This window comes from Nitratireductor alexandrii (genome assembly GCF_004000215.1).
Lineage (GTDB): Bacteria > Pseudomonadota > Alphaproteobacteria > Rhizobiales > Rhizobiaceae > Mangrovimarina > Mangrovimarina alexandrii.
Genome location: NZ_RBVY01000003.1, coordinates 225523 through 280222 on the forward strand (window position 1 = coordinate 225523; position 54700 = coordinate 280222).

Genomic DNA, 54700 nt, shown 5'->3' on the forward strand with positions numbered 1-54700 from the left:
GCGATCGGCCCGGTCTGGCTGGTCTTGGTGTTGTTCGACCCGGTCAGGTCGGCCGAGCCGCCGATCGTTTCCGGCAACGCCGCATTGATGACCTCGAGCGCCATCTCGGAGGATTTCCGGGTCGCCACCTTCGGTTTGTCCTTGGCGAGCGCCTTCTTGTAATCGGCGATCGCCGCCTCGAACCCGCCCGGCAGCTCGCCGCGCATGCGGCGCTCGAACTCGCTGCGGATCTCGGCCTCGGTCTCGGCCAGCCGGCCTTCCCACTCCTTGCGCTCCTTGACCGAGCGCAGGCCGGCCAGACGCCACATGTCGAGAATGTCGGACGGCACCTCGAAGGGCGCGGCGTCCCATCCAAGCGCGGCGCGCGCGCCGGCGATCTCCTCGTCGCCAAGCGGCGAGCCGTGCGCCTTGCTGGTACCGGCCCGGTTCGGCGCGCCGAAGCCGATCGTCGTCTTGCAGGCGATCATGCTGGGCCGGTCGGAGGCACGCGCCGCCTCGATCGCCTCGGCGATCGCCTCCGGATCATGGCCGTCGCAACGCTGCGTGTGCCAGCCCGAGGCCTCGAAGCGGGCGCATTGATCGGTCGAATCCGAAAGCGACACCGCACCGTCGATCGAAATGCCGTTATCGTCGAAAAAGACGATCAGCTTGCCGAGCTCGAGATGGCCGGCCAGCGAGATCGCCTCCTGGCTGATGCCTTCCATCAGACAGCCGTCGCCGGCTAGCACATAGGTATGGTGGTCGACCAGCGCATCGCCGAAGCGCGCATTGAGGATGCGTTCGGCCAGCGCCATGCCGACCGCATTGGCCAACCCCTGGCCGAGCGGACCGGTTGTGGTCTCGATGCCGGCGGCATGGCCGAACTCGGGATGTCCCGCCGTCCTGGACCCGAGCTGGCGGAAATTCTTGATCTCGTCGATGGTGATGTCTTCGTAGCCGGTCAGATAGAGCAGCGAATAAAGCAACATCGAGCCATGGCCGGCCGACAGCACGAAGCGGTCGCGGTCGGGCCAGTCGGGACGATGCGGGTCGTGCTTGAGAAACTTCTTGTATAGGACCGTCGCGATATCGGCCGCGCCCATCGGCAGGCCCGGGTGACCGGATTTCGCTTTCTCGACCGCATCGGCGGACAGGAACCGGATCGCGTTCGCCATACGGTCGTGTTTATCGCGTGAAGACATGTTTGCTCTCTAGGTCGTGAAGCCGCCGTGCAGTGGAGCGGAAAAAATCCCCGAAAACCGCCCCTCGTGAAAGGCAGGCTCCACATAGCAGGTGGCGACCGGGAGTCAACAAACCCGCCGGCGGCCCCTCGGCGAAACCGGATTCGACACTGTTGCGACCAATAGCTGGGGAGGCCGGGCGCTGCGTGTTGACGCACCATTCACGCGCCGTCTAATCTTTCGCCGATAAGGCGTTAGGAATGCGCCTTGATTCGGGATTACCCCAAGGGAATGACCGGCGAAGCCACATTAAAAGAGGTTCTGGCGCGTCTCGCGAAGGCGATGGACGCGCTCGAAAACGCTGCCGCGGCCCGCCTTGAACAGGACCAGGACTATGCCGAGGCCGAAGCCGAGGTTCAGCGCATGAATGCCGACCGCGCGCGCCTGGCCCAGGAGCTGGACGCGTCCGAAGCGCGCGCCGAGCGCCTGGCGGACGCCAACAAGGAGGTGTCGCGGCGCCTCGTCACGGCGATGGAAACGATCCGCGCCGTGCTTGACCGATAATGGATGGCGAAAGATGGCGCAGGTCACCGTCACGATCGATGGAAAATCCTACCGGATGGCCTGCGACGAAGGCCAGGAGGAGCACCTTGTCGAACTCGCCGGCCGCTTCGATCGCTATATCGGCCATCTCAGGGGCTCGTTCGGCGAAATCGGCGATCACCGGCTCGCCGTCATGGCCGGCATCATGGTGATGGACGAGCTGTCCGAGCTGCAGCGCCGCATGAAAGGGCTGGAAAGCGAGGTCGGCACCTTGCGCAAGACGCGTGACGACGCCCTGGTCAAGGCCGACAAGAATGACGCCGCACTGATCGGCACGCTCGCCGAGATGGCCGAACGTATCGAGGCGCTGGCGGCGCGGCTATCCGTCAAGACCAAGGCCGAGGGCTAACGCCCATCCTGCTTTGAACGGCCGGTGATGACCTCGGGGTTTTCGCGATGCCCGCGCGATACCGGTTTCGCGGGCGGTGTGGCGGCAGTGTCGCGACAGACTGCTTGACCCGCGTCCCGGGCTGGGGCATCCACGCGCCCGACCCGTGCCGGCATCCCGAGCGGCACGTTTGCGAATCGTTGCGGAGATCGACATGGCCGACGACATCACCGAGCCCACCACCGAAACCGTCGCAGCCGGCCAGTTGCGGGCCTTCATCGAGCGCATCGAGCGCCTGGAGGAGGAAAAGAAGACGATCGCCGACGATATCAAGGAAGTCTATGCCGAGATGAAGGGCACGGGGTTCGATACCAAGGCGGTGCGCACGCTGGTGCGGCTGCGCAAGCAGGATCAGGCCGAGCGTCAGGAGGCCGAGGCGATCCTCGATCTCTACAAGGCCGCTCTCGGCATGGCCTGAGGCGCCGACCCGCTCACATCCAAAACGTCGCCGCTGACTGGGCGGCGACGGCCCTTGAACCGGCCATCCGCATCGTGACGGCGTTTCGTCGAAGCACCGTCACCGATGTTCGGTGGATCGCGGTCCGATATTTTCCGAAAACCGGGTTTCCCGTTCGAGATCGTGCGCTATTCGACGTCGAGCACGATCTTGCCGATGTGCTGGCCCTCCTCCATCCGCTCATGCGCGCGCCAGGCATCGCGCAGCGGAAAAATCATGTCCATGACCGGCGCGACCCGCCTTTCGGCCAGAAGCGGCCAAACCTGGCGTTCCAGCGCCGCCGCGATCGCGCCTTTGAAGTCGACCGTTCTCGGCCGCAGGGTCGATCCGGTATGAACCAGGCGCTTGAGCATCAGCTTGGAGAAATCCGCGCTGGCGACCGCGCCGTTCAGGAAGGCGATCTGGACGATGCGGCCGTCGACCGCTGCCGCCTGATAGTTGCGCCCGATATAGTCGCCGCCGACCATGTCGAGAATCACATCGACCCCCTTGGCCTGCGTCGCCTCGGCGACGACGGCGACGAAATCCTCGTTGCGATAATTGACGGCGCGGTCGGCGCCCAGTTCCAGGCAGGCTGCGCATTTTTCGTCCGACCCGGCCGTGGTGATGACATAGGCGCCGAAGGCCGAGGCGAGCTGGATCGCGGTGGTGCCGATTCCCGACGAGCCGCCATGGACAAGAAACCGTTCGCCCTCCTTCAACCCGCCGCGCTCGAAGACGTTGTGCCAGACGGTAAAGAAGGTTTCCGGCAGGGCCGCCGCTTCCGTCAGCGTGAAGCCGTGCGGCACCGGCAAGGCGTTACTGGCCGGTACGACGCAATATTGCGCATAGCCGCCGCCGGGCGCCAGCGCGCAGACCGGATCGCCCACCGACCAGCGGCGCGCGCCCTCGCCGAGCGCGACGACCTCGCCGGCGATTTCCAGCCCCGGCAGATCGGACGCGCCGGGCGGCGGCGGATAAGCGCCTTTGCGTTGCAGCACGTCGGGCCGGTTGACGCCGGCAGCGCGGACCCTGACCAGGATCTCGCCGGCGCCGGGCAGCGGCACGGCGCGTTTTTCCGGTTTCAGCACCATCGGCCCGCCGGGCTCGGTGATGGCGATCGCCGTCATGGATTCGGGAATTTTAACCGTCATATCCGATTTCGCCTCCTGCCAGCATGCGCGGCACGAATTGATTCTCCAGCGCCCGCGAATGTATCCTTCAATCGCCGCCCGGCCAATCAGGAGGGGACGATGATCTTCGCGGACGACCAACCGAAAAAGGCACGCGCACACGAGATCGGGCAGGATGTGTCGCTGCTGTCGGAGCACGAACTGGCCGAGCGTGTGGAGATGTTGCGTGCCGAAATCGCCCGGCTCGAAGCCGAGATGGCGGCACGGGGCACGACCAAGGCGGCGGCCGAGGCGCTTTTTCGGCGCGGCTGAGGCCGGCTGAACCCAAACCTGCGCGGGAGCGCAAAGACCGCCGAGGCGGGCCGCGCGGCACCTGGGCTCCAGGTCGCAAATCCGCCGCAATCATCGGTGCTCAAGCGGCACCCGCCATCCCGTCGTGGAGCCCGCCATGTTTGCCAGTTTCGGACCGATCCTCGCCCTGCTCGGCGGCACCGCCTTTCTGCTGATCGGCTCGGGCTTGCACGGCCTGCTTCTGCCGCTGCGCGGCCAGATGGAGGGGTTTTCAACCGCATCGCTCGGCCTGCTCGGCACCGCCTGGGCGGGGGGCTTCGTCGCCGGCTGCATCATTGCCCCGCATCTGGTGCGCCGTGTCGGCCATGTGCGCTCCTTCGGCGCCTTCGCCGCCACCGGCGCCATCATCGCGCTTCTGACCGGATTGGTGGTGCAGGAATATTTCTGGATTTTCCTGCGCATCTTCACCGGTTTTGCGATGGCCGGCGCCTTCATGGTCATCGAAAGCTGGCTCAACGAGCGCGCCACCAACGAAAATCGTGGCACGGTGTTCGGCCTTTACATGATGGTCACATACGCCTCGCTGATGGCCGGCCAGATGATGCTGGCGAGCGGAACCGTCGCCACGCCGACCTTTTTCATGATCACCGGCATCTTTTTCTGCCTCGCCCTGATCCCCACGACCGTGTCGGCACAGGCAAGCCCGCGCCCCCTGCACAATGTCTCGCTCGACCTGAAAGGGCTCTATCGCAATTCGCCGGTCGCCTTCGCCGGCTGCCTGCTGATCGGCGTCGCCAACGGCGCCTGGGGCACGCTCGGCGCGGTTTACGGCGCGCGCATCGGCATCTCCACCGCCGAGATCGCACTGATGATGAGCATCGCCGTGATAGCCGGCGCCGTCCTGCAGATGCCCGCCGGTCGCCTGTCGGACCGCACCGACCGTCGCTTCGTGCTGGCCGGCGCCGCCGGCGGAGCGGCCGTGATCGGCCTCATGATCTTTCTCTTGGCCGCACGGGCCGGCACCGCCGTGATCGCGCTCACCGCCGCCTACGGCGCGCTCGCCTACACGCTCTATTCGATCGCCGTCGCTCACGCCAACGACCACGCCGACCCCGAGGATTTCGTCAAGGTCTCCGGAGGCTTGCTGCTTCTATACGGCTTCGGCACCATGATCGGCCCGCTGCTGGGCGCCGTTTTGATGGCCGCTTGGCGACCCGAAAGCCTGTTTCTGGCAACCGGGCTCGCCCATCTGGCGCTCGCCGGCTATACGATGCTGCGCGTCAGCCGCCGCGCGCCGGTCCCCGTCGAGGAGCGCGAAACCTTCACGTCGCATCCCTCCGAGCGCGCGCTGACCCCGGAAGGCCTGCATCTCGATCCGCGCAGCGAGGCGGTCGCGGAAGCGGAAGCGGAAGCGGAAGCGGAAGCGGAAGCGGAANCCCAGGAACCGGCGCGCGTGTCAAACCCATAGGCCCGGCACGCCAAATCGCGGTGCGGACCGTAACGCGCTTCGGCGCGCCGCCGTTCGTCCGCCCGTTCGGCCGAAAACCGGTTCCCACTTTTTTGCCGGATGCTCTACCATGGCAGCGATGAGCACGCCCGATGCCTTTGCCGCAATCGCCGACCCAAATCGGCGCCATCTGCTGGAAGAGCTGCGCCGCGGCCCCAGAACGGTCGGCGAACTGGCCGCCGGGCTGCCGATCTCACGTCCCGCCGTTTCGCAGCATCTGAAAATCCTGCTCGACGCCGGGCTGGTCGTTGCCCGGGCGGCAGGAACCAAGCGCCTTTACGCCGTCGACAATGACGGCTTCCTCGGGCTGAACCTGTGGCTCGATCAGTTCTGGGAAGGATAGAAAGGCCCGCAAGGGGCCACGGGCTCTGGCCTATGCCGGCCCGTGGCGCCTTGATCAGTGCCTGGTCGGCGGGGATTCCATCTTTTCGATTTCGTCCTTCAGCGCCAGTTTCCTGCGCTTCAGCCGATTGATTTCAAGGTCGTCGACCGACGGATGGGCCAGGGCCTCGTCGATCTCGCGTTCGAGTTCTCCATGCTTGCGCCGCAATTCCTCAAGATGGGATGCTAGAGACATGTGTGTCGTTCCCTTTCATCTGGTCCTCGAAGCGTGTGCCGAGCCGCGTTTTTAGCGACTCGTGACACTGCCATGACAGTGTGCCACCTGTTTGCCGACAAGTCGAATGCCGGGTAGTAGCATTTTCCCGACGGGCGAAATGTGCTATGGCCGAAAGGCGATGCGGCGCCCGTCGGGCTCGCCGGAAAGGCGGGAATTCAGCGCCGGGGAATCTTTGATGCAAGACCAGGAACAAGCCGAAATTCGTCTCGAATTTGCGCGCTTGAAGCAAGAACATGCGGATTTCGACGCCGCCATCCAGGCCATGATCTCCACGGGCTGCGATCCCCTGCAGGTGCAGCGCATGAAGAAGAAGAAGCTGGCGCTCAAGGACCGCCTGCGCGAACTCGAAGACAGCATCATTCCCGACATCATCGCCTGATCCGCACGCGCGAACGGCCCGCGCCGCGCTGGCGGCCCGTCGCTTGCGACAACGGGTGGTTTCGGCTAAGGCGCCTGTTGCCTCCTTCACATGGGATCAGCCCTTGCAAAGCCCTGCTCGCGACGTCGCCATCATCATGGGAAGCCAATCGGACTGGCCGACCATGCGCCATGCCGCCGACACATTGGCAAAGCTCGATATCGGCCACGACGCGCTGATCGTCTCGGCGCACCGCACGCCGGAACGGCTTTACGAATTCGCCCGCACGGCGCGCGACAAGGGCTACCGTGTCATCATCGCCGGCGCCGGCGGCGCGGCCCATCTGCCCGGTATGACGGCATCGATGACGCCGCTGCCGGTTTTTGGCGTACCGATCGAATCCAAGGCGCTTTCGGGCCAGGATTCGCTGCTGTCGATTGTCCAGATGCCGGCCGGCATCCCGGTCGGCACGCTGGCGATCGGTCGCGCCGGCGCCGTCAACGCGGCGCTGCTGGCGGCTGCCGTGCTGGCGCTTGGCGATGCCGACCTCGCGACCAGGCTCGACCATTACCGCGAACGCCAAAGCGAGCAGGTGGCGGCACGTCCCGCCGACGACGCATGACGGCGCCGCTTTGCCCGGGCGCGACCATCGGCATTATCGGGGGCGGCCAACTCGGCCGCATGCTTGCCGGCGCCGCCGCCCGACTGGGTTACAAGACGGTGATCCTCGACCCGCAACCCAACTGCCCGGCCGCACAACTGGCATCAAGCCAGATCGTCGGCGCCTATGACGACCCCACCGCCCTCGCCACCCTCGCCGGCAGCGCCGACGTCGTGACCTACGAGTTCGAAAACGTCCCCGTCGCGGCCGCGAGGTCGCTCGCCGAGCGGCTTGGCGTATTGCCGCCACCCAAGGCACTCGACATCGCCCAGGATCGCCTGACGGAAAAAACCTTTCTCAACGACGCCGGCATATCCACAGCCCGCCATTTCGCTGTGGACAGCGACGCCGACCTCGCCGCCGCGCTCGACGCGCTTGGCGGAAGCGGCGTGCTCAAGACGCGCCGTCTCGGTTATGACGGCAAGGGCCAGCGGGTGCTGCGCGGCCTCGCCGCTGGCGCGTGCCGGGGCGTGGTCGCGGCTATGGGCGACGTTCCCCTGATCCTCGAGGAACTCGTCGATTTCAGTTTCGAATTTTCCGTCATCGCGGCGCGCGCCGCCGACGGAACGGTGCAGGCATACGACCCCGCCCGCAACGAACATCGCGAGGGCATTCTGCGCCGCTCCCTGGTGCCGGCCGGCATCGAGCCGGCAACTCTTGCTGGCGCGCGTGCAAGCACTTTTGCACTTATGGAGGCTCTCGGCTACGTCGGCGTCATCGGCGTCGAGTTCTTTGCGCTCGCCGACGGCGGCTTCCTCGTCAACGAATTTGCGCCGCGCGTTCACAATTCCGGCCACTGGACCGACGCCGCCTGTGCGGTCTCGCAATTCGAACAACACATCCGCGCCGTTGCCGGCCTGCCGCTCGGCGATCCCCGGCGCCATTCAAACGCGGTGATGGAAAACCTGATCGGAGCCGAGATCGACGAGGCTGCCGACCTCATGCGCCAGCCGGACACGGTATTGACGCTCTACGGCAAGGCCGAAACGCGGCCCGGCCGCAAGATGGGCCATGTCACGCGGATCGCGCCGCTTTCGGCGAAAGGTTGACACGCCGCCGCCGGATCGTTTAAGGACCGCGCGAACTTACGGCGCGCCTCCCCGGCGCGCCTTTCACGTTGGGCCCTTTCGGGTCGGCATGACGGACCGGAACAATGAAGATCAAGAATTCGCTTAAGGCGTTGAAATCCCGTCACCGCGACAACCGGATGGTTCGCCGCAAGGGCCGGATTTACATCATCAACAAGGCCAATCCGCGCTTCAAGGCCCGCCAGGGCTGAAGCTGGAAATCGCACCGAAAGGCGCGAGCCGGCTTTCGCACGACTGCCGATCGCACCATGCCGACTCGGCATGCGGCGCGCCGAGCATCGATCACGGTTTTTTCAGTTTGACGTTCCGCGGACGGGGACTAGATTCCCGGCCATGCGGAGCGTTTTGCGATTCTCTAGATTAGTTTCTTGCGTCCTGGGCATTGCGCTCCTGTCCGTCGGTGCGGCCGTGGCTGCTGAGCCCGCGGCGCGTAAGGAAGCCGAAACTTCACGCCTGGACACGCTGTTCATGGATCTGAAGCGCGAACGCAACGAAAAGGCGGCCGAACGCATCGCCCAGCGCATCTGGGACGAATGGATGAAATCAGGCAGCGCCACGATCGACCTCCTGCTGCAATGGTCGAGTGAGGCGACGCGCAAGAAGGAATTCGCCGTCGCGCTCGATTTCCTCGACCAGATCGTCATGCTCGAGCCCGACTACGCCGAAGGCTGGAACCGGCGCGCGACCGTCCATTACATGATGGACAGCTATTCCAAGTCCATGGCCGACATCGAGCGCACGCTCAATCTGGAGCCGCGCCATTTCGGCGCCCTGTCCGGCATGGGCGCGATCCTCAAGGCGACCGGGCGCAAGGAACTGGCCTTACGCGCCTATGAACGCGTGCTGGCGATCTACCCGATGATGCGCAACGCCCAGAACGAGGTCGTTACCTTGACCGAAGAGCTGGCCGGCGAAGGCATTTGAGCGAAACCCGATCTTACACGGTCTCAACGACAGTCCGTCCGATCCACGTCACCGGCAAGCCACTCCCGCGATGAATCTCGTCTACGCATTCTGCGCTTTCCTGCTTGCCCTGATCCTGGTCGCCGCCGGCGTCACCCGCGTCGGCGTATGGATGGCGGAGAGAAAAAACCCGCCATCGGGAAGCTTCGCCACCGTCAACGACACCCGCATGCATTTCGTGCGCGTGCCGGCGGCCGCTGACGCGCCGCTTCCCCCGATCGTCTTCGTCCACGGCGCCAGCGGCAATCTGCGCGATGCGATGCTGCCGCTGCGCAAAACCCTGGAAGGGCGCGCCGACATGCTGTTCGTCGACCGTCCCGGTCACGGATGGTCGGCGCGCGGCCCGGCCGACAACGCCACGCCGGCCGGCCAGGCAAAAACCATTGCCGCGCTGATGGATCATCTCGAGATTGGCCCGGCAATCGTGGTCGGTCATTCCTTCGGCGGCGCCATTGCCGCCACCTTCGCCCTCGATCACCCGCAAAAGACCGCCGGCCTGGTTTTCCTGGCGGCCGTATCGCACCCGTGGCCGGGCGCCGGCACCGCCTGGTATTATGAACTGACCGCCACCCCGCTGCTCGGACGATTGTTTTCCGAAACGCTCGCGCTTCCGGGCGGCGCCCTGCGCATGGCGGCCGCGACCGCCTGCGTCTTCGCCCCCAACCGCCTTCCGGAGGGTTATGCCCAAGAGGCCGGTATCGGGCTTGTTTTGCGGCCTGGAACCTTTCGCGCCAATGCGCAGGACGTCACCGGCCTCTACGACTATGTCACCCGGGTGGCCCCCCGCTACGGTGAAATCGACACCCCGACCGTGGTGATCTCGGGCAGGCGCGACACCGTGGTCTACGAGGAGATCCATTCGACCGGGCTTGCGCGCGACATTCCCGGCGCGCGCGCGGTATGGATCGACAATCTCGGCCACAAGCCGGACTGGACCGCGCCCGATCTCACCGTGGCGGCGATCGAAACGGTCGCCGGCCTCGACCGTGATCTTGCCGCCGCCGCGCGCGAGGTCGAAGTCCGGATCGCCGACGATGCGTTCGGTCCGATCGAGAATTGCCCCGACGAGAAGCCGCCTTTAAACGCCGCATCCCGGTAGCACGCGAACCGCCTTGCCCCGTGCGGGTCAGATGCCGCTCAGCCCGTCCGAGCCAATATAGGCGATCCTGAGCATGTTGGTGGCGCCAGGCGTCCTGAGCGGCACGCCCGCCGTCACGATGATACGGTCGCCGGGGCGGCAGAAGCCTTCGGAAAAGGCGATCCGGCAAGCCCGATCGACCATATCGTCGAGATCGGTCGCATCCGGCGTGACCACGCAGTGCGTGCCCCACACGAGCGACAGGCGACGCGCCGTCTCGACCACCGGCGACAAGGCGATGATCGGCACTTGCGGCCGCTCGCGCGCCGCGCGCAGACCCGTCGTACCCGATGAGGTGTAGCACACGATCGCCGACAGCTTCAGCGTCTCGGCGATCTGGCGCGCGGCCAACGAGATCGCATCCGCGCCGGTCGCTTCAGGCTCGGCGCGCTGGGCATGGACGATGCCGGCATAGGTCGGATCCTTTTCGACCTGCTCGGCGATCGCGTTCATCATCCCCACCGCCTCGACCGGATAGTCGCCGGCCGCCGATTCGGCCGACAGCATGATGGCGTCCGCGCCCTCGAAAACCGCAGTGGCAACGTCCGACACCTCCGCCCGGGTCGGCGCCGGGGCAGAGATCATCGATTCCAGCATCTGCGTGGCGACCACCACCGGCTTGCCGGCGCGCCGCGCGGCTCGGGTGAGCTGTTTCTGGATGCCCGGAACGGCCTCGATCGGCATTTCCACCCCGAGATCGCCGCGCGCCACCATCAACGCGTCCGAAAGCTCGATGATTTCGGCAAGCCGCGCCACCGCCTGGGGTTTTTCGATCTTCGACATCAGCGCCGCGCGTCCCCGCGCCACCTTGCGCACCTCGGCGAGATCCTCGGGCCGCTGGATGAAGGACAGCGCGATCCAGTCGACGCCCGCCTGCAGCACCGCGTCAAGGTCGCGGCGATCCTTGTCGGTCAGCGCCCCGACGGGCAGGTCGGTGTCGGGCAGGCTCACGCCCTTGCGATCGGATATTGTCGTGCCCGCGACAACTTCGGCCTCGATCGCGGTTCCCGTCGCCCCGACGGCCTTGAGCTGCAACCGGCCGTCATCGATCAGCAGCCGGTCGCCCTTCTTGACCGAACGCAGGATTTCGGGATGCGGCAGCTCGACACGGCTCGAATCGCCCGGTTCCGGATTGTCGTCGAAGGTGAAGGTCTGGCCGACTTCCAGTTCGACCGCGCCGTCGGCGAACTTGCCGACCCGCAATTTCGGTCCCTGCAGATCCGCCAGAATGCCGATCGGCCGACCGACGGCCTTTTCGACCTTGCGGATACGCTCGACAAGCGTACGCATCAGCGGATGGTCGGCATGGCTCATATTGATGCGGAAGACGTCCGCGCCGGCTTCGTAGAGCCTGCGGATCATGGCCTCCTCGGACGAGGCCGGCCCGAGTGTCGCCAGGATCCGGACCTTGCGGCTGCGTTTCATTGATTTCCCGTTCCCGTGACGGCGGCGGTCCCGTCGGTTGCCGGCTCGTCCGTGAGCTGGACCATCCAGCTCGCCTGCTGACCGGTATCATATTCCTGGAACCCGGCTCGCTGGAAGCCGCGCGGGATGCAGTCGCGCACGCCGACGATTTTGAATTCCTTGTCGGCGATGCACATGTTGATCGGCCCGTCCCAGCGTCCGCCCCGTTCGGCATCTTCCGCATAAAGATAATAGTAGCGTGACGACAGCCGTCCCTCGATCAAGGTTTTGCAGGTCGAGCCCTCGATATGCCACCACCCCTCGGTAATCCAGCCCGCGCTGGCGCGATAGCCGATGGCCACGCCGACGAGGTTCTGCGTGGCGTTGCAAACGCGGAAATCGGCCCTCGCCGATTGCGTGGTGCCTGCGAGAACGAGGAAAACCAGAACGGGAAGCGACACGCCGACGCAGCGGACTGCAGATCGAACGCCTGCAAAATCCATAACGCTGTCCCTCACCCGTGAACGAAACATGGTCCGTTCCTCCTTTTCGGAAAACTGCAGGCCCGTGTCAACGCGGCCTCGCCGCCATTGCCCAACCCGTGGCGGCACGATCGCCTTTGGCATCTGCCACAACAGTGTCGAAACAACGGCATTGCCATCCGCCATCGGTCGTGAAAGGACATGCACCGCCTCTTCCATTCGGTCAATCGGACAGGTTCCCGCTTTTCGGTTTGCTACGCTTATGACCCGCACCGCCCTCTTTTCACCCGTCGAGATCGTGGACGGCGCCCGCGAGCGCGGTATCGTCCTGATCGGCGACCATGCCCGCAACGCCGTGCCTGACGAATACGGCGATCTCGGTATTCCGGCCGCCGAGTTCGACCGCCACATCGCCTACGATATCGGCGTGGAATGGGTGGTGCGGCGCCTTGCCGCCCTGATCGGCGCTCCGGCCGTTCTGGCCGGCTTCTCGCGGCTGCTGATCGACCCCAATCGCGGCGAGGACGACCCGACACTGATTCGCCAGCTCTATGACGGCACGGTCATAAGCGGCAACTATCCGATCACCGCACATGAACGCGAGCGCCGGCTCGACCGGTTCTACCGTCCCTACCACGACGCCGTCGCGGCCATGACCGCCTCGGTCGCCGCGGCGAGCCGGCGCGCGCCCTTCATCGTTTCGATCCACTCCTTCACCCCCGCCATGCAGGGTCGGCGCCGGCCCTGGCATGTCGGCATTCTGTGGGACAGCGACGACCGCGCGGTGAAGCCAGTGCTGGAGGCGCTGCGCGCCGATCCCGACCTCGTGGTGGGCGACAACGAGCCCTATGACGGCGCATTGCGCGGCGACACGATGTTCCGCCATGCCACCGTCAATGGCTACCCGCATCTATTGATCGAGCTGCGCCAGGACCTGATCGCGACCGAAGCCGGCGCAACGCGCTGGGCCGAGCGGCTGGCGCCGATCCTTGACGCGGTCGACCGCCGGGACGATATGCATCGGGTGGAGCAGTTCGGTTCGCGAACCGGCCCGGTCTGACAGGGAGCGATCGCATGACGAAATTGACGCCAGAACAGCAGCGCGACTTCGAGGCTGCCGCATTCCGCGCCTTGCGCGATCATCTGCGGGCGCGGCCCGACGTACAGAATATCGACCTGATGAACCTGGCCGGCTTTTGCCGCAACTGCCTGTCCAACTGGTACCGCGACGCGGCAGAGGCCGAAGGCGTCACGCTGTCGAAGGAAGACGCGCGCGAGATCGTCTACGGCATGCCCTACGAGGAATGGCGCGCAAGGCACCAGATCGAGGCCTCAGCCGACCAGAAGGCCGCTTTCGAGAAAAGCCATCCGCGGCACGATTAGAGATCGAGCACCAGGCGCGGCAGGAACCGGCCGGGGATAGAGCCGGAGGGCGACTGGCCGTCGTCCCGCGCGCCGTATTTGCGGTAAAAGGCCGCCGCATCGGGGTCTGCCTCGATGATCATGCGCCGGGCGCCGCCTTGCCGGCACGCCGCCACCGCCCATGTGAACAGCATGCCTCCCACACCGCAGCCCATCGCCTCGGGAGCGACAAACAGTTTTTCCAGATCCGCCTCGTCATCGGCAAGCGCGATCTCGGCAACGCCGACGATCGCGCCGTCGCGCAGGGCAACCTGCAGCCGGGCCCGGTCGAGATCGGGCTCCGTCAACGTGAGTTCCTCGCGGCAGGCCTCCATGAACGCCCGGTCATAACCCCAATGGGCCTTGGATTGCAGGCACACGGCCGTCAGCAAGCCGGCTTCGCCCGGTCGCGGCGGCCGCAATGTCACGGCAGAGGCCGTCCCGCGCACCGGCCCTACCCTTGCTCGACCGTCTCGCGCAGCATCTCCAGTTCCAGCCATTCCTCCTCCATGGCGGCCAGTTCCATCTTCTTATCGTCGAGCTTTGCGGCAATCTTCGCAAATCCTTCCGGATCGCGCACGTAAAACTCCGGATCGGCGAGCCGGACTTCCAGCTTCTCGATCTCGCCTTCAGCCTGATCGATCTTGCCCGGCAAGGTCTCGAGCGCGAATTTTTGCTTGTAGGACAGTTTCCGGGCCGGCTGCCTGGCCGGTTGCGGTCGCGCGGCCGATGACGACAGGGCGCCGTCCGGCTTGGCCCCGCCTTTCTTGTCGCCGCCGCCAAGCGCAAAGCGCGTGCTGCCGCGCTGGGCAAGCATGTCGCTATAGCCTCCGGCATAGTCGACCCAACGGCCGCCTCCCTCCGGGGCGATCGTGCTGGTCACCGTGCGGTCGAGGAAGTCGCGATCGTGGGAGACCAGGATCACCGTGCCGGAAAAGCCGGCGACGAGTTCCTGCAACAGGTCGAGCGTTTCCATGTCGAGATCATTGGTGGGCTCGTCGAGCACCAGAAGATTGGCCGGCCGCGCCAGAAGCCGGGCCAGGATCAGCCGCGCCTTCTCGCCGCCCGACAATTCCCGTACCGGCGTACGCGCCTGCTCCGGCTTGAACAGGAAATCCTTCATATAGGAGACGACGTGGCGTTCCTCGCCATTGACGGAGACCGTCTCGCCGCGGCCATCGGTCAGGAAATGCGCCAGGGTCTCGTCAGGGTCGAGCGCGTCTCGCCGCTGGTCGAGCGTGGCGATCTCAAGGTTCACGCCGAGCCGAACAGTGCCGCTGTCCGGCTCAAGCGCGCCGATAAGCATTTTCAAAAGCGTGGTCTTGCCGGCTCCGTTCGGGCCGACAAGACCGACCCGGTCGCCGCGCTGGATACGGATCGAGAAATTGTCGACCACCGGCGGACCGTCGAAGCGTTTGGCGATCGCCTTGGCCTCGATGACGAGCTTTCCCGAGTCCGTCGCGTCGCTTGCCACCAGTTTCGCCGCGCCCTCCGCGCCGCGATGATTGCGAAACCGCTCGCGCAGCGTGGTCAATTCGCCGAGACGGCGCACATTGCGCTTGCGCCGCGCGGTCACCCCATAGCGCAGCCAGTGTTCCTCGCGCGCGATCTGGCGGCCGAGTTTGTGCTGTTCGCGCTCCTCTTCCTCCAGAAGCGTGTCGCGCCAGGCCTCGAAATGGGCGAACCCCTTGTCGAGACGCCGCGCCACGCCACGGTCGAGCCACACCGTCGCGCGTGTCACGGTCTCCAGGAACCGCCGGTCGTGCGAGATCACCACCACGGCGGAGGCGGTACGCGAAAGCTCGTCCTCCAGCCATTCGATCGTCGAAAGGTCAAGATGGTTGGTCGGCTCGTCGAGCAGCAGGATGTCCGGTGCGGGCGCGAGAACCCGGGCAAGCGCGGCCCGGCGCGCCTCGCCGCCCGAAAGCAGCTGCGGATCCGCGCCGGCCTCGAGCCCCAGGCTTTCGATCAGATAAGCCGCGCGATACGGATCGTCCGCCGGGCCGAGCCCAGCCTCGACATAGTCCTCGACAGTGGAAAACCCTTCGAAATCCGGCGCCTGCGGCAGATAGCGAACCGTCACGGCGGGGTGACGAAACACCTCGCCATCCTGCGGTTCGACCAGCCCGGCCGCGATCTTCAGCAAGGTCGACTTGCCCGAACCGTTGCGCCCGACAAGGGCGATCTTTTCGCCCGGCGCGACCGAAAGCGTTACCTCATCGAGCAGCGGCGTGCCGCCGAAGGTGAGCCGGATGGCGTCGAGGCGCAGAAGCGGTGGAGCCATGATCGGTCAGCCCGCCTTTTTCGGTTGCGGATGGGCAAGCAGCACGGCGCGGCCCGTCTCGAGGGAAAGGTGCAGCGGACCGGCCACTTCGTTCGACAGGGTGAGCGAGGATCCGAAAGCGATCTCGACATTGTCGAGCGGCCATTTCGCGCCCTTGACGCTCAGGCCCGACAGTGCCGAAAAGGCAAGAATGCTGAACAGCGTGCCCGGCGCATAGTCGTATCCTGCCTCCGTCCCGGCCAGGAGCGGATGGCCCTCCTCCACGCCGCTTGAAAGCATGGTCGCCACACCGCGTTCGGCCAGTCTGATCGCCACGGACATATGCAAAAAGGCGTGGTCGGCGCGCGGACCGCCGAACGCGCCCACCAGAACGAGCCCGCTCGCCCCCCTGGCCAAGGCCGCGTCGATGGCGAGTTCGCCGTCGGTCTGGTCCTTGTCCGGCGGAAAGACTTCGCGCGCGACCGCGCCGTGGCGGGCGATCTCGGATTGCGAGACCGAATCGAAATCGCCGACCCACAATTCCGGCGCGATCCCGAGCGGGGCCGCGTGGCGCATGCCGGAATCGGCCGCGATTACCCGCGTGCCGGCGAGTATGGCGTCGAGGCGCGGCGTGCGCACCACGTCGCCGCCGAGAAGAATGGCAAATCTGCTCATGCCGAGCCCAGTATCAAGGACCGGTGCCGAGAGGAAGCCCACCCGGGCCGGCCAGGTCGTTCGCCAGGCCACATTCGACGGCACGGTGTCGTCGACCGGCTTGCATGGGCCCGCGCGACGTCCTATGAAACCGGTGCTCTAACGGGGTGCCACGGCAGCTTTGCCGCGGCTGAGAGGCATTCGGGTCCGTCCCGGCCAACCCGCCGAACCTGATCCGGTTTGTACCGGCGGAGGGATTAGACGCTCCTTGCAAAGCGCCTGATTTCCCTTTCAACACGAACGAGAGGAGCCGCTCATGCGCGCACGGGGACCAACGACGATTTTAACGACCGGCCTGGCGGCCATGCTGCTCGTGCAGCCGGCGGCCGCACAAGACGCCAAGGACAAGGTCACCGTCTACACTTATGACAGCTTCACCGCCGAATGGGGTCCCGGCCCGTTGGTGGAAAAGGCTTTCGAGGCTGAATGCGCCTGCGATCTCGAATTCGTCTCGGTCGCCGATGGCGTTGCGCTTCTCAACCGGCTGCGCCTGGAAGGCGATGCCGGCAAGGCCGACATCGTGCTCGGCCTCGACACCAATCTCGTCGTCGACGCCAAGCAGACCGGCCTGTTCGCCCCGCACGGGATCGACACCGGCGACGTCTCGGTTCCCGGCGGCTGGGACGACGAGTTTTTCGTGCCGTATGACTACGGTTACTTCGCCGTCGTCTACGACGGCGAAGCGATCCAGGATCCGCCCGCCAGCCTAAAGGCCCTGGTCGAGGGCGACAGCGAGGACAAGATCGTCATCCAGGACCCGCGTACCTCCACGCCGGGCCTCGGCCTGCTGTTATGGGTGAAATCGGTCTATGGCGAGGACGCCGCCGCCGCCTGGGAAAAACTTGCCGAGCGCGTTCTGACCGTGACGCCGGGCTGGAGCGAGGCCTATGGCTTGTTCACCAGCGGCGAAGCGCCGATGGTATTGTCCTACACGACCTCGCCCGCCTATCACATGATCGCCGAGGACACCGACCGCTACCGGGCGGCGGCGTTCGCGGAAGGCCATTATCTGCAGATCGAGATCGCCGGCCTGACCCAGAAGGGGGCCGAAAACCCGCTCGCGCGCGCGTTTCTTTCCTTCATGACCGGGCCGGCCTTCCAGGATGTGATCCCGGAGACCAACTGGATGTTTCCGGCCGGAAAAACCGATAAACCGCTCGATCCGGCCTTCGACAAGCTGGTTCAGCCGCAAGAAAGCCTGCTGTTCAGCCCCGAGGAGGTCGCCGAAAACCGCGACGCGTGGGTCGATGAGTGGCTGGCCGTCATGAGCCGCTGATGAGCGCCGGCCCTCCGCGGGCCGGCTTCGCCGCGCTCGCCTGCATCGCGCTGCTCGTGGCGGGTGCGGGCGCCGGCCTGCTTTTGGAAGCCATGCGCGCGCCGCAGGCGCTGCTCGCCGCGCCCGATGCCTATCTGCTGCGCATCGTGCGCTTCACGCTGTGGCAAGCCATGGTGTCGACCGTATTGTCGGTCGTGCCGGCGATCTTCGTGGCGCGTGCGCTGGCGAGTCATCCGACCTTTCCCGGGCGGGCGCTGGTGCTGCGGCTGTTTGCACTGCCGCTCGCCCTGCCGCCACTGGTCGCCGCTCTCGGCATTCTCGCGCTGCTCGGCCGGTCGGGCCTGATCGCCGATCTGTATGCCGCGCTGGGCGGCGGCCGCTGGCCGGGCATCTACGGCCTGGCCGGGATCCTGGTCGCCCACACCTTCTTCAACCTGCCGCTCGCCACACGTTTCCTGTTGCAGGCGCTCGACACCGTGCCGGCCGATCAGTGGCGCCTGGCCAGCCAGCTCGGCATGAACGCCCGCGCCCGGTTCCGCTTCGTCGAATGGCCGGCGATCCGTGCCAGCCTCGGCGGCGTCGCCGGCATCGTCTTCATGCTGTGCGTCACCTCCTTCACGATCGTCCTCGTGCTCGGCGGCGGGCCGGCCGCGACCACGCTCGAAGTGGCGATCTACCAGGCGCTGCGCTTCGATTTCGATCCCGCGCGCGCGCTGGTCCTGACCGCGTTGCAACTCGTCCTGACCGGATTTGCCCTCTATTTGCTTTTTCGCCTCGGCGCGGACCTGACCGCCGAGGCCAATCCCTCCGTGTCGGCGCGGCGCTTTTCGGCGCCCGGAACCGGCGAACGCCTTGCCAATCTATGCCTGATCGCGCTCGCCGCCACCTATGTCGCCGCGCCGCTGGCGGCGGTTCTGATCGCCGGGCTGCAGGCCGACTTGCCGCGCCTGGCCGGCGAGGCCGCCGTTCATCGCGCCGCCGCGACCAGCCTCGTCCTGGCGGTCTGCGCGGCAACCTTGTGCCTGATGCTGACCTACGCGCTCGTCAGGACGCGCCACGCGCTGGCGCGCGCGCGCGGGGCACGGCCGGCCTCGCTCGCCGAACGCGCCATGGACCAAGGCGCCAGCCTGGTGCTCGTCGTGCCGCCGATCGTTCTGGGCGCGGGCTGGTTCATCCTGTTGCGCCATTTCGCCGACGCCTTCGCCATTGCGCCGATCATGGTGATCACCGTCAATGCGGTGATGGCGATGCCGTTTGCGCTCAGGGCGCTGCGTCCGGCCCACGATGCGGCGGCCGAGCGCCACGACCGCCTCTGCGCCAGTCTCGGCATCACCGGCTTCACCCGGTTGCGGCTGATCGATTGGCCGGCGCTCAGGCGTCCTTTTCTAACCGCCTTCGCCTTCGCCATGGCCCTGTCGCTCGGCGATCTCGGCGTGATCGCGCTGTTCGGCAGCGACCAGGTGCAGACATTGCCCTATCTGCTGTTCGCGCGGCTCGGCAGTTACCGCACCGCCGACGCGGCCGGCCTCGCGCTGGTGCTGGCAGTCTTGTGTTTTGCTCTGATGCTGCTGGCCGACCAGCGCGGAAGGACCTTGTCATGACCGGCTCCGCCACCGGACCGTCCGCCGACATCGTTCTCGACCGGGTCGGGTTCGCCTATCCCGGCGGTAGCGAGATGATGTTCGATCTGACCGTGCCCGCCGGGCAGGTTTTGGCCCTGATGGGCCCCAGCGGATCGGGCAAATCGACGCTTTTGTCGCTGATTGCCGGCTTCGAGACGCCGCGATCGGGCCGCATCCTGATCGGCGGCCGCGATGTAACGGCATTGTCGCCGGCCGCGCGGCCGGTCACGATGGTGTTTCAGGAAAACAACCTGTTCGCCCATCTCGACGTCGCCGCGAATGTCGGGCTCGGTCGCGCGCCCAATCTGCGCCTTACCGCATCCGACCGCGCCGACGTGGCCGCCGCCCTGGCCCTGGTTGGCCTCGCCGGCAAGGAAAAGCGCCTGCCGCGCGAATTGTCGGGCGGCGAAAGGCAGCGCGTCGCGCTCGCCCGGGTATTCGTGCGCAATCGCCCGGTGCTGCTGCTCGACGAGCCCTTCGCGTCGCTGGGGCCGGCCCTGCGTCAGGACATGCTGGCCATCGTGGCCGATCTTCAGCAAAAAACCGGCATGACGGTGGTCATGGTAACCCACAATCCCGACGATGCGCGTGCCATCGCACCGCACCTCGCCTTCCTCGAAAATGGACAGGTGGTTGAAACCGGAGCGACGGACCACATGTTTTCTCGGAAAGGCGGCGCCGCGCTGGGCCGATATCTCGGCGACGCACGGTCATAGCCGGCGAATTTCGGCCCCGGTAACGGAAAGTTGCCCGCAAGCCGCCAAAATTGTACGCCACATTTATGGCGTTGCAATAAAAGCGTGCGTGATATCGTTCATCATGGCGCATGGCCAAACAGGTGGAGATCGGACGCGCCGCACCTCGCCAGGCCAGGAAAGGAAACGTTCTGTCCACGACAAGCCAGCCAATCCTTGCGGGGCACGAATCGGTGTTTCTCGCCCGCGTGGCGCGCCGCCTTGCCGGCGTGCTTGCGCTCGCGCTGTGGGTTGGCGCGTGCCAGAGCCTGGACGGCGCCATAAGCGAACAGGCCTTCGTGCCGTCCACCAATCCGGTGACCGTCGACACGGTGACGCGCAACGACCGCATGGTCGAACTGGCGCGCGCCCAGCATCCGCGCATCCTGGCAACCTATGGCGGCGAATATTCCGATCCCAAGCTGGAGCGCATGGTCGCCAAGGTGGTCGGCAGCCTCACTCTGGTGTCCGACAGTCCCGAGCAGACCTACCAGATCACCATCCTGAATTCGCCCAACGTCAATGCCTTCGCCCTGCCCGGAGGGTTCCTTTACGTGACCCGTGGCCTGCTGGCGCTCGCCAATGATTCAGCCGAACTGGCCGCCGTCATCGCCCACGAGATGGGTCACGTCACCGCCAATCACGGCCTCCAGCGCCAGCAAAAGGAAGCCGAGGAACTGCTGGCATCCAAGGTGGTCAGCGACGTACTCGGCGGCAGCCAGGTGGCCAAGGCCGCGCTGGTGCGCGGCAAGCTGCGCCTGGCGCAATTTTCGCGCAACCAGGAATTGGAGGCGGACAAGATCGGCATCGGCATGATCGCGGAGGCCGGTTACGACCCTTACGCGGCCGCGCGCTTTCTGCAGTCGATGGCCTCTTATGCCGATTTCCGCAGCATAAGCGGCGCCACGGACGCCAGCCTCGACTTCCTCGCCTCGCACCCCAACGCGCCCCAGCGGATCGACCTGGCACGCGGCCATGCGCAGCGCCACGCACAGGCCGGCGCCGACGGCCGCGATCGCGATTCCTTCCTCGACGGGATCGACGGCATGCTGTTCGGCGACACGCCCGAAGAAGGCTTCGTGCGCGGCAACAATTTCCTGCACCCGCGGCTCGGCATCGCCTTCGCCGTTCCCGATGGATTCGTGATCGACAATTCGGCTACCGCCGTCACCGCCGCCGGCCCCGGCGACGTCGCCATCCGTTTCGACGGCGTCGCGCTCAAGCGCAATGTTTCGCTGGAAGACTATCTGCAATCGGGCTGGGTTACCGGCCTCGATCCCAACAGCATTCGCACGACCACAATCAATGGTAGCCAGGCTGCGACCGCGCTGGCGCGCGCCGAGGGCTGGCAGTTCCACATCGCCGTGTTCCGCGCCGGCGGCCAGGCCTACCGGCTGCTGACCGCCGCGCCGCAGGCAAGCAACGCGCTCATGCCGACGGCAAACACCGTCGCCGGCAGTTTCCGGATACTCAGTGAGTCCGAACGGCGCAACCTCAAGCCGCTACGCGTGCGCGTGGTGACGGTCAAGCCCGGCGAAACGGCGGGCACGCTGGCCGCGCGCATGAGCGGCGTAGGTCGGGCCTTGGAAATGTTCAGGCTGTTGAACGCCATGCCGCCCGGCGCCGGCGTTTCGGCCGGCGAACGGGTCAAGATCGTCACCGATCGCTGAGCCCTGCCGTACCAGCCCCGGAGCAGACCGCGCGCCGCCGCGCTTAGGTCACGAACGGCGATGCATCCGGATGGCGCTCAAGCAGCACGGTTCTCAGCTTCGCAAGGGCCCGGTTTTCGATCTGGCGCACACGCTCCTTGGATACGCCGAGACTGTCGCCCAGGCTTTCCAGCGTCGCGCCGCTCTCGCGCAGGCGGCGCCGTTCGATGATCTCGCGCTCGCGCGGATCCAGAGCCTCCATCGCCTCGCGCAGCCAGCGGCTGCGGCGCTCGCCGTCGATCATGCCGCCGACCGTCTGATCCTGCAAAGGCGCGTCCGAAACCAGAAGGTCCTGGCGTTCCGCGCCCGGCCCGTCCTCCCGGTCGCCAATCGGGGCGTTGAGCGACTGATCCGGTGCCGAAAGCCGCGCGTCCATCAGCGCGACATCCGCCGCAGAAACCCCGATCGTGCTGGCGATCCGGTCGAACAGAACCCCGTCGGGCACGCCCGGATGCGCCCGCGCGAGCTTGGCACGCAATCGCCTGAGACCGAAGAAAAGGGCTTTCTGCGAGGAACTGGTGCCGCCGCGCACGATCGACCAGTTGCGCAGGATGTAATCCTGGATCGAGGCGCGGATCCACCACGCGGCATAGGTCGAAAAGCGCACGCCGCGCTCGGGATCGAACCGTGCGGCCGCCTCGAGCAGCCCGACATGGCCTTCCTGAACGAGTTCGTTCACCGGCAAGCCGTAGCGGCGGAACTTGGCGGCCATCGAGACGGCCAGGCGCATATGCGCCAGGACAACCTGGTGCAGAGCCTCTTGATCCTGCCGTTCCTTCCAGCGCACGGTAAGGGCGTGTTCCTGGTCGCGCTGGAGGTAGGGCGCCTTCATCGCCGCCCGCATCATGCTGTCACTCGCGGTCTGTCTGCTCATGCGGCCCTCTGCTTGCGATGGCATGCACCACGTTCTACGCTTCGGCGACCGGTCTGGATCAGCCGAACGCGGTGCGTCGGAGACATTCCTTTGTGGGGATGGGCCGATCGGTTGAAGGCGAAACGCAAAATGACGGCATTCGTTGCATGATCACCATCGACCGGGCCGATCTCGCCTTTCAACTGCACAACCTGCTCGACACCGCGCGGCTTGCCGAATATCCGCGTTTCGCCGACTATGACGCCGCCGCGATCGACGGCGTCCTCGACACGGCCGAGCGGATCGCCCTCGACCATTTCCTGCCGCATGCGGCCCTGCTCGACGAAAACGAACCCGCCTTTGTCGACGGCAAGGTGGTGATGGACGAGGCCGTCGGCGAAGCGTTGCGGCATTATCGCGTGGCCGGCTTCTTCGGCGCCGCCTTCGACAACGAATGGGGCGGCATGCAGATGCCGGAAACGGTCCGGCAGGCGGCAGCGTTCATGTTCATGATGGCCAATGTCGGCACGTCGGGCTATCCCTTCCTGACCGCCGGCGCCGCCAATCTTGTCGCCAGTTTCGGTAGCCGAACGCAAAAGGAACTGTTCCTGCGCCCGATGGTCGAGGGCCGCTTCTTCGGCACGATGTGCCTGTCCGAACCGCAGGCCGGCTCCTCGCTCAGCGATATCACCACCGGTGCTGTGCCGGCGGGCGACGGCGAGTACCGAATTAGCGGCCGCAAGATGTGGATTTCGGGCGGCGACCACGAGCTCTCCGACAATATCGTCCACATGGTCCTGGCTCGCATCGAGGGCGCGCCGCCCGGCGTTAAAGGCATATCCTTGTTCATCGTGCCCAAATACCGTCTCGGCCCCGACGGCGCGCCCGGAGAGCGCAACGGCGTGGTCTTGGCCGGTTTGAACCACAAGATGGGGTATCGCGGCACCACCAACACGCTGCTTCATTTCGGCGAAGACGAGCCCGCGATCGGCCAACTTCTCGGCGAGCCGCATCGCGGCCTCGCCTATATGTTCCAGATGATGAACGAGGCGCGCATCGGCGTCGGCCTCGGTGCGGTGGCCTTGGCTGCGGCGGGATACCGGGCCTCGCTCGCCTACGCCCGCGAGCGCCCGCAGGGACGCCATCCCGACAGCAAGGATCCGGCGAGCCCGCCGGTGGCCATCATCGAGCACGCCGACGTCAAGCGCCTGCTTCTGGCCCAGAAAGCGGCCGTCGAAGGGGCGCTCGCGCTGGTGCTTTATGCCGCCGACCTCGTCGACCGTATCCGCGTGGCCGAGGACAGCCAGGCCCGTCGCGACGACGAACTGCTGCTCGACCTGTTGACGCCGCTGGTAAAATCCTGGCCGTCCGAATACTGCCTGGAGGCCAACAAGCATGCCATCCAGGTGCTGGGCGGCTATGGCTATACCCGCGACTATCCTGTCGAGCGGCTTTATCGCGACAATCGACTCAACCCGATCCATGAGGGCACCCACGGCATCCAGGGCATGGATCTGCTCGGCCGCAAGGTTTCGCAAGCCGGCGGTGCCGGCGTCAGGACGCTGGCCGAACGCATTATGGAAGACGTCAAGGCCGCGCATGGGCTGGACGGGCTCGCCGGTTTCGCCGAAACGCTCGCCACCCATCTTTCCGAGACGGTCACAACCACCGGCACACTTGCGCGAACGGTCGCGGAAAACCCGCGTCTTGGGCTCGCCAACGCAACGATCTATCTCGACATGCTCGGCCATGTCGTGATCGCCTGGATGTGGTTGAGGCAGGCGATGACCGCTGCAAGCCAACGCGCGAACGGCGACGGCGATCCGGACTTCCTCGACGGCAAGCTCGCCGCCTGCCGCTATTTCTTCGTGCATGAGCTGCCGGTCGCGCGCGTCAAGCGCGAGCTACTCGACAGTCTCGACGACACGACGCTGACGATGCGACCCGCCTGGTTCTGAGCGGGGCCGGCGGGACGCCCGCAATTGCCTGAGCCCTCTCGGCGTCATGCCCGGCGCGGGAAATCCACAACGAACCGAGCGCCGCCGCCCTGCGGGGTTTCGAGCCGGACGCTTGCGCCATGGTGATGGGCGATCTGGCGCACCAGCGACAGGCCGAGCCCCCAACCGCCCGCCGTCTCGCTGCGCCCGGCCGGCCGGTAGAACGGCTCGAACACCCGCTCGCTCTCACCCTCGGGAACGCCCTTGCCGCGGTCCTCGACGCTCAACCGGACGAAATCGGGCGTCAGCGCCACGTTGGCCCTCACCGGCTCGGCGCCGTGGCGCAGCGCGTTCTGCATCAGATTGCGCACCAGCCGGGTGATCAGCCGCGGATCGCCCGTGATCTGTGCCGGCATACCGCTAACCGGAATTTTCAGGCGCGCGCCCTCTTCCGTAACGAGCGCGAGGAGATCGAGCGTCTGGGGATTGTCGAGTCGCTCGAGATGGTCGAGCCGGCTTGCCAGCAGGATCTCGTCGACCAGTTCGTCGATCTCGGCCAGATTGCGGACGATTTCCCGCTTGGTCGCCTCCGCCGGCGCCCGCTCGTAGAGGTCGATCGCCATGCGCAGCCGGGCAAGCGGCGAGCGCAGTTCATGACTGGCATTGGCCAGCAGGCTGCGGTGGGCGGTAATCAGATGCTCGATCTGGGCTGCGGCCCGATTGAAGCTTTTCGCCACCGCCGCCACCTCGTCGCGACCGCGATCGTCGACGCGCGTCACCAGCGCGCCTTCGCCCCAGGCGTCGACCCCGCGCCGCAGCCGTTCCAGGCGCCGCGTCAACTGCCGCACCACCGGATAGGCGGCCAGGCCGATAACACCGGCGATCAGCGCCAGATAGGCGATCGGATTGCGGCCGGGAGGCCCGAACGGCCGCTCCCTGCGCGCGGCCAGCGCGCGTCCGTCGGGAAGCCGCATGACGAAGACATGCCCGCCGCCGTTTCGCGCGTGCCGCCCGGGCCGGCCCAGCACAGCGGCATCGATCGGCGCGCCGGCGCGCGCCAGCACAAGACCGTCCCGGTCGAACAGGGTGAGATCGGTGTCGAACGTCTCGGACAGGCGCGTCAGGGTCGCCGCGATTTCCGCCGGCCGGCCGTCGGCCGGCAGGATCGCCGCCACGAACAGATCGCGCTGGGCGCGCCAGCCGGTGTCGCGCTCGTCCAAGCCGATACGCACGACAACGGCGCCGACGAGCGCGACCACGGCGAGACTGGTCAGCAGGGTCAGATACATCTTGAGAAAAAGACTGCCGCGCATGAGCCGGTCCCGGTCCAGACAAGGAGAAAGCTAGAGATCGTCCTGGTAGCGCGCGAACACATAGCCCGCGCCACGCACCGTGATCAGCCGCCGCGGATGTTTCGGGTCGGTCTCGATCGCGGCGCGGATGCGCGAAACATGCACGTCGATCGATCGGTCGAACGCCTCGAGTTCCTCGCCGCGCGTCATGTCCATGAGCTGGTCGCGCGACAGGGTCCGTCCGGCATTCCTGGCCAGCGCCAGAAGAAGGTCGAACTGATGACTGGTCAGCCTGCACTCGGTCCCGTCGAGCCGCGCCGCGCGCGAGCCCGGATCGATCTCCAGCCGCCCGAAGCGCAACACACGCTCGCCGCCCGTGCCGCGACGCCGGCGTAGGATCGCCTTGAGCCGGGCGAGCAATTCGCGCGGGTTGAACGGTTTCGGCAAATAATCGTCCGCGCCGAGTTCGAGCCCGACGATGCGGTCGGTCTCTTCTCCCTTCGCCGTCAACATCAGCACCGGAACGTCGGAGACCGCGCGGATGCGCCGGCAGGTCTCGAACCCGTCAATATCCGGCAGCATGATGTCGAGAATGACGGCGTCCGGCGCCTGCTTCTGCAATTCCGACAACCCGTCCGCCGCGCTCGCCGCGCTTCGCACGGCAAATCCGTTCCCGGTCAGATAGTCGGCCAGCATGGCGGACAGGCGGGTATCGTCGTCGACGATCAGCACCTGTTCCGCCATGCCCAGCCTCCTTTCATGACCACCGGCCCGAAAGCCGTTTGTCAGCGGCGATGATGCCTGCCGCGCTTTCCGATATGCTCGGCGAGCTTGGCGCGCTGCTCCGGCGTCAGCACCTCGGCCGCGTCGAGCAGCGCCGCCGTCATCTTGCGCGAGACCTCGTCCATTGCCTGCACCCGCTCGCCCCGCAGCTTTTCAGCCGCCTCGCGGTCGACGGTCGGTGCGCTGATGATATTGACGATATCCTTGCGCGTGTCACGGAATTCGCGGATCATCGGCCGCATTTCGGCGCGCGCGGCATCGATGATTTCCCACAATTTGTCCTGCTGCTCGTCCGTGGCGCCAATCTCGTCCAGCATATGGCCCATCCGCCGCTCCATCATGAAACCGCCCATGCCGCCCATGCGAGCCTTAAGGAACTGGCCGCCCATATGTGCGTCTGCCCCCCCGAAGCCGCCGCCGGCCGCAGCCACAAGGCCGGTTCCGGCGATCGCCGCCAGGGCCAGCCCGCCCACGACCGCACCGCGCATCCAGCCGCGCGAGCGCGACGACCCGGTGTTGATCGAATCGTCGAAATGATGCTTGTCGTCCTGCATGGTCTTGATCCTCTGTTCGGCAGCACCGTCGCTGCGATGGGATCACACTAAGCGGCCAACGTTTCCCGCCTTACCGGTCAATGTAAAGAAGTGTGAAGCGGTATCGGACCCAAGCGACACCGCGCCTGCTCACGAAAAAAGCCCGGTCGGTGTCCGACCGGGCGTCCTTTCGTCGACCGGAGTTCGGTCGAACTACATATGGATCGGTTTGGCGAAAGTGGCGAGCGCCGCTTCCTTGACCGATTCCGACATGGTCGGATGACCGTGACATGTGCGGGCCAGATCCTCGGACGAGCCGCCGAACTCCATCAGAACCGCGACTTCCTGGATCAGTTCGCCGGCTCCGAAGCCAACAATATGCGCACCGAGCACGCGGTCGGTCTTCTTATCGGCGAGGATCTTAACGAATCCGTCGGTTTTCAGCATCGCGCGCGCACGCCCATTGGCGGAGAACGGGAACTTTCCGGCCCGGTAGTCGACGCCGGCCTTTTTCAGCTCTTCCTCGGTCTTGCCGATCGAAGCGACTTCGGGACTGGTGTAGACGACGCTCGGAATGACGTCGTAATTCACGTGGCCGGCCTGGCCGGCGATGATCTCGGCAACCGCAACGCCTTCGTCCTCGGCTTTGTGCGCCAGCATCGGGCCGGCGATCACGTCACCGATCGCGTAGATACCCGGGATCGAGGTGCGGAAATGACTGTCCGTGCGCACCCGTCCGCGCTCGTCGAGCACGATGCCGGCCTGTTCGCAACCGAGACCCTCGATGAACGGCTTGCGCCCGGTCGCCACCAGCACGACATCGGCGTCGAGCGTTTCGGCCTCGCCGCCCTTGACGGGCTCGAAGCTGACGGTCGCTCCCTTCTTGGCCTTTTTCACCCCGGTCACCTTCTGGCCGAGCTTGAAATCGAAGCCCTGCTTGCCGAGCATGCGCTGGAACTGCTTGGCGACCTCGCCGTCCATGCCGCCGAGAATCGTGTCGAGAAACTCCACCACCGTGACCTTTGCGCCGAGGCGCGCCCAAACCGAACCCAGCTCGAGCCCGATCACGCCGCCGCCGACCACTACCATCGAGGACGGCACCTTTTCCAGCGCCAGCGCACCCGTCGACGACACGACCGTCTTTTCGTCGAACTCCAGCTCGACACCGGGAATGCCGGCGACGTCGGAACCGGTGGCGATCACGATGTTCTTGGCCTCAACCTCCCTGGTCGCGCCATCGGCGTCGGTCACTTCCAGCTTGCCTTCGCCGATGATCCGGCCGGTGCCGCGCAAGCCGTCGATCTTGTTCTTCTTGAACAGGAAATCGAGACCCTTGGTGTTCTGGTCCACCGTTTGGGTCTTGTGCGCCATCATCGCCTTGAGATTGAGCTTCGGCTTGCCGACCTCGACGCCCAGCGCCTCCAGGCCGTGCCCGGCCTCCATGAAGGCTTCAGAGGCGTGCAGCAACGCCTTGGAGGGAATGCAACCGACATTGACGCAGGTCCCCCCATAGGTCGGGCGCTTTTCCACCACCGCCGTCTTCAGCCCCAGCTGTGCGGCCTTGATGGCGCAGACATATCCGCCCGGCCCGCCCCCGATCACGACAACGTCATATGTCATGGCTGCTTCCTTTCATTCGGTTCTTTCAGCGGCCGCCGCCCAGTTTTGGGATCGCGCCCGTGGTATAGGACGCCTCGTCGGACAAATGCCAGAGCGCGGCCGATGCAATTTCGTCTGGTCTGCCTTCCCGCTTCATCACCACGGAGCAGCCCAGTCGTCCGGGGCAGAGTTCTCGGTTGCCGCGCCGCCGGAACTGACGGGCTGGGCACAAGCACGCTGCCGTCGCTCATTCCTGGCACCCGCTGAGCGCGAACACGTCCCACGGAAGCACGCTGACGCCGTCGGCGCCGTAAATGCGCGAATGGCGGACCGCCGCGCCGAAACCGGGTAGAAGCAACTGTGCGGCCGCCGGCTTGCCGCGCTCCGGCATCGTCGTGACAGTGCCGCCGGCGTCGATGCCGTAGATCGGCCCTTCCCAGATCGTGCAGGCCGCCAGCTCCTCGCCGGTGACGTCGCCGTCCGGACATTGGTGCATCGCCAGACCGTAAGGCCGCGCGCCCGGATCGGTTTGCATCACGATGCCGTCGAGCACGACGCCGTTCTGCGCGAAGGCCAGCTTGAATTCGATCGCGTGCAGAGCCGCGCCCGGCAGCGCAGGACGAAAATCGATCCCCGCCGACCCTTCACGTTCGGAATAGACGGCCAGTTCCTGCGGACAAGCCGCGCGGGCCTCGGCGTACGGAAAGGCCAGCACCGCGAGCGCGGCGACAGCCGCGCGCACCCCGTACCCGTATCGGCCGCGCGCGGGAGCGGGCCGGGCCTGCGCGGCACCCTTCATCGCTACCCGCCTTGTTCCAGTGGCGCGTTGAACGACCACACATGGCCGAACGGATCGCGGATCTTGCCGTAGCGGGCGCCCCAGAACTGGTCGTCGACCGGCAAAACGACCTGCGCGCCCGCCGCCACGGCACGCGCGACAGCGGCGTCGACTTCATCCGGCTTGGCGAGGTTGATGTTGACGGTCGCGCTCGCCCCGCCGCGCGAGGTCGGCCCCAGCACATCCTTGGAGATTTCGGGAAACTCGTCCTGCAGCATGACTTCCGAGCCGAACATCGACAGGTTGGCATGCAGCACGCGTTCCCCGTCTTCGGCCATCTGCTCGAACGTCTCCACGGCGCCGAACGCCGCCTCGTAGAAGGCGATCGCCGCCTTGCCGTCCTTGACGCATAAATGAACCTGGATCGGGGGAATCTCCGGCTCGAAGCCCATATCAGTTCAGTCCTGTTTGTTGGTCAGCGCCTGCCCCGGACACGCCGGCATCCCGTCCTAGCGCTGCGCGAGCGCAAGCCGCAGGCCGAACCCCGCGAAAGCCAGGGCAACCGTACGCCGCATCCAGCGCAGCGCCGTTTCACTCGTCAGCAGCCTCGCGCCGATCATCGCCGCGAAACTGCCATAGATGACGAAGACTGCGAAGGTCATCGCCATGAACACCACGCCCAACCCCAGCATTCGGCCGACGGGCGCGGCCGCCGCCGGATCGATAAACTGCGGCAGGAAGGCGAGAAAAAACACCGACAATTTCGGGTTGAGGATGTTGATCAGAAACCCCGTGCGTACCGTCGCCAGCAGGCCCGGGGCCGGCCGGCGGCCGCCGTCGAGCCGCATCGGACCGCTTTCCTGGAGCGTGCGCCAGGCCAAATAGAGGAGATAGGCGGCGCCGGCATATTTGAGCACCTGGAACAAAACCGCGCTGGTGTGCAGGATCGCGGCCAGGCCAAGCACCGAGGCGAGGATGGCGGGAACGATGCCGAGCGTGCAGCCGAAGGCGGCGGCGATACTGGCCCGCCGCCCGGCCGAAAGCCCGGTCGCGATCGTATAGACCACGCCGGTGCCCGGCACGAGAATGACGATCAGCGCGGTGATCAGGTACTCGATGCTCATCGCCACACCTCCCGGCGCTTAGAGGTCCAGTACCAGCCTTTCCGGATCTTCCAGGCTTTCCTTGACCCGGACCAGGAAGGTGACCGCCTCCTTGCCGTCGACGATACGATGATCGTAGGACAGCGCAAGATACATCATCGGCCGAATCTTGATTTCACCGCCCACCACCATTGGCCGTTCCTGGATCTTGTGCATGCCCAGAATGCCCGATTGCGGCGCGTTGAGGATCGGCGTCGACATCAGCGATCCGTAGACGCCGCCGTTGGAAATAGTGAAGGTACCGCCCTGCATGTCGGCGAGCGCCAGCTTGCCGTCCCGGGCCGCCGCGCCCAGCCGGCCGATCTCCTTCTCGACCTCGGCAATTCCCATCTGGTCGGCATCGCGCACCACCGGCACCACAAGCCCCTTGTCGGTGCCGACGGCGACGCCGACGTGACAGAAATTCTTGTAGATGATGTCGGTGCCGTCGATCTCGGCATTCACGGCCGGGATTTCCTTCAGCGCGTGACAGACCGCCTTGGTGAAGAAACCCATGAAGCCGAGCTTCACGCCGTGCTTCTTTTCGAACAAATCCTTGTAGCGCTTGCGCAGCTCCATCACCGCGCCCAGATCGACCTCGTTGAAGGTCGTCAGCATGGCCGCGGTATCCTGCGCTTCCTTCAGGCGACGCGCGATCGTCTGGCGCAGGCGCGTCATCTTCACGCGTTCCTCGCGCGGTTCATCGGCGTCCGAGGACGGCGCGCGCGCCACTTTCGGCGTCTCCGTTGCCGCGCTCGCCGCCCCGCGGGCCGGTTCGCCGGCACCCTTGGTGGCCGCGCCGGCGTCCTTGCCGCGCTCAAGCGCCGCCAAAACGTCGGATTTCAGGATCTGGCCTTCCTTGCCCGATCCGGCGATGTCGCCGGCCTCGAGCTTGTTTTCTTCCATCAGCTTCTGGGCGGCCGGCGCCGGCGGGCGCGAAGATTCCGTGCCGCCACCGCCGTGGCGCGCATCGCGCGCCGCCGTCGATGCGGACTCGCCGGTCGTCGCCGCGGCGCCTGCCTCGATGCGCGCCAGCAATGCCCCCACTTCGACCTCGTCGCCCTTTTTGACCGCGAGTTCGCGCAGCACCCCGTCGACCGGCGCCATCACTTCCTGGGCCGCCTTGTCGGTCTCCAGCTCCAGGATCGGCTCATCCGCTTTCACCGCATCGCCGACGGCCTTGTAGACCTCGCCGACCTGGGCCTCGGTTACGGATTCGCCGGCCGACGGCACGTTGACGTCGACCAGCTTGCCGCTGCTCGGCGAGGGGGCCGCCTCGCGCCCGCCCTCAGCCGCCTTCGGGCTCTGCTTCTTGTCGTCGTTCTTGGCAGCGGCCGATGCGCCCGCCTCGCCGAGCGTGCCCAAAAGCGCGCCCACCTCGACGGTCTCGCCTTCCTGAACGGCGATTTCGCTAAGCGTGCCGGCGGCGGGAGCCGGCACCTCCAGGGTCACCTTGTCGGTCTCCAGTTCAACGATCGGCTCGTCGGCGGCGACTGATTCGCCCACCTTCTTGAACCAGCGGCCGACGGTGGCTTCGGTGACCGATTCACCGAGCGTGGGAACGCGAATTTCGCTTGCCATGATATATGCTTCCGTTGCCTTCAATTGGACCCGGACGGGTTCATTCGCCGAGCGCGTCTTCGAGGAACGCCTCGAGCTGCGCAAGATGTTTGGACATCAGCCCGGTCGCCGGCGAGGCCGCGGCCGGACGGCCGGCATAACGCACGCGCTGATGTTTGGCGTCGATATGGGCAAGCACCCATTCCAGATAGGGATCGATGAACGACCAGGCACCCATATTCTTGGGCTCCTCCTGACACCACACCATTTCCGCGTTGCGGAACCGTGACAGCTCGTTGATCAGCGCCTTGGCCGGGAACGGGTAGAGTTGCTCGACCCTGAGCAGGTAGACATCGTCGATGCCGCGATTCTCTCGGTCCTCGTAGAGATCGTAATAGACCTTGCCCGAGCACAAAACGACACGCCGGATCTTGGAATCCTTGACCAGCTTGATCTTCTGGTCCGGCAACATCTGCGCGTCGTCCCACAACAGCCTGTGAAACGTGCTTTCGCCCGCCATTTCCGCCAGCGTCGACACCGCGCGCTTGTGGCGCAGCAGCGATTTCGGCGTCATTAGGATCAGCGGTTTGCGGAAATCGCGTTTCAGCTGCCGGCGCAGGATGTGGAAATAGTTGGCCGGCGTGGTGACGTTGGCGACCTGCATATTGTCCTCGGCGCACAATTGCAGGAATCGTTCCAGCCGCGCGGACGAATGCTCGGGCCCCTGCCCCTCGTAGCCGTGCGGCAACAGGCAGACCAGCCCGGACATGCGCAGCCATTTGCGCTCGCCCGACGAGATGAACTGGTCGAACACCACCTGGGCGCCGTTGACGAAATCGCCGAACTGGGCCTCCCACAGCACCAAGGCCCGCGGATCGGCCAGCGAATAGCCGTATTCGAAGCCGAGCACGGCCTCTTCCGACAGCATCGAGTTGATGACCTCGTAATGGGCCTGCGCGGGACCGAGATTGTTGAGCGGGATGAAGCGTCGCTCGTCCCTTTGGTCGTAGAGCACGGAGTGCCGCTGCGAAAAGGTGCCGCGCTCCGAATCCTGCCCCGACAAGCGCACCGGCGTGCCGTCCTGAAGGATCGCGCCGAACGCCAGCGCTTCCGCCAGCGCCCAGTCGATGCCCTCGCCGGCGTCCAGTGCCTTGCGGCGGTTTTCCAGGAAGCGGTTGATCGTGCGGTGCGCCTCGAAATCCTTGGGCACCTCGGTCAGCTTCTTGCCGATCTCCTTCAGCGTCTTCAGCGGCACAGCCGTCTTGCCGCGACGCTGTTCGTCCTGATTGTCGGCCGTCCTCAGCCCCGACCAGGCGCCGTCCAGCCAGTCCGCCTTGTTGGGCTTGTAGGTTTGGCCGGCCTCGAACTCCTCTTCCAGCCGGGCGCGCCAGTCCGCCTTGAGCTTTTCGAACTCGCCCTCGGTGATCAGGCCTTCCGCGATCAGCTTCTTGCCGTAGATCTGGGCGGTCGTGGGATGCGTCCGGATCTTCTTGTACATCATCGGCTGGGTGAAGGCCGGCTCGTCGCCCTCGTTATGGCCGAAGCGCCGGTAGCAGAACATGTCGATGACCACCGGCTTGTGGAACTTCATCCGGAACTCGGTCGCCACCTTGGCGGCGTAGACCACGGCCTCGGGATCGTCGCCGTTGACGTGGAAGATCGGCGCCTCGATCATCTTGGCGACGTCGGACGGATAGGGCGAGGAGCGCGAGAAGCGCGGATTCGTGGTAAAGCCGATCTGGTTGTTGATGATGAAGTGAAGCGTTCCCGCCACGCGGTGCCCGCGCAGGCCCGACAGGCCCAGACACTCCGCGACCACGCCCTGGCCGGCAAAGGCGGCATCGCCGTGCAGGAGCAACGGCAGCACCTTCACGCGTTCGGGCAGCGGCACGATCTCCTCGCGCTTACGCCCGAAAATCTGGTCCTGCTTGGCGCGCGCCTTACCCATCACCACCGGATTGACGATTTCCAGATGGGACGGGTTGGCGGTCAGCGACAGATGCACCGTGTTGCCGTCGAATTCGCGGTCCGACGAGGCACCGAGATGGTACTTGACGTCGCCAGACCCTTCGACGTCGTCGGGCGCGAAGGAGCCGCCCTTGAATTCGTGGAAGATCGCCCGGTGCGGCTTGCCCATCACCTGCGACAGCACGTTGAGCCGGCCGCGATGGGCCATGCCAAGCACGACTTCCTTCATCCCGAGCGCACCGCCGCGCTTCAATATCTGTTCCAACGCCGGTATTAAAGCCTCGGCGCCGTCGAGGCCGAACCGCTTTGTGCCCTTGTACTTGACGTCGATGAACTGTTCGAAGCCTTCCGATTCGACGAGCTTCTGCAGGATGGCCAGCTTGCCGTTGGTGGTGAAGGCAATACCCTTGTCCGGGCCTTCGATCCGCTCCTGGATCCACGCTTTCTCCTCCGGATTGGAGATGTGCATGAACTCCACGCCGAGCGTCGAGCAGTAGGTGCGCCTGAGAATGTCGAGCATTTCGCGGATGGTTGCGAATTCCAGCCCCAGCACGTGATCGATGAAGATCGGCTTGTCGTAGTCGGCCTCGGTGAAGCCATAGGCTTCCGGCGACAGTTCGTTATAGTCCTCGAGCGGATTTGCCAGGCCGAGCGGATCGAGATTGGCATGCAGATGGCCGCGCATGCGATAGGCGCGGATCATCATGATCGCGCGCACGGAATTGCGCGTCGAGCGCAGCATTTCCTCGTCGCTGAGCGTGACACCGCCCTTGGCGGCCTTCTCCTTTATCTTGCCGGAAAGGCGGGTTTCGACCTGTGCCCAGTCGCCGTCGAAAGCCGACACCAGTTCGCCATTGGCCGTGATCGGCCAGTTCGCACGCTCCCAGGAGGCCCCCTGCGCGTTCTTGCGCACATCGTCGGCGTCGTCCTTGAGTTGAGCGAAATAATCGCGCCAATCCGCATCGACGGACGCCGGATCGTCCTGATAGGCGGCGTAGAGCTCCTCGATATAGTGGGCGTTGCCGCCGTAGAGGAAGGAGGTGATCGAGAACCGGTCGTTGGCCTGATCCTGCCGTGACATTACCCTGTCGGAGCCTGTGCGCCCCGTCCCTAGTTTTAAGTCCGCCCGCCGCCGCGCGGTCGAGCATTGTTCTTGTTCGTCAGCCCCATGCGTCGCCATCGTGGCCAACACATGGCAGCGATCAGCCCTTGATCGCTTCGAGCAGAGTCTGGCCCAGCCGCGCCGGCGACGGCGACACCTTGATGCCGGCTGCCTCCATCGCCGCGATCTTGTCTTCCGCGCCGCCCTTGCCGCCGGAGATCACCGCGCCGGCATGGCCCATGGTGCGTCCGGGCGGCGCCGTGCGCCCGGCGATGAAGCCGGCCATCGGCTTGCTGCGTCCCTTCTTGGCCTCGTCCTTCAAAAACTGCGCGGCGTCTTCCTCGGCCGAGCCGCCGATCTCGCCGATCATGATGATGGATTCGGTCTCCGGATCGGCCAAAAACATCTCCAGCACATCGATGAACTCGGTGCCCTTGACCGGATCGCCGCCGATGCCGACCGCCGTCGTCTGACCGAGCCCGGCATTGGTGGTCTGGAACACCGCCTCGTAGGTGAGCGTGCCCGAGCGCGAGACGACGCCCACCGAACCTTTCTTGAAGATGTTGCCCGGCATGATGCCGATCTTGCATTCGTTCGGCGTCAGCACGCCCGGGCAGTTCGGGCCGATCAGACGCGAGCTCGACCGGTCGAGCCTGGCCTTGACCTTGACCATGTCCATGACCGGAATGCCCTCCGTGATGCACACGATCAGCGGGATCTCGGCCTCGATCGCCTCGATAATGGCAGCCGCAGCGCCCGCCGGCGGCACGTAGACGACCGAGGCGTTGGCGCCGGTCTTTTCCTTGCCTTCGGCGACCGTGGCGAAGATCGGCAATTGCGCGCCGCTTTCGACCGAACCCCAGGTCTCGCCACCCTTCTTCGGGTGGACGCCGCCAACCATCTTGGTGCCGTGATAGGCCAGCGCCTGCTCCGTGTGGAAGGTGCCGGTCTTGCCGGTCAGGCCCTGGACGAGAACTTTGGTGTCTTGGTTGACGAGAATGGACATGCGAACGGTAACTCCAGAGCCTGTCAGGGTTCGATTGGGAAAGCCGCGCCGGCGTGCGCGGCCGGCAGGGCGGTTGGGGCGGAAGCGCAGGCGGCGTTGAAGCGGATCACTCCTCGTCCTCCCGCGGCTGCGAGGTCGAGAATTTAAGCATCTGGCCGTCGAAGCCGGCCTGTTCGGCGTGCGGACTGCCGGGCGGAATGAAGGTCAGATAGGTATCGAGAGTACGCGGCATCGACGGCGGCGGCCCCCACAGATGGGAAACCACGGTCTCGTCGCTGTGCGACTGCGCCGGCTTGACGCCCAGAACATCGGACACCGCGGCGGCCGCGACCGGCTCCGTCGCCTCGAAATCGTAGAGATAGCAGCCGATTGCATCGAGAGACTCCGAGAGCATCAGCGAGACGACAAGATGCAGCATGCGACCTTCCACGTCCCGCGCGAAGGTCTGCGCGCGAAACGACATGCCGGGCATGTCGGCCTTGGCCGCCTCGAACGCGGCCGCCGACTTCGCCATCAGGGCACCGAACTCGCTCTGGCCGGCGGGCGCGAAAACATCCCAGCCCACCTCCCTGGCCTGGGCAAGCGTGCCCTCGTAGCTCAGGCGCTGCGGCACGCAGCTTTCTTGGAAGGTTGTCGCGAAACGCGTCGACCATTCCTCGCCCGCCTGAACGCCTGACGGTGCCGACAGCGCCGTCACGAGCACGACAATGGATGCGACGCGTCGCACGCGACTACCCCTCTTTCACCGCCTCGACGATCTTGCGCGCCGCATCGTCGAGATCGTCGGCCGCGATCACGTTGAGGCCGCTCTCGTTGATGATCTTCTTGCCGAGCTCGACATTGGTGCCTTCCAGCCGCACGACCAGCGGAACCTTCAGGCCCACTTCCTTGACCGCAGCGACCACACCCTCCGCGATCACGTCGCAGCGCATGATGCCGCCGAAAATATTGACCAGGATGCCCTTCACGGCCGGATCGGCGGTGATGATCTTGAAGGCGGCCGTGACCTTTTCCTTCGAGGCGCCGCCGCCGACGTCGAGGAAGTTGGCCGGTTCGGCGCCGTAGAGCTTGATGATGTCCATCGTCGCCATGGCCAGGCCGGCGCCGTTGACCATGCAGCCGATATTGCCGTCGAGCGCGACATAGGCGAGATCGTGTTTGGACGCCTCGATTTCCTTCTCGTCCTCCTCGGTCTCGTCGCGCAGTTCGACGATGTCGGGATGGCGGTAGAGCGCGTTGTTGTCGAAAGACACCTTGGCGTCGAGCACGCGCAGCCGGCCATTGGTCATGACGATCAGCGGATTGACCTCGAGCAGGCTCATGTCCTTCTCGACGAAGGCCTTGTAGAGGATCGGAAACAGCGTCTCGCCGTCCGTCGCCGCATCGCCCGAAAGCTCCAGCGCCGCATTCAGCCTGGCGATGTCGTCCGCCGTCACGCCGGTTTCGGGATCGATCGCAACGGTGACGATCTTGTCGGGCGTTTCCTCGGCCACAGCCTCGATGTCCATGCCGCCCTCGGTCGAAACCACGAAGGCGACCCGGCCGACGGTGCGGTCGACCAGGATCGACAGATAGAGTTCGCGGTCGATGTCGGCACCGTCTTCGATATAGAGCCGGTTGACCTGCTTGCCGTCCGGTCCGGTCTGTTTGGTGACCAGCGTGTTGCCGAGCATTTCGCCGACATTGGCAACGACGTCCTCGACCGACTTCGCCAGCCGAACCCCGCCCTTGGCGTCGGCGCCGAGTTCCTTGAACTTGCCTTTGCCGCGGCCGCCGGCGTGGATCTGGCTCTTGACCACGTAGAGCGGCCCGGGAAGCGATTTCACCGCCTTTTCCGCCTCGGCGGCCGACAGGATCGCCACGCCCTCGGCGACCGGCGCGCCGAAGCCTTTCAGGACCTTTTTGGCCTGATATTCATGAATGTTCATTGGCCGCGCTCGCTTATTTCTTCAGGTTCGGGGCGATGGTCATGCAGGCTTCGCACAGGCCGGTGACGGCAGCCACCGACTTGTCGAACATCTTCTGCTCGGCCTTGTTCAGGCTGATCTCGATGACCCGCTCGATGCCGCCCGAGCCGATCACGGTCGGCACGCCGACATAAAGGTCCTTGACCCCGTACTGGCCGGACAGGTGGGCGGCGCAGGGCAGGACGCGCTTCTTGTCCTTGAGATAACTCTCCGCCATCGCCACCGCCGAGGCGGCCGGGGCATAATAGGCCGAGCCGGACTTCAGCAGCCCGACGATCTCCGCGCCGCCGTCCCGCGTGCGCTGGACGATTTCGTCGAGCTTTTCCTTGGAGGTCCAGCCCATCTTGACGAGATCGGGCAGCGGAATGCCGGCCACCGTCGAATAGCGCGTCAGCGGCACCATCGTGTCGCCATGACCGCCGAGCACGAAGGCGGTGACGTCCTCGATCGAAACCTTGAATTCCTCGGCGAGAAAATAGCGGAACCGCGAGGAATCGAGCACGCCGGCCATGCCGACCACGTGCGTCTTCGGCAGGCCGGAGAATTTCTGCAGCGCCCACACCATGGCGTCGAGCGGATTGGTGATGCAGATCACGAACGCCTTGGGCGCGTATTTCTTGATGCCGGCGCCGACCTGCTCCATCACCTTCAGATTGATGCCGAGCAGATCGTCGCGGCTCATGCCCGGCTTGCGCGGCACGCCGGCGGTGACGATGCACACATCCGCGTCCTTGATCGCGGAATAGTCGTTGGCACCCGAGAAACTGGCATCGAAGCCCTCGACCGGCGAGGATTGCGCGATATCGAGGCCCTTGCCCTGGGGGATGCCTTCGGCAATGTCGAACAGGACGACGTCGCCAAGTTCCTTCAGGCCGATCAGATGGGCGAGCGTTCCGCCGATCATGCCGGAACCGATAAGCGCGATCTTTCTGCGTGCCATTTCGAGAGCTACCCCCGCAATGTGTGGGCTACCATGGCCCAGTCAGGTTGAGATTGAAAGGCATCGGCTGGTGTTCAATGCCGTTAGACGAGGCGAAATTCGGGCGTGGCCTTAGACTCGCCCGCAGAAAAAAACAACCGATTCCTCGAGCATAAATAAATTCAATCGTTTAGAAATAAGCGGAATTACGTAAACGTCAAAATTATTGCGTCGTTTTACATCCACACAATCCCGTGACATGCCAAATGAACGGGCCCGCGGCGCTCAGGCCTGGCCTGCGGCGCTGGCCGGTTCGGCCGCCCCCTCGCCGGGCCAGTCGCGGCTTTGCATTTCGATCAGCCGCGAGGCGGTCCGATCGAATTCGAAGGATTCCGTCGTGCCGGTTCGGCCGCGATAAAGCCCCTGAGGCTGCGCAGCCGCGCTGGCGACGAGACGCAGCCGCTTGTCGTAGAGGGTGTCGACCAGCAGGATGAAGCGTTTGGCCTCGTTGCGGCTGCGGTCGTCGAAAACCGGGATGCCCTCGACGAACAGGGTCTTGAAGCGGGCCGCGATCGCCACATAGTCGCGCGCGCCGAGCGGGCGGGCGCATAAATCCTCGAAGGTGAAGCGGGCGGCATCGCGCACGCAACGCTCGGCATGGATGGTCCGGCCCTTGACCTTGATGGTCTCGGCCTCCTCGCCCGCCCCGTCGGCATAGTTCGACCACGCCGTCTCGAACGCGGCCCGGCTGTCGGCGTCGAGCGGGGTCAGATAGACCGGCAGACGATTCAGCTTTTCCAGCCGATAATCGGTGTCGCTGTCGAGACTCATGACGTCGGCATGGCGCTCGAGGATGGCGATGAAGGGTTCGAACAGCGGCCGGTTCAGCCCATCGCGATAAAGGTCCCGCGGCGCCACGTTCGAGGTCGCCACAAGCACGACTCCCTCGTCGAACAGGGCCGAAAACAGCCGCGACAGGATCATCGCATCGGCGATGTCGGTGACGGCGAATTCGTCGAAACACAGCACCCAGGCTTCGTTGGCCAGCGCCCGCGCCACCGGCGGAATCGGGTCGTCGCCCTTGGCCTCGCCGGTCTTGACGGCGGCGCGGTGGCGTCCGATCCGGTCGTGCACGTCGGCCATGAAATCGTTGAAATGAACCCGTCTTTTGCGGTTGACCGGCGCCAGATCGTAAAACAGATCCATCAGCATGGTCTTGCCGCGGCCGACGGCACCATGAATGTAGAGCCCCTTGACCGGCGCCTTCGGCTCGCGCCGGCGCGCAAAAAGCCAGCCGAGCGCGCTCGACTTGGCGGCAAGCCGCTTGGTCGCCAGGTCCTCGATCAGGCGGTCGAACCGGTCGGCGATCTTTTCCTGCGCGCGATCGCGCGTCACCGCGCCGCGCTCGATCAGGCGGCCATAGGCCTGCCGCACCGAGGCGAAGGGCTTGAGTCCGTCGCGCAAAGACATGGGCCGGCCCCGGTACCGCGATCAGCCAGGAAGACGCAAGGCCGCGCTCACCGCGACAGCGAGATCGGCTGACCGGATGTCATCTGGCCGTCGAAACGCTCGGCGCCGGACGAGTAGAGACGGGCGAGCACGCCGCCGCTGGCGTCATAGAGCGAGAGCTGCTTGCCGGCGACGTTCCAGGATTTCACACCGTCGAGCGGCGGCGGGCAGCGCAGCGGTCCCGCGCGAAAGCCTTGGCCGAACTTGGTCTGCGGCGTCGCGACCCGGCAGGACTGGCCCGACACGGACGCGTTCCAGACGCCGGCGACGCTGCCCACGGTCAACTCGGCCGCGGTTGCCGGCGCTCCCGGCAGTTCGACCGGCGCGTTGGGGTCGAGCGCGGCAACGTCCGTCTCGCCGGTTTCGGTCGCGGTGACGGGCGGTTTTGGAAAGCTCGACGGATCCGTCGGCCCGGTCGGGGCGGGCGGCGGCAACTGCCCTGCCGTCACCGTGCCGGCCGGGGCCGGATTGAGCGGTTCGGGCCGGCCGCCGAGCGAACCGAGCCGGGAACTCTGGCATCCGGCGAGCGCGACCGCGAACAGCGTCAGCACCAGCGGGCCGGAAATCGAAAAACGCATCATAGTCCTCCGTGGGAACTCACGACGGGGCGCACCCCGCAGTCGCGAGTTGAATCGCGACAATAATGGCAATGTTGGGGTTAATTGCACGATGGCATGGTTAAATTTGGGTTTCCGCCGCCGAATCTTCTCGCGATATAGCCCGGCTGGGGACGAATATATAGCCCGAAGGTCCGACGATGTGGCATTCGCGCAGACCGTGCGGCTTGTCGAGCGCGCCCGACAGGACGGTCGATCCCGCGCTGCGGGCGCGGTGCTCGATACGATCGGGATCGACGCCGTAGAGCCGGATTTCCATGCCCACGCCACGCAATTCGGCATCGGCCACGACCCCGGCCATCTCGTGATCGGCATAGGTGTGATCGGCATGCAGCATCAAAACCGACCCGGCGATTTCGATGACCGCGAAATCTTCGTCCGCATAGACCGTGTTGGCGCCGATCACCTCGCGGCAGAACCGTTCCATCGGTTCGATCTCGGGCACCAGAAGGTTTATCCCGATCCCGCGCGGCAGCGACCGGCCGAAATCGTCCGCCGGCATCCACGGCTCCTTGCTGCGTTTCTTCAAGGTCGCCTCCCCTGCGCCGTGCCGGCCCACAACTGCCGCGAGCGCATCGCCAAGCCCATATCCCGTTTGCCGTCAAACGTCGAGCCTGGCACGAGCGGCCGCACGCGGTGCGGGGTCGCGCGTTGGCGCGGCTTGACGATACCGATTGCCGATAGCGTAAGATGGGGCGGGGCATTCGCGGGGGGATTGGACAATGCGCGGTTTACGGGCGATCTTGATACTCATGACAACAGCAGCATTTTGCGGAGCCGTTGCCGCCGGCTCGATTGCCGAAAAAGGCGCTGAGGCCGAAAACCAGGTCGCCGCCGGCGATCCGGCCGCCGCGATCGAAACCCTCGACGCCGCCATCGCCGAGATCTGGGACGCCATGCCGCTGACGATCCGCAAGGCGGTGCCCGTCGACAGCGCCACCGGCTACGGTGTCTACGCCCAGCGCGACAATACGCTCTACAAGAGCGGCGAGAAGGTTCTCGTTTATGTCGAACCGATCGGCTTCGCCTATGGGCGCGGCCCGCTCGGCGACCGGCTGATCTCGCTCGGCGTCGATCTCGCCATTCTCGACGCCAACGGCGACAAGGTCTTCGGCAAGGAAGACCTGATGCGGCTCGAACTGCCGGTGCGCTACCGCAACCGCGAGTTCTACCTCACGCTCAACATCAATCTGGAAACCCCGCCACCCGGCAAATATACCGGCCGGTTCCTGCTCAAGGACAACCACTCCGACAAGACCGCCGAATTCGAGATCCCCTTCGAGGTCGCGGGCTGATCCGCGGTGATTTCGGTTCCGTGAGGGGAACGCGACGCGGTCTGCCGCGTTTTCTCTGGTGTTGCCTTCGGGGTCGATCCCGCGGGCCAAGCCGGAGAAGACCAAATGCTCAAATGGATTGTCATCCTTCTCGTCGTCGCGGCCGTCGCGGGCCTGCTCGGCATGAACTCGCTCGCCGGCGCCGCCATGACCGGCGCGAAGGTGCTGATCGCGATCGTGCTGATCCTGTTCCTGCTGGTGCTGTTCGGTCTGGTGGCGATCGCCTGACGCGTCCATCGCTTCCCTGCCGGCCGCGCGTCTGGTAATTGCGGCCCCGTTCCGCCATATAGGGGCCGGATCGACAGGCATGACCGGCATGGACGAACGCCCACCCTTTGCGAAGATGAACGGGCTCGGCAACGAGATTATCGTGGCCGACATGCGCGGGCGCGCCGATCGGGTCGCCCCGGCCGCCGCACGCGCTCTGGCCGCCGATCCGGCGACTCGCTTCGACCAGATCATGGCGGTCCACGACGCAAAAACGCCGGGCACGGCGAATTTTGTCGAGATCCTCAATGCCGACGGTTCGTCGGCCCAGGCCTGCGGCAACGGCATGCGCTGCGTGGTCCAGGCGCTGGCGGCCGAAACCGGCATACGCCGCTTCACCTTCGAGACCGTCGCCGGCATCCTCAATGCCGAAGAGCATCCCGACGGGTCGATTTCCGTCGACATGGGCCGACCGCGCTTCGACTGGCGGGAAATTCCGCTCGCCGAAGAGTTCCGCGACACGCGTATGATCGAGTTGCAGATCGGCCCGATCGACGCACCCGTGCTGCATTCGCCCTCCGTGGCCTCGATGGGCAATCCGCACGCGATCTTCTGGGTCGACGAGGATGTGTGGCGCTACGACCTCGAACGGTTCGGGCCGCTCCTGGAAAACCACCCAATCTTCCCCGAGCGCGCCAACATCACCATCGCGAGAGTGACCGCGCCCGACGCCATCACGATCCGCACCTGGGAGCGCGGCGCCGGCCTGACGCGCGCCTGCGGTTCGGCCGCCTGCGCGACCGCGGTCTCGGCCGCCCGCACGCGCCGGACCGGCCGCGTCGTCACGGTGACGGTTCCGGGCGGGCCGCTGGCGATCGCATGGCGCGACGACGACCACGTCATCATGACCGGCCCGGCCGAATGGGAATTTTCCGGCCGGTTCGACCCCGCGACCGGGGCCTGGAGCCGCGACGTGGAGGACGTGATCTGATGGCGGTCGACATCGTCACGTTCGGATGCCGCCTCAACACCTATGAATCGGAGGTCATGCGCCGCGAGGCCGACACCGCCGGCCTCGGCGCGCTCGAGGGCGGCGCGGTCGTCTTCAACACCTGCGCCGTCACCGGCGAGGCGGTGCGCCAGGCCCGGCAGGCGATCCGCAAGGCCCGGCGCGAGAACCCGCGGGCGCGCATTGTCGTTACCGGCTGCGCCGCCCAGACCGACCCCGGCGGGTTCGCGGCGATGGACGAGGTCGACCTGGTGCTCGGCAACGAGGAAAAGTTGCACAGCCACAGCTACCGCGCCCTGCCCGATTTCGGCGTCAACGACACCGAGAAGTTGCGCGTCAACGACATCATGTCGGTCACCGAGACCGCCGCCCACATGGTCGACGCCATCGACGGCCGCGCCCGCGCCTTCGTCCAGGTGCAGAACGGCTGCGACCACCGCTGCACCTTCTGCATCATCCCCTATGGCCGCGGCAATTCGCGCTCCGTGCCGATGGGCGCCGTCGTCGAACAGGTGAAGCGGCTGGCCGGCAACGGCTATCGCGAAGTCGTCGTCACCGGCGTCGACATCACCAGCTACGGCGCCGACCTGCCCGGCGCGCCCCGGCTTGGCCGGCTGGTGCGCACCGTGCTGAAACAGGTGCCCGACCTGGAACGTCTGCGACTGTCCTCGATCGATTCGATCGAGGCCGACGACGATCTGATGGAGGCGCTCGCCACCGAGCCCCGGCTGATGCCGCATTTGCATCTGTCGCTGCAATCGGGCGACGACATGATCCTCAAGCGCATGAAGCGACGCCATCTGCGCGACCATTCGATCCGCTTCTGCCACGAGGTCCGCGCGCTGCGTCCCGACGCCGTCTTCGGCGCCGACATTATCGCCGGCTTCCCCACCGAGACCGAAGCGATGTTCGACAACTCGCTGAAGATCGTCGCCGAATGCGGCCTGACCCATTTGCACGTCTTCCCCTTCAGTCCGCGCGAGGGCACGCCGGCCGCCCGCATGCCGCAGCTCGACCGCCGCACCGTCAAGGACCGCGCCGCCAGGCTGCGCGCGGCGGGCGAGACCGCCTATCGCGCCCATCTCGATTCACTCGTGGGCTCCACGCAGAAGCTTTTGATCGAACGCGACGGGATCGGTCGCACGGAAGGCTTCGCCCTCGCCGCGATCGCCGCCGGCGCGCCGGGCGCGATCGTCCCGGCGCGCATCACCGGCCACGACGGCGCTCTGCTGAAGGCCCAATTCCTGGCCGAGGCGGCCTGACGGACGAAAGCATGGCATTCGGATTCATCAAGAAGGTCTTTTCCTTCGGCCGCAAGAAGGTCGAGGACCGCGACGAGGACGGTGCGCCGCTGCCCGAGACGGCGCCGCCGGACGATGCGGGAATTGCGACCCAAGACGCCGCGGTCACGCCGGCCGGGACGACCGAAAGCCGAGCGCCGGCAGCCCCCGAACCCACGCATGAAGAGCCAGTCCGGCCCGAGCCGGCCGACGAAGCAGGAACCGCGCACCGCCGGGACGATGGGCCGGAGGCCCGACCGTCGGACATCGAGAGGATCACGGCCAGGACGTCGGATCAGGACGGCGAAAAACCCGATGCTCCCTCATCGGCCCTGGAGCACCCGGACGCCAAGCGGGCCGCCCCGCGCGCGCCGCAGACCCCGGAAGACGAACTCGCCGAAGAGACCGTTGAAGCGGAGCCGCTGCCCCCCACGACCGCCGACGACACGAGCGATACGCGGGAGACGACCGCACCCTCGCAAAGCGACGGCTCCGAACCGATTGCCCCGCAACCGGCGACCACCGCGCCGGCAAGGCCCACGGCCTCGACCAAGCAGGCTGACCGGCCCGTCACGCCATCCGAGCCGGAGCCTGCGGCGGCCGCCCCGGAGGCGACGACGCCACCGGAACCGGTTAAGCCCGACATCGCGCCTGACGCGTCGCCCGGCCAGCCCGAGCCGACGCAAACCGAGCCGGATGCCGATCAACCGGCTGCGCCTCAATCCCCGCCGAGCCCCAAACCTGCCGCGCCGGCTGGCAAGGTCACGGTAGCGAAATCCGTCGAGGCCAAACGCGCGGACGAACCGGCGGCGCCCGAGGCGACGGCGCGGCAGAGCTGGTTCCAGCGTCTGCGCCAGGGGCTGGCGCGGTCCTCGCGCGAACTCACCGGCAACATCGCCGGCGTCTTCACCAAGCGCAAGCTCGACGAGGACGCGCTGCAGGATCTCGAGGACGTGCTGATCCAGGCCGATCTCGGCATGGAAACGGCGATCCGCATCACCGATACGCTGGCTTCGGGCCGGTACGGGCGCGACGTTTCGGAGGAGGAGGTGCGCGCGGTGATGGCGAGCGAGATCGAAAACGTGCTCGCCCCGGTGGCGCTGCCGCTCGAACTCGACCTGTCGCACAAGCCGCATGTGGTGCTGGTCGTCGGGGTCAACGGCACCGGCAAGACGACCACGATCGGCAAGCTCGCCGCCAAACTGACCGCCGGCGGGCTCGACGTGATGCTGGCGGCCGGCGACACGTTCCGCGCCGCCGCGATCGAGCAGCTCAAGATCTGGGGCGAGCGCACCCATTCGCCGGTCGTCGCCTCCAGGCTTGGCGCCGACGCGGCCGGGCTGGCTTACGAGGCCTTCGAGAAGGCCAAGGAGGCCGGCTCCGACGTGCTGATCATCGACACGGCCGGCCGGTTGCAGAACAAGGCCGAGCTGATGGCCGAGCTGGAAAAGATCGTGCGCGTGCTCGGCAAGCTCGATCCCGAGGCCCCGCATACCGTGCTTCAGACCGTCGACGCGACCACCGGCCAGAACGCGCTCAACCAGGTCGAGATCTTTCGCAATATCGCCGGGGTCAACGGTCTGGTGATGACCAAGCTCGACGGCACGGCACGCGGCGGTATCCTGGTCGGCATCGCGGCAAAGCACAAATTGCCGGTCTATTTCATCGGCGTCGGCGAACAGGTCGACGACCTCGAACCCTTCTCGGCCGGCGATTTCGCCAAGGCGATCGCGGGCGTGGCGTGAGCGACATGAACCAGCAAATCTTCGAACGCGAACCCGACGATCCCAAGCGCAAGCCGATGAACCCGCTTTTGAAGCTGCTGCTGGAACTGGGTCCGCTGGTGGTGTTTTTCTTCGCCAATGCACGCGGCGAATGGCTGGCCGAGCTCTTTCCGGCCCTGGCCGCGTTCGGCGGACCGATCTTCATCGCCACCGGGCTTTTCATGGTGGCCACGGCATTGTCTCTGGGCGTGTCCTGGCTTCTGGTGCGCACGCTGCCGATCATGCCGCTGATCTCGGGCGTGATCGTGTTCGTGTTCGGCGCGTTGACGCTCTGGCTGCAGGACGAAACCTTCATCAAGATGAAGCCGACCATCGTCAATTCGCTGTTCGCCGCCGTCCTGCTCGGCGGTTTGCTGTTCGGTCGTTCCCTGCTCGGTTATGTCTTCGATCAGGCCTTCAAGCTCGATGCGGAGGGCTGGCGCAAGCTCACCTTCCGCTGGGGCCTGTTTTTCGTCTTCCTGGCCCTTGTCAACGAGATCGTCTGGCGGTCCTTTTCCACTGACATATGGGTGGCCTTCAAGGTCTGGGGCATCATGCCGATCACGCTGGTCTTCACATTCAGCCAGATGCCGCTGATCATGCGCCACTCGCTCGACGACCAGTTCCGCAAGGAGTAGGCGATGCGTTTCATCGAAAGCCGCGAAGAACTGCGCGATCACTACAAGGCGCCGGGCGAGCGAGCGGTCCGCAAGGAGCTGGGCGCGCTCGACAAGCATTGCCGCGCCTTCATCGAAAAAAGCCCGTTCGTGCTGATCGGCTCGTCCGACGGGGCAGGCAACGGCGACGTCACGCCCAAGGGCGACCGGCCGGGTTTCGTCGCCGTCCTCGACGACACCACGCTTGCCATTCCCGACCGCCCCGGCAACAACCGGCTCGACACGCTGGAAAACGTGATCGCCAACCCCGCCGTCGGCCTGCTGTTTTTGATCCCCGGCATGAACGAGACGTTGCGGGTCAACGGCAGCGCGCGTGTCACCGCCGACGAGGCGCTTCGAGAGCGGCTAGCCGTCGACGGCAAGAAGCCGGCCACGGCGATGATCGTATCGGTCAGGGCCTGTTACATGCATTGCGCCAAGGCGTTCTTGCGCTCCGCGCTATGGGACCCGCAATCCTGGCCCGCACGCAGCGCCATGCCGACGCTCGGCCAGATCCTGACGGATCAGCTCGCCATGGCCACGCCGGCCGACCATACCGACCGGGCCCTGGAGGAGGGTTACCGCAAGTCGATGTGGTAAGCTGCGGCCGGCGCGTTCACAGCCATTCGATCCAGCGGCCATGATAATCGCAATGGGCGAGATGGCGCGTCTCGCCGCCCGGCCAGACCGTCAGGCTCAGCGTCGCGTGCGGATCGCTGGTCTCGATCGGCTCCATCGCCACCCGGGCGATCGGTGTGTCGGGCCCGGCTTCGGCGCCCGCCGCCGCCAGCGCGGCCTCGATCGTCGTCTTGGTCGCGACCGGCAGATATTGCCACATGATGGTGTGAAACAGCATCAGCGCCGTTCCCGGTTCCCGCGCTGCGAGCTGGCGCCGCACGAAATCGGCCGCGTCGGCCCGCTCCATCGAAAACGGCGCTGTTTCGGCAAGACCGATCGCCGCATCGAGGCGTTGCAGCCGCGCCTGCTGGTCGGGCCATAAATACGAGCGCAGCCGCAGCCTTTGCAGCGGATCGCGCCAGTCGATCGGGCGGATGTCATTGCCGGTGCGCGCCACGATCTCGAGCGCCGCATCGAGCCGCGGCACCTCGCCGCGCACCTCCGGCACGAGCCTCACGGGCGAGGTCGGCTCGCCCCAGCGCGCGGCGCCGTAGTCGTAGTGGAACCGGTCGAACAGCAGGTTGAGCCCGGCACTGGCGCCGATCTCGATCAGGGCGACCGGGCGGTCGAGTTCCCGCGCTGCAGCCAGAAGACCCGGGAGGATCATGCCGGCGCGCGCGATCTCGTTGGTCTGCGGCGCGCTGTCGAGCGCACGCACCAGCGCCTCGTCATTGCGCCGGATCGCGGCGTCGAGCTCGGCGCGGAATGTCGACTCGGCCACCTGCGCCGGCGGGTACAGCCCCGCCAGCACGTCGTCCTCGCCTGCCAGAACCAGTGCGTGCAGCCCGCCGCACAGCCTGAGCGCGAGCGCGTCCGCGCGCGGATCGCCATCCCATTCCAGAACCGCCAGACCGGTCACGCTGGAGCGATCGAGGATTGCGGCCAGGGCCCGGCACAGCCGCGCGGTAAACGGCGAGCCGAGCGCAGAGCATCCCGCCGCCTGGCGTTCGAAAGCGGCTCGGATATCGTTGTTTGTCATTGTCCGCTCCCCCGCTCCGGGCCCGATAAAAGTCACGCGTCGCCGGGATTGGAAAACGGCGCGCCGCCGGCGCCGTCCTGCACCTGCCGTTCGTGCGCCAGCATCCAGTGCACGCTCGGAAACGCAATGTCGTCCCAGGGAATCTCGTCCCAGGAGAAAAGCCCGACCTCCAGGCTCTCCTCGCCGGCCGAAAAGCCCGGCCGGGCAAGACGTGCCCGGTAGATGAGCTGCACCTGCGACAGCCTCGGCACGGAATAGATCGCCAGCAGGCTCTCGATCGAAAGCCGGGCATTGGCTTCTTCCAGCGCCTCGCGGCGCGCACCGTCCTCGGGCGTCTCGTGCAGTTCCAGGAAGCCGGCCGGCACGGTCCAGAAACCGCGGCGCGGCTCGATCGCCCTTCGGCACAACAACAGCTTGCCGTCGTGGCGGACCACCGAGCCGACGACGATCTTCGGGTTTTCGTAGTTGACGAAGCCGCAAGTCTCGCAAACGGCGCGCTCATGCGTGTCGCCGTCGGGTACGGTGCGGGTGAAAACGGGCGACAGCGGATAGGTCATGCCGACAGGCTAAAACCTTTCCAGTCCGGATTGAAGCAAATCCGTTCCGTCCTCCCAGGCAAAGCGCGATGCGAACGCTCTTGAAGCGCACACGCCTTGCGTGCCGACACCCTGACGTTAAACTGCCCCCGAACCGGCCGCGACGGCCGGGACGCTGCCCCCAGGAGCTCCAGATGTCGAAAATGCTGTCAACGTTCGCGGCGCTTGCCGCCCTCGTCTTCGTCCCGCTTGCCGCCCAGGCGCAGGACGTGCCCGATCTCGGCGGCCGCACGGTCGTGGTGGTGACGGAAAATGCCTACCCGCCGCTGCAATTCATCGATCCAAAGACCGGCGAGCAGATCGGCTGGGAATATGACGCCATGGCCGAGATGGCCAAGCGGCTGAATGTTTCGGTCGAGTATCAGAACACGAGCTGGGACGCGATGATCCAGGCCGTGTCCGACAGCCAGTACGATCTCGGCATGACCGGCATCACGATCCGCGACGATCGCAAGGAGAAGGTCGACTTCTCCGCCCCCTACATGCATTCGGAAATGCGCATGTTGGTGCGTGCCGACGAGGAGCGGTTCGCCGACGAGAAGGAATTCGCGGCCAAGGACGACCTCTTGATCGCCGCGCAGCCCGGCACCACGCCGTTTTACGTCTCCGTCTACGACGTTCTCGACGGCGACGAGGCCAATCCGCGCATCAAGCTGTTCGAGACGTTCGGCGCGACCGTGCAGGCGCTGCGCGCCGGCGATGTCGACCTCGTGCTCACCGACGGCGTCGCCGCCAACGGCTATGTTGCCGCGTCGGATGGCAAGCTGAAGGTGATCGGCGGCCCGCTCGGCTCGGAGGATTTCGGCTTCATCTTCCCCAAAGGGTCCGATCTGGTCGAGCCGTTCAACGCCGCGATCGCGGCGATGAAGGCCGACGGCACGATCGACGCGCTCAACAAGAAATGGTTCCTCGACTACAAGCTGGGACAGTAATGTCCAGCCACGGCCGCCGCCAGGGCGGCCGTGGCCGCTTGCCCGAAAGCACCAGAGCCCGATGAACCATCCCTCCGCTTCGCCCACCAGGGAGTTTCCCTGGTGGCTGGTCGCCGCCGCCGCGATCGCCGCGACGATCGCCGTCCTCATCGCCGCCAGCGACCTCTACTCCCAGGTCTTTGCCACCGTGTCGAAGGGCGTCGCGATCACCGTTTTCGTAACCGGTGTCGCCTTCGCGCTCGCCTCGCTGATCGGGCTCGGCACGGCGCTGATGGCGTTGTCCGGCTCCGTGGTTTTGCGCCAGATCGCCCGCTTCTATGTCGAGATCATTCGCGGCGTGCCGGTGCTGGTGCTCTTGTTCTGGATCGCCTTCGCCGGCGTGCCCGCCTTCGTGGGGTTGTGGAACCTGGCGACCGCGCCGCTGCAGGATGCGGGCATGCTGGAACCGCTTCTGGTGCGCGACGTCTCGCTGTTGTGGCGCGCCATCATCGCGCTCACCATCGGCTATTCCGCCTTCATCTCGGAAGTGTTCCGCGCCGGTATCCAGTCCGTCGACGGTGGCCAGATCGAGGCGGCCAAGGCGCTGGGCCTGTCGCGCTTCCAGCGCTTTCGGCTGATCATCCTGCCGCAGGCGATCCGCATCATCCTGCCGCCGCTCGGCAATGATTTCGTCGCCATGGTCAAGGATTCCTCGCTGGTCTCGGTGCTCGGCGTCGCCGACATCACCCAGATGGGCAAGATCTACGCCTCCGGCTCGTTCCGCTTTTTCGAGACCTATTCGATCGTCGCCTATATCTATCTGATCCTAACCGTCAGCCTGTCGCTGACGTTGCGCGCACTGGAAAAACGCCTGCGCCAAGGCGAGACGCAGCGATCGCGCTGACGCGCACCACACGACGGCATCGGTCAAAGACCGGTTTCGATCGCCCTGGACGCGCCACGCCGCCGACGAGGCACGCCTGGCATCGAGCCGCGCATGACGCTACCATAGTGTCATGTCCGAACGTTCCGCCTCCGCCCCGCGCCCGCTCGACCAGGTCTACGCGGCCACGACCGAAACCGAACTCGCCGACGCCTACGCGGCCTGGGCGGCCGGCTACGATCGCGAGACGGCCGAGCTCGGCTATTGCCTGCCCTTCCTGATCACCAGCTGGCTTGCCCGCCACGTTCCGGCCGGCGAAGGGCCAGTCCTCGACGCCGGCTGCGGCACCGGTCTGTCCGGCCCGTTTTTGAAGGCGCTCGGCTACGATCGACTCGAGGGCCTCGACCTGTCCGACGAGATGCTGGCGATCGCCAGGTCGCGGCAGGTCTACGGCACGCTGAAAAAGGCCGCGCTCGGCGAGGCCCTACCGTGGCCGGACGGCCATTTCCGCGCGGTGATCGCCGCCGGCGTCTTCACCGCCGGTCACGCGCCGGCAAGCGGGCTGGACGAGATGGCCCGCATCACGAGGTCCGGCGGGCATATTATGTTCACCGTGCGCGACAGGCTGATCGCCGAGGCCGGTTTCCAGGAGCGCTTCGACCGGCTCGAACAGGCCGGCATCTGGCATCCGGTCGAGGAGAGCCCGCCCTTCCGCGCCTTCGCGGTGGCCGAGCCGGACGTATTCGTCAAGACCTTCGTCTTCCAGTGCGCCTGAGCCCGGCGTGCGCGCCGGCAACCTTTCCGCGGGCCACGCGTTTCCCGCACGAGGCACGCCATGGAACCCTTCTTTTCCGATTTCGGCCGCGCGAGCTGGCTGCCCTTCGAGGTGATCGCCGCCCGGCTGCTGCTGGCCGCTGTGCTCGGCGGCATCGTCGGCTTCGAGCGCGAATGGCGCGAGCGGCAAGCCGGTTTGCGCACCCACATCCTGGTCTGCCTGTCAGCGGCGACCATCGCCATCCTCACCATCGAGATCACCCACCTGCCCGCCTTCGAGGACGACGCCATCCGCATCGACCCCATCAGGTTGGTTGAGGCCGTCACGGCAGGCGTCGCCTTCCTCGCCGCCGGGCTGATCGTGTTCGCCCGCGGCGAGGTCCATGGCCTGACGACGGGCGCCGGCATGTGGCTGGCCGGCGCCGTCGGCCTCGCCTGCGGCCTCGGCTTCTGGCAGATCGCGCTTGTCGCGACCTTGCTCGCCGTCATCGTCCTGGCCGCGCTGCGGCTTGTGGAGCGGCGCGCGAAAACCGACACCGGCGGCGGCGAATGACCGGCGGCCTGCCTCCCCGCTGCGCCGACTGCCACCTCACTCCTTGCGCATGATGACGCCCGGCTGCGAGAGGTCGCCGGATGCGACGTCGTAGACCCCGGTCACGCACAGAAGCGGCGCCTCGCCCCTCTCGTTGACGGTCAATTCGGACGTCACCGCGTCGAACGAGACAGCTTCGCCCTCGGCGACCGGCACGGTGATCTCCACCCGCTTGCCATCGAGCCGCGGCGACATGCCTGGACTGTCGAGAGCGAGCGGCAACATCGGCGCGGTTGCCGGCAACACGTCGACGCCGGGCGAGACGTCGCGCACCTTCAGCCCCGCGCCGCAGGCCTTGTCCTCGGCGAGCACCACCCAATGCGAATGCCAGTCCGCGCCGTCGTTTGCGGGATCGCCGTCGCCATTTTCGTCAAACAAAGGCGTGTCGTCGAAATCGGGATGCGCGGTGACGGCAAGGGCGAGAAGACCCGACCCGGCCGCGAAACCGACAAGGGCGGGGTCGAGGCCGGTCGGCCACACATAGGCGGCAACCTTGGCGCCCTTCAATTGTCCGATCGCCTCGGGTTTTTGCGACCCCGCCTCGCCGGCGAGTTCCATCATGAAGGTCGCCAGCCGGCCGTCGGTGGTGGCCGACGACACAACGATGTCGAAAGCGGGCGGCACCGCGTTGTCGATCGGGCTTTTGATGTCATGCGCAAGGGCTGGCAGGGCCGTGCCGGCCGCAAGCAGGGCCGCGCAAACGAACTTGGTCATCTGATCCTCCTAATTAGTATCGTAACGATACCAATAAATCGCTAGCACGGCTTTGGCCGGCTTGCAATAGTGGTTTCGTTACGATACCATTTAACGATGACAGAACCGCATCGCGCCCTGGAACTGATGGAACGGCTCGTCCGGCTGGTCGGCCAGACCGGCCATGCGCACGGCATGAAACCGGCGCAATGGGATGCCCTGCGTTATCTCGCCAGGGCAAACCGTTTCTCGCGTACGCCGGGCGCGCTGACCGCCTATCTCGCCGCGACCAAGGGCACGGTCTCGCAGACCGTGATTGCGCTCGAGCGCGCCGGCCTGGTTGAAAAATCGCAGCATCCCGGCGATCGACGTTCGGTGCGGCTGGAGCTGACACCGGCCGGCCGCGCCATGCTGAAGGACGACCGGATCGAGGCCGTGCGCCGCGCGCTCGCCCGTCTGACGCCCGCGCGCGCGGCGGCACTCGAGGACGGCCTCCAGGCTCTGCTTTCCGGCCTGATCGCCGAAGGCGGCGGGCGACCCTTCGGGCTTTGTCGCGCCTGTCGCCATTTCGGCAAGGACGCGCACGGACCCGGTCGCCATCTGTGCCGCTTGCTCGGCGAACCCCTGACGCATGCCGAATCCGACCAGATTTGCGTCGAACAGGAAGCGGCCTGATACCGGAGCCCGGCGCAGGTTAAACGCGGCCGCGCCAAGCCCCGATGTTGCGCCGCAGCACGCCACGGTCTAGGAAAGGGCATTCATTCGGACCCGGTGCAATCCCGGGTGGCTCTTCCGGCCGCCGATCCGCCGGACAACTTGCATCCATGCCG

At 66.0% G+C, this 54700-nt stretch carries 59 protein-coding genes, 1 riboswitch and 1 other annotated feature (1 of these 61 cut by a window edge); of the genes, 31 read left to right on the top strand and 28 right to left on the bottom strand.

Annotation, left to right across the window (positions count from 1 at the left end):
- On the bottom strand, positions 1 to 1181 hold the 5' portion of the coding sequence (gene tkt, locus EP380_RS07700; RefSeq protein ID WP_127597809.1) for a transketolase. It extends 814 nt beyond the left edge of the window; only the first 1181 of its 1995 coding nucleotides appear in the window; the start codon lies at positions 1179 to 1181; the stop codon falls past the left edge of the window.
- A 270-nt stretch (positions 1182 to 1451) separates the two neighbouring features.
- Between tkt and EP380_RS07705 the strand changes: the two genes are divergently transcribed.
- The 3 genes from EP380_RS07705 to EP380_RS07715 all read left to right on the top strand — a co-directional run bounded on the left by EP380_RS07705 (position 1452) and on the right by EP380_RS07715 (position 2569).
- On the top strand, positions 1452 to 1724 hold the full coding sequence (locus EP380_RS07705; RefSeq protein ID WP_106570108.1) for a DUF4164 domain-containing protein: 273 nt from the start codon (positions 1452 to 1454) through the stop codon (positions 1722 to 1724).
- A gap of 13 nt (positions 1725 to 1737) precedes the next feature.
- Positions 1738 to 2112 (top strand): cell division protein ZapA, encoded by a 375-nt coding sequence (locus tag EP380_RS07710; RefSeq protein WP_106570109.1) that lies wholly within the window; start codon positions 1738 to 1740, stop codon positions 2110 to 2112.
- A 193-nt stretch (positions 2113 to 2305) separates the two neighbouring features.
- Positions 2306 to 2569, top strand: coding sequence for a DUF2312 domain-containing protein (locus tag EP380_RS07715; protein WP_106570110.1), 264 nt, complete (start codon positions 2306 to 2308; stop codon positions 2567 to 2569).
- A 167-nt stretch (positions 2570 to 2736) separates the two neighbouring features.
- Here the strand turns inward: EP380_RS07715 and EP380_RS07720 are convergent, their stop codons facing one another.
- Positions 2737 to 3741 carry an NAD(P)H-quinone oxidoreductase gene (locus tag EP380_RS07720; protein ID WP_238719776.1) on the bottom strand — a complete coding sequence of 335 codons (1005 nt, stop codon included), beginning with the start codon at positions 3739 to 3741 and terminating at the stop codon, positions 2737 to 2739.
- Between the two features lie 99 nt (positions 3742 to 3840).
- Here EP380_RS07720 and EP380_RS07725 point away from each other — a divergent pair, with 99 nt between their 5' ends.
- From EP380_RS07725 to EP380_RS07735, 3 genes are all read left to right on the top strand, one after another.
- Positions 3841 to 4032, top strand: a complete 192-nt coding sequence (locus EP380_RS07725) for a DUF1192 domain-containing protein (protein WP_106570111.1) — start codon at positions 3841 to 3843, stop codon at positions 4030 to 4032.
- A gap of 136 nt (positions 4033 to 4168) precedes the next feature.
- On the top strand, positions 4169 to 5479 hold the full coding sequence (locus EP380_RS07730) for an MFS transporter (RefSeq protein ID WP_127597811.1): 1311 nt from the start codon (positions 4169 to 4171) through the stop codon (positions 5477 to 5479).
- A gap of 118 nt (positions 5480 to 5597) precedes the next feature.
- The gene (locus tag EP380_RS07735; protein WP_106570495.1) at positions 5598 to 5861 is read left to right on the top strand and encodes an ArsR/SmtB family transcription factor; all 264 of its coding nucleotides are present in this window, start codon (positions 5598 to 5600) and stop codon (positions 5859 to 5861) included.
- A 54-nt stretch (positions 5862 to 5915) separates the two neighbouring features.
- Here the strand turns inward: EP380_RS07735 and EP380_RS07740 are convergent, their stop codons facing one another.
- Positions 5916 to 6095, bottom strand: a complete 180-nt coding sequence (locus tag EP380_RS07740; RefSeq protein ID WP_106570113.1) for a YdcH family protein — start codon at positions 6093 to 6095, stop codon at positions 5916 to 5918.
- Positions 6096 to 6312: 217 nt separating this feature from the next.
- Here EP380_RS07740 and EP380_RS07745 point away from each other — a divergent pair, with 217 nt between their 5' ends.
- The 6 genes from EP380_RS07745 (at position 6313) to EP380_RS07770 (ending at position 10306) form a co-directional block, all read left to right on the top strand.
- Complete coding sequence (locus EP380_RS07745; protein WP_106570496.1) at positions 6313 to 6516, top strand: YdcH family protein; 204 nt, start codon at positions 6313 to 6315, stop codon at positions 6514 to 6516.
- Between the two features lie 136 nt (positions 6517 to 6652).
- Positions 6653 to 7117, top strand: coding sequence for a 5-(carboxyamino)imidazole ribonucleotide mutase (gene purE / locus EP380_RS07750; RefSeq protein WP_106570114.1), 465 nt, complete (start codon positions 6653 to 6655; stop codon positions 7115 to 7117).
- The gene (locus tag EP380_RS07755) at positions 7114 to 8205 is read left to right on the top strand and encodes a 5-(carboxyamino)imidazole ribonucleotide synthase (RefSeq protein ID WP_127597813.1); all 1092 of its coding nucleotides are present in this window, start codon (positions 7114 to 7116) and stop codon (positions 8203 to 8205) included. The genes purE and EP380_RS07755 overlap by 4 nt, the downstream gene beginning before the upstream one ends.
- A gap of 104 nt (positions 8206 to 8309) precedes the next feature.
- Positions 8310 to 8435 (top strand): type B 50S ribosomal protein L36, encoded by a 126-nt coding sequence (ykgO, locus tag EP380_RS07760; protein WP_106570116.1) that lies wholly within the window; start codon positions 8310 to 8312, stop codon positions 8433 to 8435.
- A gap of 142 nt (positions 8436 to 8577) precedes the next feature.
- A complete protein-coding gene (locus EP380_RS07765; RefSeq protein WP_127597815.1) occupies positions 8578 to 9168 on the top strand; it encodes a hypothetical protein in 591 nt (196 codons plus the stop codon).
- Positions 9169 to 9238: 70 nt separating this feature from the next.
- Positions 9239 to 10306 (top strand): alpha/beta fold hydrolase, encoded by a 1068-nt coding sequence (locus EP380_RS07770; protein WP_127597817.1) that lies wholly within the window; start codon positions 9239 to 9241, stop codon positions 10304 to 10306.
- A gap of 27 nt (positions 10307 to 10333) precedes the next feature.
- Here EP380_RS07770 and pyk read toward each other — a convergent pair whose 3' ends face one another.
- Entirely contained in the window at positions 10334 to 11770 is a 1437-nt protein-coding gene (gene pyk, locus EP380_RS07775) for a pyruvate kinase (protein WP_127597819.1), read from the bottom strand.
- The gene (locus EP380_RS07780) at positions 11767 to 12252 is read right to left on the bottom strand and encodes a DUF1036 domain-containing protein (protein WP_106570497.1); all 486 of its coding nucleotides are present in this window, start codon (positions 12250 to 12252) and stop codon (positions 11767 to 11769) included. Before EP380_RS07780 ends, pyk begins: the two co-directional genes overlap by 4 nt.
- Before the next feature lie 241 nt (positions 12253 to 12493).
- On the opposite strand from EP380_RS07780, the gene EP380_RS07785 reads away from it, so the two are divergent.
- Complete coding sequence (locus EP380_RS07785) at positions 12494 to 13291, top strand: N-formylglutamate amidohydrolase (protein ID WP_127597821.1); 798 nt, start codon at positions 12494 to 12496, stop codon at positions 13289 to 13291.
- A 14-nt stretch (positions 13292 to 13305) separates the two neighbouring features.
- Complete coding sequence (locus EP380_RS07790; protein WP_127597823.1) at positions 13306 to 13614, top strand: DUF1244 domain-containing protein; 309 nt, start codon at positions 13306 to 13308, stop codon at positions 13612 to 13614.
- Here the strand turns inward: EP380_RS07790 and EP380_RS07795 are convergent.
- From EP380_RS07795 to EP380_RS07805, 3 genes are read right to left on the bottom strand one after another with little or no spacing between them, the layout of a single operon-like run.
- On the bottom strand, positions 13611 to 14060 hold the full coding sequence (locus EP380_RS07795) for a GNAT family N-acetyltransferase (protein WP_238719777.1): 450 nt from the start codon (positions 14058 to 14060) through the stop codon (positions 13611 to 13613). The two genes, EP380_RS07790 and EP380_RS07795, sit on opposite strands and share 4 nt — an antisense overlap.
- Before the next feature lie 26 nt (positions 14061 to 14086).
- Positions 14087 to 15916, bottom strand: coding sequence for an ABC-F family ATP-binding cassette domain-containing protein (locus tag EP380_RS07800; protein WP_127597829.1), 1830 nt, complete (start codon positions 15914 to 15916; stop codon positions 14087 to 14089).
- Between the two features lie 6 nt (positions 15917 to 15922).
- Positions 15923 to 16570 (bottom strand): thiamine diphosphokinase, encoded by a 648-nt coding sequence (locus tag EP380_RS07805; protein ID WP_127597831.1) that lies wholly within the window; start codon positions 16568 to 16570, stop codon positions 15923 to 15925.
- Positions 16571 to 16702: 132 nt separating this feature from the next.
- Positions 16703 to 16823, top strand: a riboswitch (TPP riboswitch).
- A gap of 90 nt (positions 16824 to 16913) precedes the next feature.
- On the opposite strand from EP380_RS07805, the gene thiB reads away from it, so the two are divergent.
- The 4 genes from thiB (at position 16914) to EP380_RS07825 (ending at position 21911) form a co-directional block, all read left to right on the top strand.
- Positions 16914 to 17885 carry a thiamine ABC transporter substrate binding subunit gene (gene thiB, locus EP380_RS07810; RefSeq protein ID WP_238719803.1) on the top strand — a complete coding sequence of 324 codons (972 nt, stop codon included), beginning with the start codon at positions 16914 to 16916 and terminating at the stop codon, positions 17883 to 17885.
- Positions 17885 to 19486 (top strand): thiamine/thiamine pyrophosphate ABC transporter permease, encoded by a 1602-nt coding sequence (gene thiP / locus EP380_RS07815; protein ID WP_127597833.1) that lies wholly within the window; start codon positions 17885 to 17887, stop codon positions 19484 to 19486. Before thiB ends, thiP begins: the two co-directional genes overlap by 1 nt.
- Positions 19483 to 20223, top strand: a complete 741-nt coding sequence (gene thiQ, locus EP380_RS07820) for a thiamine ABC transporter ATP-binding protein (protein ID WP_106570126.1) — start codon at positions 19483 to 19485, stop codon at positions 20221 to 20223. The genes thiP and thiQ overlap by 4 nt, the downstream gene beginning before the upstream one ends.
- A gap of 110 nt (positions 20224 to 20333) precedes the next feature.
- Positions 20334 to 21911: a M48 family metalloprotease gene (locus EP380_RS07825; protein ID WP_127597835.1), complete on the top strand. Its 1578-nt coding sequence runs from the start codon at positions 20334 to 20336 to the stop codon at positions 21909 to 21911.
- 43 nt (positions 21912 to 21954) lie between these two features.
- Here the strand turns inward: EP380_RS07825 and EP380_RS07830 are convergent, their stop codons facing one another.
- Entirely contained in the window at positions 21955 to 22824 is an 870-nt protein-coding gene (locus EP380_RS07830; protein ID WP_127597837.1) for an RNA polymerase factor sigma-32, read from the bottom strand.
- 146 nt (positions 22825 to 22970) lie between these two features.
- Between EP380_RS07830 and EP380_RS07835 the strand changes: the two genes are divergently transcribed.
- Positions 22971 to 24761 carry an acyl-CoA dehydrogenase family protein gene (locus EP380_RS07835; RefSeq protein WP_127597839.1) on the top strand — a complete coding sequence of 597 codons (1791 nt, stop codon included), beginning with the start codon at positions 22971 to 22973 and terminating at the stop codon, positions 24759 to 24761.
- 44 nt (positions 24762 to 24805) lie between these two features.
- Here EP380_RS07835 and EP380_RS07840 read toward each other — a convergent pair whose 3' ends face one another.
- The 16 genes from EP380_RS07840 to EP380_RS07920 all read right to left on the bottom strand — a co-directional run bounded on the left by EP380_RS07840 (position 24806) and on the right by EP380_RS07920 (position 42044).
- Complete coding sequence (locus EP380_RS07840) at positions 24806 to 26053, bottom strand: sensor histidine kinase (protein WP_127597841.1); 1248 nt, start codon at positions 26051 to 26053, stop codon at positions 24806 to 24808.
- 30 nt (positions 26054 to 26083) lie between these two features.
- Positions 26084 to 26776, bottom strand: a complete 693-nt coding sequence (locus EP380_RS07845; RefSeq protein WP_106570130.1) for a response regulator — start codon at positions 26774 to 26776, stop codon at positions 26084 to 26086.
- 41 nt (positions 26777 to 26817) lie between these two features.
- Positions 26818 to 27369 (bottom strand): Spy/CpxP family protein refolding chaperone, encoded by a 552-nt coding sequence (locus tag EP380_RS07850; RefSeq protein ID WP_127597843.1) that lies wholly within the window; start codon positions 27367 to 27369, stop codon positions 26818 to 26820.
- A gap of 192 nt (positions 27370 to 27561) precedes the next feature.
- Positions 27562 to 28968, bottom strand: coding sequence for a dihydrolipoyl dehydrogenase (gene lpdA / locus EP380_RS07855; RefSeq protein WP_127597845.1), 1407 nt, complete (start codon positions 28966 to 28968; stop codon positions 27562 to 27564).
- A 226-nt stretch (positions 28969 to 29194) separates the two neighbouring features.
- A complete protein-coding gene (locus EP380_RS07865; protein WP_238719778.1) occupies positions 29195 to 29746 on the bottom strand; it encodes a hypothetical protein in 552 nt (183 codons plus the stop codon).
- A gap of 2 nt (positions 29747 to 29748) precedes the next feature.
- Positions 29749 to 30177, bottom strand: a complete 429-nt coding sequence (locus EP380_RS07870; protein ID WP_106570133.1) for a VOC family protein — start codon at positions 30175 to 30177, stop codon at positions 29749 to 29751.
- A 57-nt stretch (positions 30178 to 30234) separates the two neighbouring features.
- Positions 30235 to 30849, bottom strand: coding sequence for a LysE family translocator (locus tag EP380_RS07875; RefSeq protein ID WP_127597847.1), 615 nt, complete (start codon positions 30847 to 30849; stop codon positions 30235 to 30237).
- Between the two features lie 18 nt (positions 30850 to 30867).
- Positions 30868 to 32448, bottom strand: coding sequence for a 2-oxoglutarate dehydrogenase complex dihydrolipoyllysine-residue succinyltransferase (gene odhB, locus EP380_RS07880; RefSeq protein WP_127597848.1), 1581 nt, complete (start codon positions 32446 to 32448; stop codon positions 30868 to 30870).
- A 40-nt stretch (positions 32449 to 32488) separates the two neighbouring features.
- Entirely contained in the window at positions 32489 to 35476 is a 2988-nt protein-coding gene (locus tag EP380_RS07885; protein WP_106570136.1) for a 2-oxoglutarate dehydrogenase E1 component, read from the bottom strand.
- A 121-nt stretch (positions 35477 to 35597) separates the two neighbouring features.
- On the bottom strand, positions 35598 to 36503 hold the full coding sequence (gene sucD / locus EP380_RS07890; RefSeq protein WP_127597850.1) for a succinate--CoA ligase subunit alpha: 906 nt from the start codon (positions 36501 to 36503) through the stop codon (positions 35598 to 35600).
- Positions 36504 to 36609: 106 nt separating this feature from the next.
- Positions 36610 to 37230 (bottom strand): hypothetical protein, encoded by a 621-nt coding sequence (locus tag EP380_RS07895; protein ID WP_127597852.1) that lies wholly within the window; start codon positions 37228 to 37230, stop codon positions 36610 to 36612.
- 4 nt (positions 37231 to 37234) lie between these two features.
- Positions 37235 to 38431, bottom strand: a complete 1197-nt coding sequence (gene sucC / locus EP380_RS07900; protein WP_127597854.1) for an ADP-forming succinate--CoA ligase subunit beta — start codon at positions 38429 to 38431, stop codon at positions 37235 to 37237.
- A gap of 13 nt (positions 38432 to 38444) precedes the next feature.
- Complete coding sequence (mdh, locus tag EP380_RS07905; RefSeq protein ID WP_106570140.1) at positions 38445 to 39410, bottom strand: malate dehydrogenase; 966 nt, start codon at positions 39408 to 39410, stop codon at positions 38445 to 38447.
- 264 nt (positions 39411 to 39674) lie between these two features.
- A complete protein-coding gene (zapE, locus tag EP380_RS07910) occupies positions 39675 to 40859 on the bottom strand; it encodes a cell division protein ZapE (RefSeq protein WP_127597856.1) in 1185 nt (394 codons plus the stop codon).
- 47 nt (positions 40860 to 40906) lie between these two features.
- On the bottom strand, positions 40907 to 41476 hold the full coding sequence (locus tag EP380_RS07915) for an AprI/Inh family metalloprotease inhibitor (RefSeq protein ID WP_127598221.1): 570 nt from the start codon (positions 41474 to 41476) through the stop codon (positions 40907 to 40909).
- 100 nt (positions 41477 to 41576) lie between these two features.
- Positions 41577 to 42044, bottom strand: coding sequence for a VOC family protein (locus EP380_RS07920; RefSeq protein ID WP_238719779.1), 468 nt, complete (start codon positions 42042 to 42044; stop codon positions 41577 to 41579).
- Between the two features lie 223 nt (positions 42045 to 42267).
- Here EP380_RS07920 and EP380_RS07925 point away from each other — a divergent pair, with 223 nt between their 5' ends.
- The 7 genes from EP380_RS07925 (at position 42268) to EP380_RS07955 (ending at position 48364) form a co-directional block, all read left to right on the top strand.
- Positions 42268 to 42810, top strand: coding sequence for a hypothetical protein (locus EP380_RS07925; protein ID WP_106570142.1), 543 nt, complete (start codon positions 42268 to 42270; stop codon positions 42808 to 42810).
- Between the two features lie 105 nt (positions 42811 to 42915).
- The gene (locus EP380_RS07930; protein ID WP_106570143.1) at positions 42916 to 43077 is read left to right on the top strand and encodes a DUF1328 family protein; all 162 of its coding nucleotides are present in this window, start codon (positions 42916 to 42918) and stop codon (positions 43075 to 43077) included.
- Between the two features lie 88 nt (positions 43078 to 43165).
- The gene (gene dapF / locus EP380_RS07935) at positions 43166 to 44047 is read left to right on the top strand and encodes a diaminopimelate epimerase (RefSeq protein WP_127598223.1); all 882 of its coding nucleotides are present in this window, start codon (positions 43166 to 43168) and stop codon (positions 44045 to 44047) included.
- A complete protein-coding gene (gene mtaB, locus EP380_RS07940) occupies positions 44047 to 45327 on the top strand; it encodes a tRNA (N(6)-L-threonylcarbamoyladenosine(37)-C(2))-methylthiotransferase MtaB (protein WP_127597858.1) in 1281 nt (426 codons plus the stop codon). The genes dapF and mtaB overlap by 1 nt, the downstream gene beginning before the upstream one ends.
- A gap of 11 nt (positions 45328 to 45338) precedes the next feature.
- Positions 45339 to 47090 (top strand): signal recognition particle-docking protein FtsY, encoded by a 1752-nt coding sequence (ftsY, locus tag EP380_RS07945; RefSeq protein WP_127597860.1) that lies wholly within the window; start codon positions 45339 to 45341, stop codon positions 47088 to 47090.
- A gap of 5 nt (positions 47091 to 47095) precedes the next feature.
- Positions 47096 to 47746, top strand: coding sequence for a septation protein A (locus EP380_RS07950; RefSeq protein WP_127597862.1), 651 nt, complete (start codon positions 47096 to 47098; stop codon positions 47744 to 47746).
- Between the two features lie 3 nt (positions 47747 to 47749).
- Positions 47750 to 48364, top strand: coding sequence for a pyridoxamine 5'-phosphate oxidase family protein (locus tag EP380_RS07955; protein ID WP_106570147.1), 615 nt, complete (start codon positions 47750 to 47752; stop codon positions 48362 to 48364).
- Between the two features lie 16 nt (positions 48365 to 48380).
- On the opposite strand, the gene EP380_RS07960 is transcribed toward EP380_RS07955, so the two are convergent.
- Positions 48381 to 49421 carry a DUF2332 domain-containing protein gene (locus EP380_RS07960; RefSeq protein ID WP_127597864.1) on the bottom strand — a complete coding sequence of 347 codons (1041 nt, stop codon included), beginning with the start codon at positions 49419 to 49421 and terminating at the stop codon, positions 48381 to 48383.
- A 32-nt stretch (positions 49422 to 49453) separates the two neighbouring features.
- Complete coding sequence (locus tag EP380_RS07965; RefSeq protein ID WP_106570149.1) at positions 49454 to 49978, bottom strand: NUDIX hydrolase; 525 nt, start codon at positions 49976 to 49978, stop codon at positions 49454 to 49456.
- A 173-nt stretch (positions 49979 to 50151) separates the two neighbouring features.
- Here EP380_RS07965 and EP380_RS07970 point away from each other — a divergent pair, with 173 nt between their 5' ends.
- From EP380_RS07970 to EP380_RS07985, 4 genes are all read left to right on the top strand, one after another.
- A complete protein-coding gene (locus EP380_RS07970) occupies positions 50152 to 50949 on the top strand; it encodes a transporter substrate-binding domain-containing protein (protein WP_106570150.1) in 798 nt (265 codons plus the stop codon).
- A gap of 61 nt (positions 50950 to 51010) precedes the next feature.
- Positions 51011 to 51832 carry an amino acid ABC transporter permease gene (locus tag EP380_RS07975; protein WP_127597866.1) on the top strand — a complete coding sequence of 274 codons (822 nt, stop codon included), beginning with the start codon at positions 51011 to 51013 and terminating at the stop codon, positions 51830 to 51832.
- Positions 51833 to 51944: 112 nt separating this feature from the next.
- Entirely contained in the window at positions 51945 to 52586 is a 642-nt protein-coding gene (locus tag EP380_RS07980) for a class I SAM-dependent DNA methyltransferase (protein WP_127597868.1), read from the top strand.
- A 60-nt stretch (positions 52587 to 52646) separates the two neighbouring features.
- Complete coding sequence (locus EP380_RS07985) at positions 52647 to 53138, top strand: MgtC/SapB family protein (RefSeq protein ID WP_106570153.1); 492 nt, start codon at positions 52647 to 52649, stop codon at positions 53136 to 53138.
- A 36-nt stretch (positions 53139 to 53174) separates the two neighbouring features.
- Here EP380_RS07985 and EP380_RS07990 read toward each other — a convergent pair whose 3' ends face one another.
- Complete coding sequence (locus tag EP380_RS07990; RefSeq protein WP_127597870.1) at positions 53175 to 53891, bottom strand: hypothetical protein; 717 nt, start codon at positions 53889 to 53891, stop codon at positions 53175 to 53177.
- 96 nt (positions 53892 to 53987) lie between these two features.
- Here EP380_RS07990 and EP380_RS07995 point away from each other — a divergent pair, with 96 nt between their 5' ends.
- The gene (locus EP380_RS07995) at positions 53988 to 54545 is read left to right on the top strand and encodes a MarR family winged helix-turn-helix transcriptional regulator (RefSeq protein WP_127597872.1); all 558 of its coding nucleotides are present in this window, start codon (positions 53988 to 53990) and stop codon (positions 54543 to 54545) included.
- 86 nt (positions 54546 to 54631) lie between these two features.
- Positions 54632 to 54687: a sequence feature (sul1 is cis-regulatory element that is thought to sense ions involved in sulfur or methionine metabolism; They are found in Alphaproteobacteria), on the top strand.
- Positions 54688 to 54700: the final 13 nt, after the last annotated feature.

Excerpts from the sequence above, each read along its gene's own strand:
- thiP (WP_127597833.1), top strand. The coding sequence starts at position 17,885 with ATGAGCGCCGGCCCTCCGCGGGCCGGCTTCGCCGCGCTCGCCTGCATC.
- EP380_RS07830 (WP_127597837.1), bottom strand. The coding sequence starts at position 22,824 with ATGAGCAGACAGACCGCGAGTGACAGCATGATGCGGGCGGCGATGAAG.
- EP380_RS07960 (WP_127597864.1), bottom strand. The coding sequence starts at position 49,421 with ATGACAAACAACGATATCCGAGCCGCTTTCGAACGCCAGGCGGCGGGA.
- mtaB (WP_127597858.1), top strand. The coding sequence starts at position 44,047 with ATGGCGGTCGACATCGTCACGTTCGGATGCCGCCTCAACACCTATGAA.
- EP380_RS07770 (WP_127597817.1), top strand. The coding sequence starts at position 9,239 with ATGAATCTCGTCTACGCATTCTGCGCTTTCCTGCTTGCCCTGATCCTG.
- EP380_RS07950 (WP_127597862.1), top strand. The coding sequence starts at position 47,096 with ATGAACCAGCAAATCTTCGAACGCGAACCCGACGATCCCAAGCGCAAG.
- EP380_RS07985 (WP_106570153.1), top strand. The coding sequence starts at position 52,647 with ATGGAACCCTTCTTTTCCGATTTCGGCCGCGCGAGCTGGCTGCCCTTC.
- odhB (WP_127597848.1), bottom strand. The coding sequence starts at position 32,448 with ATGGCAAGCGAAATTCGCGTTCCCACGCTCGGTGAATCGGTCACCGAA.
- EP380_RS07805 (WP_127597831.1), bottom strand. The coding sequence starts at position 16,570 with ATGAGCAGATTTGCCATTCTTCTCGGCGGCGACGTGGTGCGCACGCCG.
- mdh (WP_106570140.1), bottom strand. The coding sequence starts at position 39,410 with ATGGCACGCAGAAAGATCGCGCTTATCGGTTCCGGCATGATCGGCGGA.
- EP380_RS07875 (WP_127597847.1), bottom strand. The coding sequence starts at position 30,849 with ATGAGCATCGAGTACCTGATCACCGCGCTGATCGTCATTCTCGTGCCG.
- EP380_RS07925 (WP_106570142.1), top strand. The coding sequence starts at position 42,268 with ATGACAACAGCAGCATTTTGCGGAGCCGTTGCCGCCGGCTCGATTGCC.
- EP380_RS07955 (WP_106570147.1), top strand. The coding sequence starts at position 47,750 with ATGCGTTTCATCGAAAGCCGCGAAGAACTGCGCGATCACTACAAGGCG.
- EP380_RS07850 (WP_127597843.1), bottom strand. The coding sequence starts at position 27,369 with ATGCAGGACGACAAGCATCATTTCGACGATTCGATCAACACCGGGTCG.
- EP380_RS07825 (WP_127597835.1), top strand. The coding sequence starts at position 20,334 with ATGGCCAAACAGGTGGAGATCGGACGCGCCGCACCTCGCCAGGCCAGG.
- EP380_RS07780 (WP_106570497.1), bottom strand. The coding sequence starts at position 12,252 with ATGGATTTTGCAGGCGTTCGATCTGCAGTCCGCTGCGTCGGCGTGTCG.
- lpdA (WP_127597845.1), bottom strand. The coding sequence starts at position 28,968 with ATGACATATGACGTTGTCGTGATCGGGGGCGGGCCGGGCGGATATGTC.
- EP380_RS07765 (WP_127597815.1), top strand. The coding sequence starts at position 8,578 with ATGCGGAGCGTTTTGCGATTCTCTAGATTAGTTTCTTGCGTCCTGGGC.
- EP380_RS07870 (WP_106570133.1), bottom strand. The coding sequence starts at position 30,177 with ATGGGCTTCGAGCCGGAGATTCCCCCGATCCAGGTTCATTTATGCGTC.
- thiB (WP_238719803.1), top strand. The coding sequence starts at position 16,914 with ATGCTGCTCGTGCAGCCGGCGGCCGCACAAGACGCCAAGGACAAGGTC.
- EP380_RS07885 (WP_106570136.1), bottom strand. The coding sequence starts at position 35,476 with ATGTCACGGCAGGATCAGGCCAACGACCGGTTCTCGATCACCTCCTTC.
- purE (WP_106570114.1), top strand. The coding sequence starts at position 6,653 with ATGGGAAGCCAATCGGACTGGCCGACCATGCGCCATGCCGCCGACACA.
- EP380_RS07930 (WP_106570143.1), top strand. The coding sequence starts at position 42,916 with ATGCTCAAATGGATTGTCATCCTTCTCGTCGTCGCGGCCGTCGCGGGC.
- EP380_RS07710 (WP_106570109.1), top strand. The coding sequence starts at position 1,738 with ATGGCGCAGGTCACCGTCACGATCGATGGAAAATCCTACCGGATGGCC.
- EP380_RS07705 (WP_106570108.1), top strand. The coding sequence starts at position 1,452 with ATGACCGGCGAAGCCACATTAAAAGAGGTTCTGGCGCGTCTCGCGAAG.
- EP380_RS07980 (WP_127597868.1), top strand. The coding sequence starts at position 51,945 with ATGTCCGAACGTTCCGCCTCCGCCCCGCGCCCGCTCGACCAGGTCTAC.
- EP380_RS07990 (WP_127597870.1), bottom strand. The coding sequence starts at position 53,891 with ATGACCAAGTTCGTTTGCGCGGCCCTGCTTGCGGCCGGCACGGCCCTG.
- dapF (WP_127598223.1), top strand. The coding sequence starts at position 43,166 with ATGGACGAACGCCCACCCTTTGCGAAGATGAACGGGCTCGGCAACGAG.
- thiQ (WP_106570126.1), top strand. The coding sequence starts at position 19,483 with ATGACCGGCTCCGCCACCGGACCGTCCGCCGACATCGTTCTCGACCGG.
- pyk (WP_127597819.1), bottom strand. The coding sequence starts at position 11,770 with ATGAAACGCAGCCGCAAGGTCCGGATCCTGGCGACACTCGGGCCGGCC.
- EP380_RS07745 (WP_106570496.1), top strand. The coding sequence starts at position 6,313 with ATGCAAGACCAGGAACAAGCCGAAATTCGTCTCGAATTTGCGCGCTTG.
- EP380_RS07790 (WP_127597823.1), top strand. The coding sequence starts at position 13,306 with ATGACGAAATTGACGCCAGAACAGCAGCGCGACTTCGAGGCTGCCGCA.
- EP380_RS07995 (WP_127597872.1), top strand. The coding sequence starts at position 53,988 with ATGACAGAACCGCATCGCGCCCTGGAACTGATGGAACGGCTCGTCCGG.
- EP380_RS07785 (WP_127597821.1), top strand. The coding sequence starts at position 12,494 with ATGACCCGCACCGCCCTCTTTTCACCCGTCGAGATCGTGGACGGCGCC.
- EP380_RS07840 (WP_127597841.1), bottom strand. The coding sequence starts at position 26,053 with ATGCGCGGCAGTCTTTTTCTCAAGATGTATCTGACCCTGCTGACCAGT.
- EP380_RS07740 (WP_106570113.1), bottom strand. The coding sequence starts at position 6,095 with ATGTCTCTAGCATCCCATCTTGAGGAATTGCGGCGCAAGCATGGAGAA.
- EP380_RS07835 (WP_127597839.1), top strand. The coding sequence starts at position 22,971 with ATGATCACCATCGACCGGGCCGATCTCGCCTTTCAACTGCACAACCTG.
- EP380_RS07725 (WP_106570111.1), top strand. The coding sequence starts at position 3,841 with ATGATCTTCGCGGACGACCAACCGAAAAAGGCACGCGCACACGAGATC.
- zapE (WP_127597856.1), bottom strand. The coding sequence starts at position 40,859 with ATGTCTTTGCGCGACGGACTCAAGCCCTTCGCCTCGGTGCGGCAGGCC.
- EP380_RS07715 (WP_106570110.1), top strand. The coding sequence starts at position 2,306 with ATGGCCGACGACATCACCGAGCCCACCACCGAAACCGTCGCAGCCGGC.
- sucC (WP_127597854.1), bottom strand. The coding sequence starts at position 38,431 with ATGAACATTCATGAATATCAGGCCAAAAAGGTCCTGAAAGGCTTCGGC.
- EP380_RS07865 (WP_238719778.1), bottom strand. The coding sequence starts at position 29,746 with ATGAAGGGTGCCGCGCAGGCCCGGCCCGCTCCCGCGCGCGGCCGATAC.
- EP380_RS07845 (WP_106570130.1), bottom strand. The coding sequence starts at position 26,776 with ATGGCGGAACAGGTGCTGATCGTCGACGACGATACCCGCCTGTCCGCC.
- EP380_RS07965 (WP_106570149.1), bottom strand. The coding sequence starts at position 49,978 with ATGACCTATCCGCTGTCGCCCGTTTTCACCCGCACCGTACCCGACGGC.
- EP380_RS07800 (WP_127597829.1), bottom strand. The coding sequence starts at position 15,916 with ATGGCTCCACCGCTTCTGCGCCTCGACGCCATCCGGCTCACCTTCGGC.
- EP380_RS07975 (WP_127597866.1), top strand. The coding sequence starts at position 51,011 with ATGAACCATCCCTCCGCTTCGCCCACCAGGGAGTTTCCCTGGTGGCTG.
- EP380_RS07915 (WP_127598221.1), bottom strand. The coding sequence starts at position 41,476 with ATGCGTTTTTCGATTTCCGGCCCGCTGGTGCTGACGCTGTTCGCGGTC.
- EP380_RS07970 (WP_106570150.1), top strand. The coding sequence starts at position 50,152 with ATGTCGAAAATGCTGTCAACGTTCGCGGCGCTTGCCGCCCTCGTCTTC.
- ftsY (WP_127597860.1), top strand. The coding sequence starts at position 45,339 with ATGGCATTCGGATTCATCAAGAAGGTCTTTTCCTTCGGCCGCAAGAAG.
- sucD (WP_127597850.1), bottom strand. The coding sequence starts at position 36,503 with ATGTCCATTCTCGTCAACCAAGACACCAAAGTTCTCGTCCAGGGCCTG.
- EP380_RS07755 (WP_127597813.1), top strand. The coding sequence starts at position 7,114 with ATGACGGCGCCGCTTTGCCCGGGCGCGACCATCGGCATTATCGGGGGC.
- ykgO (WP_106570116.1), top strand. The coding sequence starts at position 8,310 with ATGAAGATCAAGAATTCGCTTAAGGCGTTGAAATCCCGTCACCGCGAC.
- EP380_RS07720 (WP_238719776.1), bottom strand. The coding sequence starts at position 3,741 with ATGACGGTTAAAATTCCCGAATCCATGACGGCGATCGCCATCACCGAG.
- EP380_RS07735 (WP_106570495.1), top strand. The coding sequence starts at position 5,598 with ATGAGCACGCCCGATGCCTTTGCCGCAATCGCCGACCCAAATCGGCGC.